The 56993-nt window shown below is 30.5% G+C and carries 60 protein-coding genes and 3 pseudogenes (2 of these 63 cut by a window edge); 43 read left to right on the top strand and 20 right to left on the bottom strand.

All coding sequences use genetic code 11. From position 1 onward, the window contains the following. The 9 genes from FBF10_RS02880 to hypA all read left to right on the top strand — a co-directional run. Positions 1-579: the 3' portion of an MATE family efflux transporter gene (locus FBF10_RS02880; RefSeq protein ID WP_020246908.1), read on the top strand. 738 nt of this gene lie to the left of the window's left edge; only the last 579 of its 1317 coding nucleotides appear in the window; its start codon lies beyond the left edge, outside the window; its stop codon occupies positions 577-579. Next, entirely contained in the window at positions 555-1202 is a 648-nt protein-coding gene (locus FBF10_RS02875; protein ID WP_002888496.1) for a M48 family metallopeptidase, read from the top strand. The genes FBF10_RS02880 and FBF10_RS02875 overlap by 25 nt, the downstream gene beginning before the upstream one ends. 41 nt (positions 1203-1243) lie before the next feature. After that, positions 1244-2764 carry a hypothetical protein gene (locus tag FBF10_RS02870; protein WP_002888495.1) on the top strand — a complete coding sequence of 507 codons (1521 nt, stop codon included), beginning with the start codon at positions 1244-1246 and terminating at the stop codon, positions 2762-2764. Next, positions 2745-4931: a carbamoyltransferase HypF gene (gene hypF / locus FBF10_RS02865; RefSeq protein ID WP_002888494.1), complete on the top strand. Its 2187-nt coding sequence runs from the start codon at positions 2745-2747 to the stop codon at positions 4929-4931. The genes FBF10_RS02870 and hypF overlap by 20 nt, the downstream gene beginning before the upstream one ends. Positions 4932-5004: 73 nt before the next feature. Next, complete coding sequence (hypB, locus tag FBF10_RS02860) at positions 5005-5748, top strand: hydrogenase nickel incorporation protein HypB (RefSeq protein WP_002888492.1); 744 nt, start codon at positions 5005-5007, stop codon at positions 5746-5748. After that, positions 5748-6029, top strand: coding sequence for a HypC/HybG/HupF family hydrogenase formation chaperone (locus FBF10_RS02855; RefSeq protein WP_002776342.1), 282 nt, complete (start codon positions 5748-5750; stop codon positions 6027-6029). Before hypB ends, FBF10_RS02855 begins: the two co-directional genes overlap by 1 nt. Next, positions 6013-7104 carry a hydrogenase formation protein HypD gene (hypD, locus tag FBF10_RS02850; RefSeq protein WP_002888488.1) on the top strand — a complete coding sequence of 364 codons (1092 nt, stop codon included), beginning with the start codon at positions 6013-6015 and terminating at the stop codon, positions 7102-7104. The genes FBF10_RS02855 and hypD overlap by 17 nt, the downstream gene beginning before the upstream one ends. Next, positions 7101-8075, top strand: coding sequence for a hydrogenase expression/formation protein HypE (gene hypE, locus FBF10_RS02845; RefSeq protein ID WP_002787379.1), 975 nt, complete (start codon positions 7101-7103; stop codon positions 8073-8075). Before hypD ends, hypE begins: the two co-directional genes overlap by 4 nt. Next, entirely contained in the window at positions 8075-8419 is a 345-nt protein-coding gene (gene hypA / locus FBF10_RS02840; RefSeq protein WP_002888485.1) for a hydrogenase maturation nickel metallochaperone HypA, read from the top strand. Before hypE ends, hypA begins: the two co-directional genes overlap by 1 nt. 1 nt (position 8420) lies before the next feature. On the opposite strand, the gene FBF10_RS02835 is transcribed toward hypA, so the two are convergent. Both FBF10_RS02835 and FBF10_RS02830 read right to left on the bottom strand, forming a co-directional pair. Beyond that, positions 8421-9386: a DNA polymerase III subunit delta gene (locus tag FBF10_RS02835; protein WP_002888482.1), complete on the bottom strand. Its 966-nt coding sequence runs from the start codon at positions 9384-9386 to the stop codon at positions 8421-8423. Then, the gene (locus FBF10_RS02830; RefSeq protein WP_002870085.1) at positions 9379-11313 is read right to left on the bottom strand and encodes a ribonuclease R family protein; all 1935 of its coding nucleotides are present in this window, start codon (positions 11311-11313) and stop codon (positions 9379-9381) included. The genes FBF10_RS02835 and FBF10_RS02830 overlap by 8 nt, the downstream gene beginning before the upstream one ends. Positions 11314-11431: 118 nt before the next feature. Here FBF10_RS02830 and ilvC point away from each other — a divergent pair, with 118 nt between their 5' ends. Genes ilvC through FBF10_RS02805 form a run of 5 tightly spaced genes read left to right on the top strand, consistent with a single transcriptional unit; the run spans position 11432 to position 15551 of the window. Continuing rightward, positions 11432-12454 carry a ketol-acid reductoisomerase gene (gene ilvC / locus FBF10_RS02825; protein ID WP_002852218.1) on the top strand — a complete coding sequence of 341 codons (1023 nt, stop codon included), beginning with the start codon at positions 11432-11434 and terminating at the stop codon, positions 12452-12454. Positions 12455-12457: 3 nt separating this feature from the next. Further along, the gene (locus tag FBF10_RS02820) at positions 12458-13540 is read left to right on the top strand and encodes a divergent polysaccharide deacetylase family protein (RefSeq protein ID WP_002888479.1); all 1083 of its coding nucleotides are present in this window, start codon (positions 12458-12460) and stop codon (positions 13538-13540) included. Next, the gene (locus tag FBF10_RS02815) at positions 13530-14303 is read left to right on the top strand and encodes a DNA-processing protein DprA (protein WP_002888477.1); all 774 of its coding nucleotides are present in this window, start codon (positions 13530-13532) and stop codon (positions 14301-14303) included. Before FBF10_RS02820 ends, FBF10_RS02815 begins: the two co-directional genes overlap by 11 nt. Then, positions 14300-14683, top strand: coding sequence for a Holliday junction resolvase RuvX (ruvX, locus tag FBF10_RS02810; RefSeq protein WP_002871352.1), 384 nt, complete (start codon positions 14300-14302; stop codon positions 14681-14683). The genes FBF10_RS02815 and ruvX overlap by 4 nt, the downstream gene beginning before the upstream one ends. A gap of 28 nt (positions 14684-14711) precedes the next feature. Next, positions 14712-15551 carry an RsmB/NOP family class I SAM-dependent RNA methyltransferase gene (locus FBF10_RS02805; RefSeq protein ID WP_079263723.1) on the top strand — a complete coding sequence of 280 codons (840 nt, stop codon included), beginning with the start codon at positions 14712-14714 and terminating at the stop codon, positions 15549-15551. Positions 15552-15726: 175 nt separating this feature from the next. Here the strand turns inward: FBF10_RS02805 and msrA are convergent, their stop codons facing one another. Genes msrA through aspS form a run of 4 tightly spaced genes read right to left on the bottom strand, consistent with a single transcriptional unit; the run spans position 15727 to position 19120 of the window. Then, positions 15727-16224: a peptide-methionine (S)-S-oxide reductase MsrA gene (msrA, locus tag FBF10_RS02800; protein WP_002855174.1), complete on the bottom strand. Its 498-nt coding sequence runs from the start codon at positions 16222-16224 to the stop codon at positions 15727-15729. 41 nt (positions 16225-16265) lie between these two features. Next, a complete protein-coding gene (gene ppa, locus FBF10_RS02795) occupies positions 16266-16784 on the bottom strand; it encodes an inorganic diphosphatase (RefSeq protein WP_002855031.1) in 519 nt (172 codons plus the stop codon). 9 nt (positions 16785-16793) lie between these two features. Further along, entirely contained in the window at positions 16794-17372 is a 579-nt protein-coding gene (locus tag FBF10_RS02790; RefSeq protein WP_002855137.1) for an adenylate kinase, read from the bottom strand. Continuing rightward, a complete protein-coding gene (gene aspS, locus FBF10_RS02785; RefSeq protein ID WP_002888472.1) occupies positions 17369-19120 on the bottom strand; it encodes an aspartate--tRNA ligase in 1752 nt (583 codons plus the stop codon). Before aspS ends, FBF10_RS02790 begins: the two co-directional genes overlap by 4 nt. A gap of 90 nt (positions 19121-19210) precedes the next feature. Here aspS and FBF10_RS02780 point away from each other — a divergent pair, with 90 nt between their 5' ends. From FBF10_RS02780 to mrdA, 12 genes are all read left to right on the top strand, one after another. Next, complete coding sequence (locus FBF10_RS02780) at positions 19211-20071, top strand: NAD(+) kinase (protein WP_002858573.1); 861 nt, start codon at positions 19211-19213, stop codon at positions 20069-20071. Next, positions 20071-21594 carry an AAA family ATPase gene (locus tag FBF10_RS02775; RefSeq protein ID WP_002888469.1) on the top strand — a complete coding sequence of 508 codons (1524 nt, stop codon included), beginning with the start codon at positions 20071-20073 and terminating at the stop codon, positions 21592-21594. Before FBF10_RS02780 ends, FBF10_RS02775 begins: the two co-directional genes overlap by 1 nt. Before the next feature lie 105 nt (positions 21595-21699). After that, positions 21700-22944, top strand: a complete 1245-nt coding sequence (gene cbrR, locus FBF10_RS02770; protein WP_002888467.1) for a bile resistance response regulator CbrR — start codon at positions 21700-21702, stop codon at positions 22942-22944. Further along, on the top strand, positions 22935-23750 hold the full coding sequence (locus FBF10_RS02765) for a TatD family hydrolase (protein ID WP_002852210.1): 816 nt from the start codon (positions 22935-22937) through the stop codon (positions 23748-23750). Before cbrR ends, FBF10_RS02765 begins: the two co-directional genes overlap by 10 nt. Then, complete coding sequence (locus FBF10_RS02760) at positions 23750-24868, top strand: lytic transglycosylase domain-containing protein (protein WP_002852087.1); 1119 nt, start codon at positions 23750-23752, stop codon at positions 24866-24868. Before FBF10_RS02765 ends, FBF10_RS02760 begins: the two co-directional genes overlap by 1 nt. Continuing rightward, complete coding sequence (locus FBF10_RS02755) at positions 24828-25655, top strand: septal ring lytic transglycosylase RlpA family protein (protein ID WP_002852227.1); 828 nt, start codon at positions 24828-24830, stop codon at positions 25653-25655. Before FBF10_RS02760 ends, FBF10_RS02755 begins: the two co-directional genes overlap by 41 nt. A 5-nt stretch (positions 25656-25660) precedes the next feature. After that, positions 25661-26149, top strand: coding sequence for an HAD-IIIA family hydrolase (locus FBF10_RS02750; RefSeq protein ID WP_002859584.1), 489 nt, complete (start codon positions 25661-25663; stop codon positions 26147-26149). Then, a complete protein-coding gene (locus FBF10_RS02745) occupies positions 26140-26655 on the top strand; it encodes a hypothetical protein (RefSeq protein ID WP_002859585.1) in 516 nt (171 codons plus the stop codon). Before FBF10_RS02750 ends, FBF10_RS02745 begins: the two co-directional genes overlap by 10 nt. Beyond that, on the top strand, positions 26637-27098 hold the full coding sequence (locus FBF10_RS02740) for an LptA/OstA family protein (protein WP_002859586.1): 462 nt from the start codon (positions 26637-26639) through the stop codon (positions 27096-27098). The genes FBF10_RS02745 and FBF10_RS02740 overlap by 19 nt, the downstream gene beginning before the upstream one ends. Beyond that, positions 27095-27691 carry a ribosome biogenesis GTP-binding protein YihA/YsxC gene (gene yihA, locus FBF10_RS02735; RefSeq protein ID WP_002888465.1) on the top strand — a complete coding sequence of 199 codons (597 nt, stop codon included), beginning with the start codon at positions 27095-27097 and terminating at the stop codon, positions 27689-27691. Before FBF10_RS02740 ends, yihA begins: the two co-directional genes overlap by 4 nt. Further along, positions 27688-28182, top strand: a complete 495-nt coding sequence (locus FBF10_RS02730; RefSeq protein WP_002852364.1) for a membrane protein — start codon at positions 27688-27690, stop codon at positions 28180-28182. Before yihA ends, FBF10_RS02730 begins: the two co-directional genes overlap by 4 nt. Further along, positions 28183-29988, top strand: coding sequence for a penicillin-binding protein 2 (mrdA, locus tag FBF10_RS02725; protein WP_020246915.1), 1806 nt, complete (start codon positions 28183-28185; stop codon positions 29986-29988). A 120-nt stretch (positions 29989-30108) separates the two neighbouring features. On the opposite strand, the gene FBF10_RS02720 is transcribed toward mrdA, so the two are convergent. The 13 genes and pseudogenes from FBF10_RS02720 to FBF10_RS02675 all read right to left on the bottom strand — a co-directional run bounded on the left by FBF10_RS02720 (position 30109) and on the right by FBF10_RS02675 (position 41322). Continuing rightward, positions 30109-31899 (bottom strand): aminopeptidase P family protein, encoded by a 1791-nt coding sequence (locus tag FBF10_RS02720; RefSeq protein ID WP_002868420.1) that lies wholly within the window; start codon positions 31897-31899, stop codon positions 30109-30111. 15 nt (positions 31900-31914) lie between these two features. Then, positions 31915-33468, bottom strand: coding sequence for a peptide MFS transporter (locus FBF10_RS02715; protein WP_002867729.1), 1554 nt, complete (start codon positions 33466-33468; stop codon positions 31915-31917). A 198-nt stretch (positions 33469-33666) separates the two neighbouring features. Next, positions 33667-34346, bottom strand: a pseudogene (locus FBF10_RS08765) (oligopeptide:H+ symporter). 38 nt (positions 34347-34384) lie between these two features. Beyond that, a complete protein-coding gene (locus tag FBF10_RS08760) occupies positions 34385-34585 on the bottom strand; it encodes a hypothetical protein (RefSeq protein WP_019109092.1) in 201 nt (66 codons plus the stop codon). Between the two features lie 11 nt (positions 34586-34596). Then, the gene (locus FBF10_RS08755) at positions 34597-34737 is read right to left on the bottom strand and encodes a Di-/tripeptide transporter (RefSeq protein WP_014517210.1); all 141 of its coding nucleotides are present in this window, start codon (positions 34735-34737) and stop codon (positions 34597-34599) included. An 8-nt stretch (positions 34738-34745) separates the two neighbouring features. After that, positions 34746-35072 carry an amino acid transporter gene (locus FBF10_RS08750; RefSeq protein WP_014517211.1) on the bottom strand — a complete coding sequence of 109 codons (327 nt, stop codon included), beginning with the start codon at positions 35070-35072 and terminating at the stop codon, positions 34746-34748. Between the two features lie 209 nt (positions 35073-35281). After that, positions 35282-35830 carry a hypothetical protein gene (locus FBF10_RS02705; RefSeq protein ID WP_002867650.1) on the bottom strand — a complete coding sequence of 183 codons (549 nt, stop codon included), beginning with the start codon at positions 35828-35830 and terminating at the stop codon, positions 35282-35284. Beyond that, on the bottom strand, positions 35823-36929 hold the full coding sequence (locus FBF10_RS02700; protein WP_074482723.1) for a hypothetical protein: 1107 nt from the start codon (positions 36927-36929) through the stop codon (positions 35823-35825). Before FBF10_RS02700 ends, FBF10_RS02705 begins: the two co-directional genes overlap by 8 nt. After that, complete coding sequence (gene era, locus FBF10_RS02695; protein ID WP_002888740.1) at positions 36916-37791, bottom strand: GTPase Era; 876 nt, start codon at positions 37789-37791, stop codon at positions 36916-36918. Before era ends, FBF10_RS02700 begins: the two co-directional genes overlap by 14 nt. Next, a complete protein-coding gene (gene hslU / locus FBF10_RS02690) occupies positions 37788-39107 on the bottom strand; it encodes an ATP-dependent protease ATPase subunit HslU (RefSeq protein ID WP_002867647.1) in 1320 nt (439 codons plus the stop codon). Before hslU ends, era begins: the two co-directional genes overlap by 4 nt. Continuing rightward, the gene (hslV, locus tag FBF10_RS02685; RefSeq protein WP_002900923.1) at positions 39104-39646 is read right to left on the bottom strand and encodes an ATP-dependent protease subunit HslV; all 543 of its coding nucleotides are present in this window, start codon (positions 39644-39646) and stop codon (positions 39104-39106) included. Before hslV ends, hslU begins: the two co-directional genes overlap by 4 nt. Next, the gene (rplI, locus tag FBF10_RS02680) at positions 39646-40089 is read right to left on the bottom strand and encodes a 50S ribosomal protein L9 (protein WP_002781628.1); all 444 of its coding nucleotides are present in this window, start codon (positions 40087-40089) and stop codon (positions 39646-39648) included. The genes hslV and rplI overlap by 1 nt, the downstream gene beginning before the upstream one ends. Positions 40090-40101: 12 nt before the next feature. After that, positions 40102-41322, bottom strand: coding sequence for an argininosuccinate synthase (locus FBF10_RS02675; protein WP_002888744.1), 1221 nt, complete (start codon positions 41320-41322; stop codon positions 40102-40104). 154 nt (positions 41323-41476) lie between these two features. Here FBF10_RS02675 and FBF10_RS02670 point away from each other — a divergent pair, with 154 nt between their 5' ends. The 13 genes and pseudogenes from FBF10_RS02670 to FBF10_RS08735 all read left to right on the top strand — a co-directional run bounded on the left by FBF10_RS02670 (position 41477) and on the right by FBF10_RS08735 (position 52204). Continuing rightward, on the top strand, positions 41477-41722 hold the full coding sequence (locus tag FBF10_RS02670) for an RNA-binding S4 domain-containing protein (protein WP_002860004.1): 246 nt from the start codon (positions 41477-41479) through the stop codon (positions 41720-41722). Continuing rightward, positions 41719-42126, top strand: a complete 408-nt coding sequence (tsaE, locus tag FBF10_RS02665) for a tRNA (adenosine(37)-N6)-threonylcarbamoyltransferase complex ATPase subunit type 1 TsaE (protein WP_002888746.1) — start codon at positions 41719-41721, stop codon at positions 42124-42126. The genes FBF10_RS02670 and tsaE overlap by 4 nt, the downstream gene beginning before the upstream one ends. After that, a complete protein-coding gene (lptB, locus tag FBF10_RS02660) occupies positions 42119-42847 on the top strand; it encodes an LPS export ABC transporter ATP-binding protein (protein ID WP_002855252.1) in 729 nt (242 codons plus the stop codon). Before tsaE ends, lptB begins: the two co-directional genes overlap by 8 nt. Further along, positions 42847-44097 carry an RNA polymerase factor sigma-54 gene (locus tag FBF10_RS02655; RefSeq protein WP_057033317.1) on the top strand — a complete coding sequence of 417 codons (1251 nt, stop codon included), beginning with the start codon at positions 42847-42849 and terminating at the stop codon, positions 44095-44097. The genes lptB and FBF10_RS02655 overlap by 1 nt, the downstream gene beginning before the upstream one ends. Before the next feature lie 163 nt (positions 44098-44260). Beyond that, positions 44261-45685, top strand: coding sequence for an anaerobic C4-dicarboxylate transporter (locus FBF10_RS02650; protein ID WP_002889240.1), 1425 nt, complete (start codon positions 44261-44263; stop codon positions 45683-45685). Positions 45686-45826: 141 nt separating this feature from the next. After that, positions 45827-46014: pseudogene (gene kdpF / locus FBF10_RS02645) on the top strand (K(+)-transporting ATPase subunit F). A gap of 9 nt (positions 46015-46023) precedes the next feature. Continuing rightward, positions 46024-46227 (top strand): potassium-transporting ATPase subunit KdpA, encoded by a 204-nt coding sequence (locus FBF10_RS08745; RefSeq protein WP_002864731.1) that lies wholly within the window; start codon positions 46024-46026, stop codon positions 46225-46227. Positions 46228-46234: 7 nt separating this feature from the next. Beyond that, a complete protein-coding gene (locus FBF10_RS08880) occupies positions 46235-46597 on the top strand; it encodes a potassium-transporting ATPase subunit KdpA (protein ID WP_252366039.1) in 363 nt (120 codons plus the stop codon). A gap of 103 nt (positions 46598-46700) precedes the next feature. Then, complete coding sequence (locus tag FBF10_RS02640) at positions 46701-47720, top strand: potassium-transporting ATPase subunit KdpA (RefSeq protein ID WP_052814325.1); 1020 nt, start codon at positions 46701-46703, stop codon at positions 47718-47720. 9 nt (positions 47721-47729) lie between these two features. Continuing rightward, a pseudogene (kdpB, locus tag FBF10_RS02635) lies at positions 47730-49775 on the top strand (potassium-transporting ATPase subunit KdpB). Position 49776: 1 nt separating this feature from the next. Next, complete coding sequence (gene kdpC / locus FBF10_RS02630; protein ID WP_002888184.1) at positions 49777-50385, top strand: potassium-transporting ATPase subunit KdpC; 609 nt, start codon at positions 49777-49779, stop codon at positions 50383-50385. A 2-nt stretch (positions 50386-50387) separates the two neighbouring features. Beyond that, the gene (locus FBF10_RS08740; RefSeq protein WP_234744381.1) at positions 50388-51539 is read left to right on the top strand and encodes a sensor histidine kinase KdpD; all 1152 of its coding nucleotides are present in this window, start codon (positions 50388-50390) and stop codon (positions 51537-51539) included. Positions 51540-51562: 23 nt separating this feature from the next. After that, positions 51563-52204 (top strand): DUF4118 domain-containing protein, encoded by a 642-nt coding sequence (locus FBF10_RS08735; RefSeq protein WP_234744382.1) that lies wholly within the window; start codon positions 51563-51565, stop codon positions 52202-52204. Positions 52205-52305: 101 nt separating this feature from the next. Here the strand turns inward: FBF10_RS08735 and uvrB are convergent, their stop codons facing one another. After that, the gene (uvrB, locus tag FBF10_RS02620; RefSeq protein WP_002888183.1) at positions 52306-54279 is read right to left on the bottom strand and encodes an excinuclease ABC subunit UvrB; all 1974 of its coding nucleotides are present in this window, start codon (positions 54277-54279) and stop codon (positions 52306-52308) included. A 153-nt stretch (positions 54280-54432) separates the two neighbouring features. On the opposite strand from uvrB, the gene FBF10_RS02615 reads away from it, so the two are divergent. The 4 genes in view from FBF10_RS02615 to FBF10_RS02600 are tightly spaced (each overlapping or abutting the next) and all read left to right on the top strand, a layout consistent with a single transcriptional unit that may run on beyond the window. Beyond that, the gene (locus FBF10_RS02615) at positions 54433-54663 is read left to right on the top strand and encodes a hypothetical protein (RefSeq protein WP_002852327.1); all 231 of its coding nucleotides are present in this window, start codon (positions 54433-54435) and stop codon (positions 54661-54663) included. Further along, on the top strand, positions 54653-54895 hold the full coding sequence (locus FBF10_RS02610; RefSeq protein ID WP_002854947.1) for a hypothetical protein: 243 nt from the start codon (positions 54653-54655) through the stop codon (positions 54893-54895). The genes FBF10_RS02615 and FBF10_RS02610 overlap by 11 nt, the downstream gene beginning before the upstream one ends. Next, positions 54892-55329: a prepilin-type N-terminal cleavage/methylation domain-containing protein gene (locus FBF10_RS02605; protein ID WP_002852324.1), complete on the top strand. Its 438-nt coding sequence runs from the start codon at positions 54892-54894 to the stop codon at positions 55327-55329. The genes FBF10_RS02610 and FBF10_RS02605 overlap by 4 nt, the downstream gene beginning before the upstream one ends. Next, positions 55311-56993: the 5' portion of a primosomal protein N' gene (locus FBF10_RS02600; RefSeq protein WP_002888182.1), read on the top strand. 171 nt of this gene lie beyond the right edge of the window; the window shows 1683 of its 1854 coding nt (coding positions 1-1683); it begins with the start codon at positions 55311-55313; its stop codon lies off the right edge, out of view. Before FBF10_RS02605 ends, FBF10_RS02600 begins: the two co-directional genes overlap by 19 nt.

Below are 56993 nucleotides of genomic sequence, written 5' to 3'. Positions count from 1 at the left end.
TACACTATAGCTTTTGCTTTTGTAGCAAGTTTAGGTGAGGCGAGTTTGAGTGTGCAAACGATTTATTTTCAAATTTCAATGCTTATCATGCTTATAGGACAAGCTACGAGCATAGCTAATGAAATCATAGTAGGTAAATTAGTCGGTGCTAGATATGAAAATATCGCTTATAAACATGCTTGGCGTGCTTTATATTTTAGTGTAATAGCGAGTGCTTTAGTGGCGTTTTTAAACTATCTTTGTCAAGATTTTACTATGCAAATTTTAGGGCTTAAAGAAGAGCTAAAAAATTTAATGATACCTTTATTTGCTCTTTCAATCTTTCTTGAAATTTCACGAACTTTTAATATAGTTATGGTTAATTCCTTGCGCGCAAGTGGCGATGCTAAGTTTCCATTTTTTAGCGGACTTGTTTTTATGATGGGGGTATCTTTGCCTGTGGGTTATGTGCTTTGTTTTCATTTTAATCTTGGAATTTTAGGGGTTTGGATAGGATTTTGTGCAGATGAGTTTTTGCGTGGAATGGTAAATTCATACAGATGGAAAAGTAAAAAATGGCAAGGCAAAGCTCTAGTTTAAAATCATTTATTTATAAAGATGAGTGCTATTTTTATTCTAAAAAATGCATAAAAACTTTAAGATTAAGGCTAAATGAAAAGGGTGAATTTGTTCTTAGTATTCCTTATTTTTGCACCTTTAAAAGTGTTTATGAGTTTTTAGATAAATCAAGTTCTTGGATGAATGAGGCAAAAGCAAGATTTGAAAAAAAAGTTTTAAAAGATGATGAGTTAATCTTTTTAGCTAAAAAATATCAAATTATTTTTGATGAAAATGCCAAAAAAATTTATTTTGATAAAGATAAAATAATTTGTCAAAATAAAGCAAAATTGGATTTATTTTTAAGACAAAATGCTAAAAAGATTTTTACTTTTTATCTTAAAAAATGGAGTAAAAAAACAGGCTTATTTTACACGCATTTAAGCATTAAAAATATGAAAACACGTTGGGGTTCTTGCAATCACAATAAAGCTTATATTAATTTAAATTTAAAACTCATTCAAAAAAGTTTAAGAGCTATTGAATATGTGATTTTGCATGAAATTAGCCATTTAAAATTTCCCAATCATAGCAAAGAATTTTATACTTTTATAGAGCATTTTATGAGTGATTTTAGGCAAAGAGAGAAAGAATTTTTAAGTTAAAAATGTTATATTTATAGTTTATTTTTCAAAAAAGGCATAATATGACTTTGGATTTTGATTTTATTTATAATGCAGATAATGATATTTTTGAATATTTATTGCGTTTTTATGCGAAAAATTACAATTATATCCTTAGTAAAGAAGAAAATACTTATCATTTTTCTATCGATGCAGATGAAGAAAATTTAAAGACTTTTTGCGATTCTTTGAATTTCATGAGTCATAGCGTTTTTTTGAAAAAATTTGATGTAAAAGCGGGGCAGGGTTTTAACCCTTGTATGCCAGAGGATAAAGAATTTTCAAGATTTTCTTATATTACTCATTTAAATTCTAATGCGTATCAAGAAAAAAAACTTTTAAACAAAAACGAATGGGGCGTGTTTTGTGAGTGTGAATTTTCAAGCAATTTATCAGAATTTGAAAAAATCAATGAAGAAAATTTCAATACTTTTTTAAATCTTGCTTTTGATTTGTTAAGTCAAGAAAAAAAGATTTATTTAAAAGATAAAAATGGTATTTATGAATTTTTTTTGTTTAAGAACGAATTTATAGGAGATTTTTTGCTTCCTTGTGATATTAAGGCTATAAATTCAGTTTTTGTTTGTTCAAATGAAAATTTAAAATTTCTTGCAAGTTTAGAAAAACCTTTGATGAAGCTAAGGCTTAATGCCATGTTTAGAAAAAATCACAATCTTGATTTTAATGATTTTAAAATCAGACTTGCTAGAGATTTGTTTTGTTTTGCTTTAGGTTTAAAACTTTTTGAAAATGAGTATAAATTTTTAAGTGTAAAAAAGATAGAAGAATATCAAAAAGATTTTTATATCAGTGCTTTAGATGAGCAAGTGGTGGTTTTGGAAGGCTTTGAATTTATCAATACTAAGGCAAGAGGGCTTATTTTTTCTAAAGAAGATAAAAATATGGCAAGAATTTCTTATCTTGTAAGCCGTTATAAAGAAAAGGCTTTTATTTTAGAGCTTAGTAAGGATTATGAAGATATTTTGCTTGTCAATAAAGAGCTTAATTTGCTTAAACTTTCCTTGCCAAAACACAGCAAAGAACTTTATGAAGAAATTAAAAAAGATGAAATTGGTGCAAGGCTTTTAGAAAATTTTAGCAAGGAATTTCCTCTTTTAGATGAAAATTTTGAGCTTCAAAATAATTTTTATTCTTTGCTTGGCTTAGTAGGAAGAGTGCTAAATTTGGGTAAAAATTTACAAGAGAGTGCTAGCGAGCTTTTAAAAATCGCTGATGAGTCAAAAATGCCTCGTGGAGTAAAGATTGATTATCGTTTGAAAGAAGATAAAAGTTTTGATTATACAAGAACCTTAAGATCTGCTATGAGTTTTATGTTAGCAGGTGTAGATAGTGCTAATATCGCTTATGGAGCGGTTGAGAGTTTGGCTTATTTCTTGCGTGATACTTATGATGAATTAAGAGAGAAAAAGCAAAGTGATTTAGCACTTATAAGTGGATCTTTGTTTGAACATAAATCTTTACTTAAAAATACTTTAAAACATCTTAAAAATTGTCAGTTAAGCGATGCGCCACTTAGGGTATAAGATCAAAATTTCAGGTCTAGTTCAAGGGGTAGGTTTTCGCCCTTTGGTTTATGAACTAGCTTTGAAATCAAAGCTTTTTGGAGAAGTAAGAAATGATGGTTTTGGGATAGAAATCATCCTTGCTTGCACTCAAAAAGAATGTGAAAATTTCATAGAAAATTTAAAAAATCATCTTCCACCTTTAGCAAGAATAGATAAGCTTATAATCACGCAAATTTCTATTTCAAACTATGAGAATTTTAGCATTACTCCTTCTTTAGAGAATACAAAAAGCACGCCTATGTTAAGCGATTTTGCGCTTTGTAAGGAGTGTAAAAAAGAATTTTTTGATGAAAAAAATCCACGCTTTTTATATCCTTTTATCACTTGTACACATTGTGGGCCACGCTTTAGTATTATAAAAAGTCTTCCTTATGATAGGATTAATACTTCCATGCAAGAATTATTGATGTGTGAGTTTTGTAAAAGTGAATACGAAGATCCTAAAAATAGGCGTTTTCATGCCCAGCCCATTAGTTGTCCTAAATGCAAAATCAATGTTTTTCTTAAAAATCCAAAGGGTGAAATTTTAGCTAAAGATCAAGAAGCTTTTATACAAAGTGCGAAGTTTTTAAAGGAAGGTAAAATTTTAGCCATTAAAGGCATGGGCGGTTTTCATCTCATGTGCGATGCTTTTAATGAAGAAGCTTTAAAAACTCTAAGACTTAGAAAAAATCGCCCCAAAAAACCCTTTGCTTTGATATGTAAAGATTTACAAAGCGCTAAAGAACTTGCCTTTATAGATGAAAAAGAAGAAGCTTTGCTTGGTGGGGTTTTAGCTCCTATTGTGATTTTAAAGGCAAAAAAAGCCTTTTCTTTAATTGCTCCTGATGTTGATAAAATCGGTATTATGTTAGCTTATACACCTTTACATCTTTTGTTTTTTGAGTATTTTAAAGGAAGTCTTGTGGCAACAAGTGCGAATTTAAGCGGAGAAAGTATTATTAAAGATGAGTTTAATTTGTGTAAAAAACTTGATAAAGTTTTTGATTTTTATTTGGATTATGATAGGGAAATTATCAATGCAAGTGATGACAGCATAGCTCAAGTGGTAAATGGTGAAACTATGTTTTTGCGTACTTCAAGGGGTTTAAATCCTTTTTATTTGGAAAGAAATTTTAATAAAAAAGGCACTTTTTTAGCTTTGGGTGCAGAGCTTAAAAATGAATTTGTGATTTTTTATGAAAATAAACTTTTAATTTCTCCTTATATAGGGGATTTGAAAAGCTTAGATGTGCATGAGAGATTTTTTAAACTTTTAGAATTTTTTAAACAAAATTATGATTTGGAATTTGATGCGATTTTGTGCGATAAACACCCGCATTTTAGCTATGCAAAAGAATTTGAAGAAAGGATTAAAATTTCTCATCATTATGCGCATTTTTGTGCGGCTTATTTTGAATACGAAGAAAATTTTGCAAAAGATGAAAAGGCTTTAGCTTTTATTTGTGATGGAACAGGTTATGGTGAAGATGGTAAAATTTGGGGCGGAGAAGTTTTTGTAGGAAATTTAAAAGAATATGAAAGAATTGCACATTTTGAAAATTTCACTCTTATAAATAGTGATATTAAAAATATACAAAATTTAGCTCTAAGTCTTATTTTTCATTATGATTTAGAAGATAAGGCTCAGGAGTTTTTAGCAAAAATTCCAAAAATCAAACTTGAAAACCTTAAAAAAATTTATTCTCATTCTAACTTGCAAACAAGTTCTTTAGGGCGCATTATCGATGCTTTTGGAAGTATTGTTTTTAACTTAGAAAAAAGTTCTTATGAAGCCCAAGTTGGCTTAATGTGTGAAGCTTTTTATGATAAAAATCTTGATTTTTCTTACAAGCTTTTTGTAGAAAAAGGGCAGGTTAATTTTAAAAATTTAATCCTAGGGGCTTTACAAGATGAAAAAACTAAGGCGATTACAGGTATGTTTAATGCCTTGGCAAATTTTATCATAGATTTTAGCAAAGATTATGATTTAAAAGTGCTTTTAAGTGGAGGAGTTTTTCAAAACAAAACCTTACTTGAAATTTTAAAAGCTAAAAATTTTGATTTTTTTATACCTTTAAAATACCCTTGCAATGATAGCTCCATAGCTTTAGGACAAATGGTGCATTTTTTAAAAAAAGAGTGATTTTATCTTTAAACTCATAATTTTTTAATGCTTTTAAGGTTAAAATGAAACAAAAAATATAAAAGGAAAGAAAATGTGTAAAGATTGCGGCTGTTCTATAAATTCAAGCCATACGCATGATCATCATCACGATCACCACCATGAAAATCCAAGTTTAAAAGAAAGTAAAACCATAGAAGTGATTTCTAAAATTTTAAGCAAAAATGATGAAGAAGCTAAACACAATAGAGCGCATTTTAATGAGGCTAACACGCTTTGTATCAATTTAATGAGTTCTCCAGGTAGCGGAAAAACCACGCTTTTAGAAAGCACGATCAAGGCTTTGAAAAATGAACTTAAAATTGCTGTGATTGAAGGGGATTTAGAAACCAATAATGACGCCCTAAGAGTAAAAAATGCCGGAGCTTTGGCGTATCAAATCACTACAGGGCAAAGCTGTCATTTGGATGCTTTTATGGTGCATGAGGCTTTGCATCATTTAGTCATTGATGATGTGGATTTGCTTTTTATAGAAAATGTTGGAAATTTGGTTTGTCCTGCAAGTTATGATTTAGGAGAGCATTTAAATGTGGTTTTGCTTTCAGTAACCGAAGGAAGTGATAAACCGCAAAAATACCCTGTGATGTTTAAAAAGGCTGATATAGTTTTAATCACAAAGGCAGATTTGGCTCATCATTTTGATTTTGATGTTAAAGAGGCGACTAGGTTGATTAAAGAATTAAATCCTAGAGCAGATATTATCACTCTTGATGCAAAAAATGGCACCAATATGGAGCTTTGGTATAAGGTGCTTAAACTTAAAAAGGAGCTTTTTTAATGTGTTTGTCTATACCTTCTGAAATTTTAGAAATCGATGAGTTAAACAATGCTTTAGTGCAAACTTTAGGTGTGAAAAGAAAAGTTAATTTGGATTTGATTGATGAGCCTTTAAAACAAGGCGATTATGTGTTAATCCATGTAGGCGTTGCTATGGAAAAAATCGACAAAGAAGCTGCACTAGAAAGCATTAAAACCTATCAAGAAATAGTAGAAAAAATGAATAGTGGAGAGATAAAAAGTGATGAGGGAGATTTGGGTTTAAATGAATTTCATCGATGAATTTAGAGATAAAGAAAGCATTTTAGCTTTAAAAAAATTCATAGAACAAGAACTTAAAAATCCTATCAATATCATGGAAATTTGCGGTGGGCATACGCATAGTATCATGAAATATGCCCTACCTTCTATTTTGCCAAAGGAAATTAACTTTATCCATGGGCCAGGATGTCCTGTTTGTGTTATGCCAAGAGTTCGCATTGATACAGCTATCAAGTTAGCCTCCATGAAAGATACGATTTTTTGTACTTTAGGAGATCTTTTAAGGGTGCCTGGAAGTGAAATTTCTCTGCTTGATTTAAGAGCTAAAGGGGCTGATGTTAGAGCGCTTTATTCTCCACTTGAGGTTTTGGAAATCGCTAAGCAAAATTTAAACAAAAATATCATCTTTTTTGCTATAGGTTTTGAAACTACTACGCCTATGAGTGCTTTACTTCTTCAAAAGGTTATAGAAGAAAAAATAAATAATGTCTTTTTTCATATCAATCATATCACAGTTCCAGCGCCTGTAGAAGCGATCATGAATGATGAAAATGTAAAAATCAATGCTTTTTTAGGCCCTTCTCATGTGAGTGTGATTACAGGTTATGGTATTTATGAGCCTTTAGCAGCAAAGTTTAAAACCCCTATAGCGGTGAGTGGTTTTGAGCCAGTTGATATTTTAGAAAGTGTGTTAAATATCATAAAACAAAGCAATGAAGGCACTTTTAAAGTGTATAATCAATACAAAAGAGCCGTAAGTAAAGAAGGTAATGTTAAAGCACAAAATTTAGTAAAAAAATACTTTAGGGTGTGTGATTTTGAATTTCGTGGCTTAGGACTTATTAAAGATGGGGGCTTGGAGCTAAAAGAAGAATTTAGCGCCTATGATGCGAGTAAAAAATTTGATTGTACGGTGCAAAGTAAAAATGAAAGCAAAGCCTGTATTTGTGGGCAAATTTTAAGAGGTTTGGCCAAGCCTTATGATTGTAAAGTTTTTGGTAAGGCTTGTACGCCAAGAAGTCCTATAGGAAGTTGTATGGTTTCTGGCGAGGGTGCTTGTGCGGCGTATTATAAATACTCAAAGGTGAATGTATGAAAAATATTTCCTTAGCCCACGGAGGTGGCGGAGAAGAGATGAATGAGCTTTTAACTAAGCTTTTTAAGATCTTTGATAATGAAATTTTAAATGCAAATAATGATGCTGCTATTTTGGGAAATTTGGCTTTAAGCACGGATTCTTTTGTTTTAAGTCCGATTTTTTTAGATGAAGAGGTTAATATAGGAAAACTTTGTGTTTGTGGTTCTATTAACGATGTTTTGATGGTGGGTGCTAAGCCAAAATATCTAAGCTTAGGGCTTATCTTAGAAGAAGGTTTTGAGCTAGAAAAATTAGAACGCATTTTAAAAAGCATTAAAGAAGAATGTGAAAAATGTGGAGTTATGTTAGTTTGTGGCGATACTAAAGTTGTTCCTAAGGGCAAAGCAGATGAAATTTATATCAACACGACAGCCTTAGGTGAAATTATTTCTAAAAAAGAAAGTAAAAATATCAAAGCAGGGCTTAGCATACTTCTTTCAGGCGATATAGGAAGGCATGGAGCTAGTGTTTTAATCAAAAGAAATGAGTTAGAAGCTGATGTTAAAAGTGATTGTAAGGCTTTGGATAAAGAGGTTTTAGAGCTTTTAGAAAAAGATATAAAGGTTGTAGCAATGAGAGATGCTACTCGCGGGGGGCTTAGTGCGGTTTTAAATGAGTGGGCAAAGCAAAGCGGAAATGATCTTTTGATCTTTGAAGAAAAAATCATCGTTCAAGATGAGGTTTTAGGACTTTGCGAGCTTTTTGGTTATGAAGCTTATGAACTTGCAAATGAAGGCACTTTTATACTTTGTGTGGAAAAAGAAGATGAGTTAAAAGCCTTGGAAATTCTAAAAAAATACAATGTAAATGCGAGTATTATAGGAGAAGTTTTAGAAGAGAAAAAAGCACGCGTGATCTTACAAAACGCTTATGGGGCAAAACGCTTTTTAGAAAGCCCTAAAGGCGAACTTTTACCAAGAATTTGCTAATGCACGAATTAAGTATAGTAGAATCTTTAATCGAACTTTGTGAAGAAAATGCCTTAAACAATAAGGCTTGTAATGTACAAGAAATTTATGTAAAAATCGGGCGTTTAAGCGGTATAGAAGCGGATCTTTTTAAGCGTTGTTTTGAAACTTTTAAAGAAAACTCAAATATTTGTAAAAATGCTAAACTTTTTATAGAACTTGCTCCGCTTGAAATTTTATGCTTAAAATGCGATAAAACAAGTATTTTAGAAGAAAATGTTTTTAAGTGTCCTAAATGTCAAAGTATAGAATATAAAATCACACAAGGTGAGGACTTACACCTTATGCGACTTGTGATGGAGTGAGTTAGCTTTTCAAAATCCTTGCAAGTTTAAGCAAATTTGAAATTAAAAATTCTTTTTTTACGAGCTTAGAATTGGTTTTAAGCTCGTATTCGCTTTTAAGTAAAAGAGTGAAAATTTCTTTATATTGTTCGATTTTTAAACTAAAGGCTTGAGAGCTTAAATTTTGTCCCACTTGAGGAGGTGGAGTATAGCCTAAAAGATCTTTAAAGTCAATTTTACCATTGACTTTAGCATAAAGTGCGATTTTAAATAAACGATAAAAAGAATTATATAAAGAGTTGATTAAAGCAATTTCATTAAAATTGTCTAAAATTTTTTCAAGTTCGCTTTTAAAGTCTTGTTTTTTTAAAATTTTCTCAAAAAAGCTTTCAAAACTTCCTGTATTCAAGCTATAGCAGTATTGTTCTATGGTTTTTTCATCTACTCTTAAACCGCTAAATTTATTAAGTTCACTCGCAGCAAGATATAAATTTTCATCAAAACTTGTAAAAAGGGTAAATAAAGCATTTTGAGTGATTTCAACCCCTAGTTGTTTTGCTTTTATGCTTAAAAGCTCCACGCCTTCTTTAGCTCCGTTAGCTTTAAAAAATCTTGCAAAATGAGGAGAGAAAATTTTTTCTATGTCACTTTGCTTTGAGTTTTCATCATAAAGCTCTAAAAGAAAGAAATTGTCCGTATTGTTTTTACAAAGTTCGACTAAAATTTTAAGATCTTTTATTGGAATTTTTTTAGAAGTTTTAATTTCTAGTAATTTTTTTTCGCTAAAAAGCGATCCTGTGCTTAAAAAATCACTTGCATGAGTGAAGTTGTATTCTTCAAAAAAAAGTTTTAAAGTTTCATCGGGCTTATATTTTTCTTTTATAAATTCAGCATAAAGTTCGCTTTGAAAATTATCTGCTCCATAAAGAAAGAAAAAATTAGGTATTGAATCTTTAGAAAGCAGGGTTTGGAGCTCTTTTCTATACATTTTCTTCCTTTATAAGTCTTTGGGTGATTTTAGCATAAATTTTTGCCATAACTATATCCGCTTCCATGATTTGCACTTCAACATTTTCTAGTAAATTCGCATGCGTATCATAAAGGATTATATCCGCTCCTTTGATTTCATCATCTAGTTTAGCTATGCAAACTCCGTCATTTTGCACAACTAAAGCTTTAAATTTTTTGCCTATATTTTTAGCTGCCCATCTAGCAAATTTTCTATCCATAAAATCAAAAGCAACCTTATCCGCCTCTCTTTCAAGTGTGCTAAGATTCTCGCAAGTGCTTTCTATGTTTAAAAGTAGATAATTAAAAAGTTTTTCATCGTTTTTTTGTTTCGCTTTTAAAAGTCTGTGTAAAATAAGATCAGAATACCTTCTTATAGGGCTTGTAAAATGTGAGTATTTATCAAAACCTAAGCCAAAATGCCCCGCATTTACGCTAGAGTATTCCGCTTTTTTTTGTGCTTTGATGATGAGTTTATCTACTTCTGCTCTTAAATTTAATTCATCAGCTAAAGCTTGTATGTCGCGTATGAGCTCAGGAAGATTGGGTTTAAAATTTACATCGATTCCGAGTTCGCGTAATTCATTTAAAAGCTTATCGATTTTTCTTGTATCAGCACTTAAGTGATTTCTAAAAACGCCTATATCTATGAGTTTTGCTGCGGCTTTATTGGCTAAAAGCATACAATCTTCGATCAAATTATGCGAAGGCGTGTCTTTTTCAAAAACTGTGCTTTTTAGACTTAAATTTTCATCTAAATTCATTCTTAATTCTTCGGTGCGAAATTCAAAGGCATTTTTAAGACGCATTTTGCGTAAATTTTTTGTGATTTCAAAAAGCTCATAAAGCCATGAAAGTTCTTTTAAATCAGGTTTTTGTACCAAAATTTCATCAACTTCATCGTAATTAAAACGGCGTTTTGAGTTGATAATACCTTCAAAAAGTTCTTCTTTGATGACTTTATTTTCATGATCGAGTGTGATTTTAAAACAATACGCTAAGCGATCTAAATGAGGTTTTAAAGAACAGATATTTTCACTTAAAGGATGCGGTAACATAGGTATAGCAATGTGCGGAAAATAAATAGAAAATCCACGATTTCTTGCTTCTTTATCTATAGCACTATAAGCATAAACATATTCGCTAACATCAGCAATAGCTACATAAATTTCTCGTTTTTGAGTGTCAAAATAAATCGCATCATCAAAATCTTTTGCATGTATAGGATCTATAGTGCAAAAAGGCAAGGCTCTTAAATCCATGCGATTTTCATACATACTCGCATCAACACTATCGCCGTTTGCTAGGGCTTCTTTGATACAAGCGTCGCTAAATTCGTTGTTTTTATTGAAAAGGGCTAAAGAGATTTTTTCATCTATACTTTCATCGTGGATATGCCCTAAAACTTCTATGATATTGTTATTTTCATTTTCTATTTTTAAAACTGTTCCTAAAGGTAGTGCTTTTAAGGATTTTTGAGAAGCTTTTAAGGCGGTGCTTAATCCTGTTTTGATATTCATTCCAAGTACGGCTTCGCCATACCTTTTGGTGATCACTAAAGAGGTTTCATTGGCTCTTTTTAGAACCAAAATCACCTTTGCACTGGGGCGTTTTTTCTTTAAAGGTAGAAGTTTTACTGCAACTATATCTTTATAGTTTGCACCTTTTAGGTTTTTGTTTTCTATCAAAAGATCTTTTTTAAAACTTTCATCAAAGCATTGTAAAAAACCTGTACCTTTGCTCGAAATATCAAGCACCCCAAAGGCAAAACCATTGTTAAGATAGTATTTGTTTTTGTGTTCTTTAATGATATGATTGGCTAAAAGCTCTCTTAAAATTTGTTTAAATTCATTGCTTACTTCGTGAGAGCTAATGCCATAACTAAGACTGTTTAAAAATTCTTTCACTTTTAATACTTTATGATTTTTTGTAAAATTCTTACATAAAGTTTATAAAAAAAATATGAAATTTATACTTTAATTGCTATAATAATACCTTTAATTTTTGAATTTTTAAGGAGTGAATATGGCTATTACAGTATATTATGATAAAGATTGTGATTTAAATTTAATCAAATCAAAAAAAGTAGCAATTATAGGTTTTGGCTCTCAAGGACACGCTCATGCGATGAATTTAAGGGATAATGGCGTAAATGTAACTATCGGACTTCGCGAAGGTAGTGTAAGTGCTGTTAAAGCAAAAAATGCTGGTTTTGAAGTAATGAGTGTAAGTGAAGCTTCTAAGATAGCGGATGTGATTATGATTTTAGCTCCTGATGAAATTCAAGCAGATATTTTTAATGTCGAAATAAAACCAAATTTAAGTGAAGGTAAGGCTATAGCTTTTGCACACGGTTTTAATATCCACTATGGTCAAATTGTTGTTCCAAAAGGTGTAGATGTTATCATGATAGCACCTAAAGCACCAGGACATACAGTAAGAAATGAATTTACTTTAGGTGGTGGAACTCCTTGCTTGATAGCTATTCATCAAGATGAAAGTAAAAATGCTAAAAATTTAGCTTTAAGTTATGCAAGCGCGATTGGGGGTGGACGCACAGGCATTATAGAAACAACCTTTAAAGCTGAAACAGAAACAGATCTTTTTGGTGAACAAGCTGTGCTTTGTGGTGGACTTAGTGCTTTGATTCAAGCAGGTTTTGAAACTTTGGTTGAAGCAGGTTATGAACCTGAAATGGCTTATTTTGAGTGTTTGCATGAAATGAAACTCATTGTGGATTTGATTTATCAAGGTGGTATTGCAGATATGCGTTATTCTATTTCAAATACTGCAGAATACGGCGATTACATCACAGGGCCAAAGATTATCACTGAAGAGACTAAAAAAGCGATGAAAGGTGTTTTAAAAGATATACAAAATGGTGTTTTTGCAAAAGATTTTATCTTAGAACGCCGTGCAGGTTTTGCTAGAATGCATGCAGAACGCAAAAATATGAATGATTCTTTGATAGAAAAAACAGGACGCAATTTGCGTGCTATGATGCCTTGGATCAGTGCTAAAAAATTAGTAGATAAAGATAAGAACTAAACATTGTCAAAGAAAAAATTAGTTCAAATTCAGCGTTATTTAATCATAGCTATACTTTTTTTACTTTGCATAGCTTTAGCTTTGGGAATTTTAGTAAAATATCAAAATTCCCAAGATGTTTCTTCTGTTAAGCCGGATTATTTTATTGATAAGCAAGAAGATTTAATTTCATTAAATAAAGATCATTATGAAATTGGTATTTTTCAAGAGAATGAGTTTGATAATAATAAATCTGTAAGTATTTTAGAGCAAAAAATTCAAGAAATTGATGATTTAAACACAAGTTTAAATGAGCAAAATTTAAGCAGTGTGGAGCAGAATTTAAGTTTAGAGCAAAATCAGAGTTTAGAACAAAATTTTATTCTAAAAGATACAAATTTAACCCAAGATCAAAATTTAACTTTTAATGAAGATATTCATTTAAATAAAATTTCTAAAAAACCAAAACTTGCTATTATTATCGATGATATGGCAAATGCAAGTCAGGTTAGAGGTTTAAAAGCTTTAAATTTAAAGTTAAATCCTTCTTTTTTTCCGCCAGATAAAAACCATATCGAAACGCCAAAACTTGCTTTAAAATTTGATTTTTATATGGTGCATTTACCTTTAGCAGCAATTAATTACAATAAACCCGAGCTTGATACTTTAAATCCAAATGATAGCAAAGAAAGAATTTTTAAAAAAATCAAGCAAATTAAAAAAGATTTTAAGGATTTAAGATATATTAATAATCACACGGGAAGTTTATTTACAAGCAATGAAGAAGCTATGAGAAAGCTTTATGAGGCTTTAAAAAATCAAAATATATTTTTTGTAGATTCTAAAACTATAGGAAATTCTAAGGCAAATAAAATCGCTAAAGAACTCAGTATGCCTTATATACAAAGAGATGTGTTTTTGGATAATGAAGATGATGTTAATTATGTTAAAAAACAACTCGAAAGCGCAGTAAAACTCGCACAAAAAAAAGGTTTTGTTATAGCCATAGGACATCCTAGAAAAAATACTTTTAAAGCTTTAGAGCAAAGTAAGGATTTGTTAAAAGGCGTTGATCTTGTGTATTTGAGTGAAATTTATGGCAAGTGAAATTTTGCCCGATGAATTTTTAGAACTTTTTAAAGATTTAAAAAAGCCTCCTAAAAAATTACACTATAAAGGAAATTTATCTTTATTAAAACAAGATAAAATCGCTATTATAGGTTCAAGGCGTATGAGTGTTTATACGAAAAATTGTGTTTTTTCTTTAGCGAGTATGCTTAAAAATGCTCATCTTTGTGTGGTAAGTGGCGGTGCTTTGGGTGTGGATATCACCGCAAGTGTGGCGGCTATGCCAAATACTATAGGTATTTTTGCTAATGGTTTAGATCAAATTTATCCAAGAACTAATGAAAAAATCATTAAACAAATTTATGAAAATGCTTTGGCTTTAAGTGAATATGAAGATGATTATTTGCCAAAAAATTATGACTTTTTACTAAGAAATCGTTTGGTTATTGCTTTAAGTAAGGCTGTTGTAGTTGCGCAAGCAGATATAAAAAGTGGTTCTATGCAAAGTGCAAAACTTGCTTTAGAACTCAATAAACCTTTATATGTTTTACCGCAAAGACTAGGAGAAAGCACAGCAACTAATTTGCTTTTAAAGGAAAATAAAGCAAAATTGATTTGTGATTTCAAAGAATTTGTAAGTGAGTTTGCAAGTATAGATACAAATCAAGATGAATTTTTAGAGTTTTGTAAAAAAGGTGTGAGTGTTGATGAGGCTTTAAAAATTTATGGACAAAAAGTTTATGAATATGAACTTGAGGGAAAAATTTCCATCGAAGGGTTTTTTATAAGGGTTTTAGTATGAGAGCTTTGGCTTTAGATGTAGGTTTAAAACGCATAGGTGTAGCGCTTTGCGTAGATAAAAAGATCGCTTTGCCTTTAGATGCAGTTTTAAGAAAAAATCGCAATCAAGCCGCCAATGAAATCAAAAATTTACTTAAAATACATGAAATTTCTTTACTCATTGTAGGCATTCCTAAGGGTGGATCAAGCGAAGAAGAAATGACAAGACGCATTAAGCATTTTGTTTCTTTGCTTGAATTTGATAAAGAAATTTGCTTTGTAGATGAAAGTGGAACAAGTAAAGAAGCTTTAGAATACGGTGTAGCCAATACACGCAAAAAAGATGGTAAATTAGACTCTTTATCCGCTTTTATCATGATAAAGGATTATTTTGCTCTCTAGAATAGAAAAACTTTATACCAAAGATGAAATGCAAAATATTTTATCTTCTTTTACTCAAGAAAAAAATGTTTGTGTATTTGTAAATGCTTTAAAAACCAGCATTGAAGAATTAGAAAAAGAATTTTTAAAACAAAATTTAAAATTTAAAAAGATCAATGCTTATTGTTATTTGTTTGATGCCAAAGATAAAGCTATCTTAAGTTCTATGAAAGCTTTTAATGAGGCGTATTTTTATATACAAAATTATTCTTCTTATTTGTGTGCTTTAAATTTAGAAGTTAAAGCAGGGCAAAGTGTTCTTGATATGTGTGCAGCTCCGGGTGGCAAAAGTATCAATCTTGCAAATTTTATGCAAAATACAGGTTATTTAGCTTGCAATGAGATGAGTAGGGATAGATTTTTTATTTTGCAAAAAAATCTTAAAAATTACGGCGTGAATGCTAAAGTTTTTATGAAAGATGGTAAAAATATAGGCAATTTATGTCCTTTAAAATTTGATAAAATTTTACTCGATGCACCTTGTTCAACTTTTGCTAAAATAGGTTTTGATTTGGAAAAAAGTTATAAAGAAATCAAAAATATTGCAAAAATTCAAAAAAAACTTCTACATTCTGCTTTAAAGGCATTAAAAATAGGAGGAGAGCTTGTATATAGTACTTGCACCTTTACCAAGGAAGAAAATGAAGAAGTGATAGAGAATGCTTTAAAAAGCGAGTTTAAATTAGAGCTTTTAGATATTGATTTGGAAAATATTGAGGCTAAAGCAGGGCAAAGTGAAGAATTTGCTGAAATTTCAAAATGCAGACGGATTTTACCAAGCTTAGACTATGATGGATTTTTTATAGCTAAGCTTAGGAAATTATGTTAATTGATAAAATTATTCACATTTAAATACAAATTCATAAAAAAACTTAAAAAACAATAAATAATTTTTTCTTTATTTTAAAGCTTAAAGTTCTATTTTTAAGTACTTTGAAAAGAAAATCACAGCGTGAAAAGGCTGTGAATAAAGTTGAAATTTTTTTAACCTTAAAAAGATGAAATTAGTCTGATTGTATTTTTTGCAGTTTTGGAGCTATTACAGCTTGACAATATCCTTGATTGGGATTATTTATAAAATAATGTTGATGATAGTTTTCAGCTTTGTAGTAAGTTTGCAATCTTGAAATTTTAGTAACTATTTTTTTGCTAAATATTTTTTGCTGTTCTTCGATGAAATTTTGAGCTAAAATTTTATCTTCTTCATTTTCGTAAAAGATTATTGAGCGATATTGTATACCAATATCTCCACCTTGTTTATCTATACTTGTTGGATCATGAATTTTAAAAAAGAGTGTTAAGATTTCAAGAAGAGAGATTTGTTTTTCATCGTAATTTATTTTGACAACTTCTATGTTACCATCACCATTACACACGCTTTCATAGCTAGGATTTGGATTTCCTCCGCTATATCCAACTTCAGTATCGATTACACCTTTTAGGCGTTCAAATACGGCTTCAACACACCAAAAACAACCACCACCTAAAACGATATTTTTCATTGCGAGTTTTCCTTGAGTTTAGCCCTTTCAAAGGGCTAAGATTATTTGTAGTTTTTGATTGCTTTTTCTAAAATTTCAATTGCAGCTTTTTCATCTTTAAAATCTTGTACTTTAACCCATTTGTTTGGCTCTAAAATTTTATAAGTTTCAAAGAAATTTTTGATTTTATTTAAAGTTGCTTGTGGTAAGTCTGTATAAGTTTTTATATTATCATATCTTGCATCTATTTTTGAATTTGGAACTGCAAGAAGTTTTTCATCCATTCCGCTTTCATCTTCCATGATTAAAACACCAATTAAGCGACAAGGAATCACGGCTCCAGCTTGGATAGGATATTCATTAAGCACTAAAATATCCACAGGATCACCATCATCAGCCAAAGTATTGGCAATAAAACCATAGTTTGCTGGGTAAAACATCGCACTAGCCATAACGCGATCTACCATGATAGCACCACTATCTTTATCGATTTCGTATTTGATGCTTGAGCCGTATGGAATTTCGATTACGGCATTGATTTTATTTGGAATATCTCCGATTTTGATTTTGCTTAAATCCATTTTTTCTCCTTATATACTTTGAATTTTTTTAATCAGTTCTTTCATGTCTGCAACGATAGGTTCGATAGTGCGTTCCCCATCGATAATAAAATGAAGTTTTTTCTTTTGATAAAAATCTAAAATTTCATTTAAAGGTTCTGTATAAACTTTCATTCTATTATAAAACACTTCTTCATTATCATCTGCACCACGATTTCTGCCTAAAACTCTTTCTTTGGCAACTTCTTCGCTTACTCTTACTTCTATGACACCTTTAAGACAAATTTCATTTTGCTCACTTAAAACCTTATCAAATTCCATCATTTGCTCTACACTTCTTGGATAACCATCGATGATGATAGTTTTAGTTGGAGCAGCTTTTAGAGCACAAACTATAGTATTTACAACAACATCTAAAGGAACAAGATTGCCTTTGGATATAAAACTATCTATAGTTTTTCCAAGCTCACTCCCGCTTGCTACTTCAGCTCTTAAAAGATCTCCTGTTGAATAGTGTGTGATATTTGTCGCATCTGCTTGTGCGATTAAACTAGCATCGGTAGTTTTTCCACTACCTGGTGCACCTATGATTAAAAACAATTCTTTCATTTTATATTCTCCCTTAATTTGATTCCTAATTCTCTCATTGCTTCATTGCTAGCAGGCGATGGTGCATCTGTCATTAAGCATTGCGCTCTTTGGGTTTTTGGAAAGGCTATAACCTCTCTTATACTGTTTGCTCCTGTAACTAGCATGATGAGTCTATCAAGTCCTATAGCGATACCTCCATGTGGTGGAGCACCAAAACTTAAAGCATTAAGCAAGAAGCCAAATTTTTCTTTTTGTTGTTCTTCATCGATATTTAAAAGTTTAAATACTTTTTGTTGAATATCGTTTTTATGGATTCTTATACTACCTCCACCTAGCTCAACGCCATTTAACACTACATCATAAGCAATAGATGAAATTTCTTCTAAATCAGTCTCATCGATATTTTTTGGCATGGTAAAAGGATGGTGCATCGCAGAATAACTTCCGTCATCATTTTGCTCAAACATAGGAAAATCAACAACCCATAAGAATTCCAAGGCATTTGGATCTATGAGTTTTAACTCGTTGGCTAAGAAAATTCTAAATCTTCCCATATAATCAAGCACGGTTTTTTTAGCTCCTGCACCGAAAAATACCACATCTCCTACTTCAAGCTCACAGCGTTTGCTTAGCTCATTTAAATCTTCTTCACTAAAGAATTTACAAAGTGGACCTTTAAGCCCATCTTTTTTAACTTGTATGAAAGCTAAGCCCTCTGCACCAAATTTACGCACAAATTCTTCAAATCTTTGCATTTGTCTTTTTGAAAAAATAGTATCGCCTTTTGGAACGCGTATGGCTTTGATGCGATTTTTCTTTGTATCTTTGGCAATATTTGCAAAAATTTCATTATTTGACTTAGTGAAAATATCAATCACATCAATAAATTTAAGATCAAATCTTAAATCCGGCTTATCAGAGCCATAATTTTCCATAGCGTCTTTGTATTGCATTTGTCTAAAAGGGGTTTGAATTTCTTTGCCGCAAGCTTTGAAAATATCTTTTAAAAAAGTTTCAGCTACCTTGATCACATCTTTTTGTTCGCAAAAGCTCATTTCAACATCAATTTGTGTGAATTCAGGTTGGCGATCAGCTCTTAAATCTTCATCTCTAAAACATTTTGCAATTTGAAAATAACGATCAAAACCGCTACACATTAAAAGTTGTTTGAAAAGCTGAGGGCTTTGTGGAAGAGCATAAAATTCACCCTGATGCACACGAGAAGGCACGAGATAATCTCTTGCGCCTTCGGGAGTAGCTTTGGTAAGAATAGGGGTTTCAACTTCTAAAAATCCCATATTTGCCAAAGAATTTCTAGCTGCTATACAAGCTTTAGAACGCAAGGCAAAATTTTCATAAAGTTTAGGATTTCTTAAATCTAAAAAGCGATATTTTAAGCGTAATTCTTCATTTACACTTTCATCAGCGATAGCAAAAGGAGATACGGCACTTTCATTTTCTATGGTAAGTTTAGAAACAACTACTTCGATTTCTCCTGTTTTTAACTTAGGATTTACAAGTCCTTCGCCACGCGGACGAATAGTACCTTCTGTAATAAGTACAAATTCATTTCTTGCATTGGAAGCGATTTCATGAGCTTCTTTACTATCATTTGGATCGCAAACAAGTTGGATAATACCGCTTCTATCTCTTAAATCTATAAAAATAACTCCACCATGATCGCGGTAGCTATTTACCCAACCGCAAAGTTTAACGCTTTGACCAACATGGGAAATTCCCAAGTCTGTATTATAATGACTTCGCAAATTTATTCCTTGAAAAAGATTTTTTAAGATAATGAGCAAAATTATAGTATTTTTATTCTTTTGCTTTGCTAAGATTTGATATAATTTTTTATGCAAAATAAAATAGATTATAAAAATATTAAAAAAATTGGACTTGTTACGCGACCCAATGTGAGTTTAGATAAGGAAATTTTAAAACTTCAATCGATTTTATCTATATATAAAGTTGAACTTGTATTGCTTAAAGAAAGTTCTGAAATTTTAGATTTGCCAAAGTATGGATTGGATGATTTGTTTAAAATATCCGATTTTGTTATTTCTTTAGGTGGAGATGGAACTTTGATTTCTTTATGCCGTAAAGCTTGTGAATATGATAAAGCAGTTTTAGGAATTCATGCTGGACATTTAGGTTTTTTAACAGATTTTAAAGTTGATGAAGCTGAAAATTTTTTTCAAGCTTTTTTTCAAGGAGAATTTAGAATAGAAAAGCCTTATTTGTTAAGTATTTTTTTAGAAGATAGGCAAGGAAAAATTTTAGAAAAATTGGCTTTTAATGATGTGGTTATCAGTAAAAACAATCAAGCTTCTATGGCTCATATAGAAGTTTTTAGAAAAGAAAAGAAATTTAATGAATATTTTGGAGATGGGCTTATTGTTGCAACTCCTGCGGGTTCAACAGCTTATAATTTAAGTGCAAATGGACCCATAGTTTATACTTTAGCTCAAGCTTTTATCTTAACTCCTGTTTGTTCTCATTCTTTAACACAACGCCCTATTGTCTTGCCAAAAGGTTTTGAAATAGAGATTATGGCAAAGGATTGCATGCTTTGCATTGATGGGCAAGAAAATTATAAAATGAATGATTTTAAAAGTATAAAAGTGGGTTTAAGTGATAAAAATGTGGCTTTAATTCACCCAAAAAATAGGGATTATTTTCAAATTTTAAAAGAAAAATTACACTGGGGAAATTGATGATAAATAGAATTTTTATGAAAGAAAATCTTGGTTTTAAAAAGGCTGAGCTTGAAATTTCTAAAGGGCTTACGGTTTTTACAGGCCTAAGCGGAGCTGGAAAATCGGTCTTGTTTAAAGGAATTTTATCCGCATTTTCTTTGAGTGAAAGTGAGGCTAAAATTGTCGAAATAGAAGTAGATGATAAGTTGGATTTAGAAAGTTTTGGTATAGAAAGTGAAGAGGAGAATGTTTTTAAGCTCTTAAAAGAAAAAAACACAAAATATTTTATTAACAATCAAAGCATAGCGAAAAAAAGTTTGCAAAATTTAAGTAAAACTTTTATTAAGTATTTAAGCGCAAAGGAAAATAACGAATTTGGAAATGAAAAATTTTTAAATCTCTTAGATGCCTTGGAGATGCAAGAAAATACAAATTTTGTTTCCTTTTTAGAAGATTTTAAAAAAGATTTTAATACTTATAGTCAAATTTCTAATGAGCTTAATGCAATTTTAGAAGAAGAAAAAAAAGTAGAAGAATTAAAAGAACTAGCTAGAGCACAAATTGAAAAAATTTCAAGCATTAATCCTAAAATAGGTGAGTATGAAGAGCTTTTAATACTTAAAAAAAAGCTTTCTAAAAAAGATAAATTAGAAGAAGCTTGGAGTAAGGCAGAGCGTATTTTTGAGCTTGAAAAAGTTGTTATTGAAGCTTTAAATTTAAGCGAAGTTGATGCGAGTTTTTTTAGTGAATGTTTAAATGAATTGCGTGTGATTTGCGAAAATCAAAAAATGGAAGATTTGGATTTTGATGTGGAGGCGCTTTTAGATCGCATTGAAAATTTATCCTATCTTATCAAGCGTTATGAAAGCATAGAAAATGCTTTAGAAGTTTTAAAACAAAAAAAATATGAGCTAGAGCATTATGAAAATTTAAGTTTTGAAAAAAAAGAACTTGAAAAAAAATTTCAAGAATTAAAACAAAAATTAGAAGAAAAAGCACAAATTTTAACTCAAACAAGAAAGAAAAACCTTAAAAAATTAGAAAAATGTTTAAATAATTATCTTAAAGATCTTTATATGAAAGATGCAAGTTTGACGCTTAAAGAAAATGAAAAAATTTCAATTTTAGGCAAAGATGAGATAATGCTAGATATTAATTTAGCTCATTTAAAAAATTTAAGTTCGGGTGAATTAAATCGCTTAAGACTTGCTTTTATAGCCACAGAATGTAATATTTTAAATGCAGGCAAAGGGATATTATTTTTAGATGAAATTGATGCAAATTTAAGCGGAAAAGAGGCTATGAGTATAGCTAAGGTTTTAGAGGAACTTTCTAAGTTTTATCAAATTTTTGCTATTTCTCATTTGCCTCAACTTTCCTCTAAGGCACATAATCATTTTTTAGTTGAAAAAAATGGTGAAGAAAGTAAGGTAAAAAAGCTTGATCAAGAAGAAAGAATTAAAGAACTTGCTAGGATGGTAAGTGGAGAGCTTGTTAGTGATGAAGCGATCGAATTTGCTAAGACCTTATTTAAGAATTAAGCGGATTTTTTATTTTGCTATGTTAAAATATATAACTATAAAAATTTCCTTTCTTTTGAAACAAATATAATAAAAAATTTTAGATATAAAGGTATTTTACACACTATGAATAAGAAAATTTTAATTATTGATGACAATAAAATGCTCGGCAAACTTTTGGCTAAAAAAATTCAAATGACTTTAGATTATGAGGTAGATATTGCTTTTGGTTTTGCTGAAGCTAAGGAGTTAATGAATAATGATTATTTTTTAGCTTTTGTGGATTTATGCTTGCCAGATGCCCCAAATGGTGAAGTTGTGGATTATGTTATAGAAAAGAAAATTCCTGCTATTGTTCTTACGGCTAGTGGTGATAAGGCTACTAAAGAAAAATTTATGGATAAAGATATATTAGATTATATTTTTAAAGAAAGTGAAACTTGCATTGATGAGATTATTAGTTCTATTGTAAAACTTAATCAATATGCAAAAACTAAAGTGATTGTAGCTATGAGCAAGCTACCTGAACGTAATGAAATTAAAAAAATACTTACTCAAAGACAATTTAATGTTTTAGCTGCGGCTCATGGCGAAGAAGCAATGAGTTATTTAAATGATAATAATGATGTTAAGCTTATTATAGCAGATGTCAATATGCCAGTAATTAGCGGTTTTGAGCTTTTGACTCAAGTAAGAGAACGTTTTAGTGATGATGAATTAGGTGTGATTCTTTTGGGGGATCATAATGATTCATTTGAAGTGAATTCTTTTAAAAATGGAGTTAATGAGTATTTGTTTAAGCCTTTAAGCAAAGAAAGTTTTAATTGTCGCTTAGATCGTTGTTTATCTTACATGGATGATAAAAAATTTTTAAGCACTTATAATGTTTTAGATCTTGTATCTGGGGTTAAAAATTATAATGCTTTAATCGATGGAATAGATGATTATTTTAACGAAATAGCAACAAAAGACGAGGAATTTGCTTTTGCTTTCTTAGATATAGATAATCTTCAAATGATTAACGATGAATACGGCCGTGAAGTTGGTGATGAAGTAATTAAAATCTGCGCCAATGAAATAGTTAATGAAACTAAAGGAAGAGATCTTGTAGGTAGATATAGTGCAGAAAAAATTTGTATTTTGCTTAAAAATATATCTCAAGAAAGAGCGATTAAAATCTTTTCTCGTATACGAGTAAATATAAAAAAAGCTGGTGTTTTAGTTAATTTAGATGAAGTCTTTTTTACAGCTTCTATAGGCGTGGTTTTTGGAAAAAGTGGAGATAAGATTGATTCTTTGGTTGATAAAGCAAGTAAAATATTGTCTCAAGCAAAAGATAACGGCAAGGATAGAGTTGAAGTATGTTCTTAAATCTTGATTTTCAAGATGGTTTAAGGATTGTTGATACGCATTGCCATCTAGACAGTGAAGCATTTAAAGATGATTTAGATGAAACTTTAAATCGTGCTTTTAAAAATGGTATAGAGAAAATTATCATACCTGGTGCTGATATAAAAGACTTGCCTTATGCAGCTACAATTGCTCATAAATATAAAAATATTTTTTTTGCAGCAGGGGTGCATCCTTATGAAATTGATAATTATGATGAGAAAATTTTAAGGCAGTATTTATGCGATGAAAAGTGTGTAGCTGTAGGTGAATGTGGGCTTGATTATTTCCGTTTTAAAAGTGATCTTGCTGAAGAAATTCAAAAAGAAAAAGAAAATCAAAAAAAGATTTTTATCGCACAGCTTGAACTTGCTATTGAATTTAAAAAACCTGTTATCATTCACTCAAGAGAAGCAAATCATGATACTTATGAGATTTTACATGGGTATTCTAAGGATCTTGTAGGAGGAGTTTTACACTGCTTTAATGCAAGCGAACATTTACTAACTCTTTTTGAAGATGGATTTTATTTTGGTATTGGGGGAGTTTTAACTTTTAAAAATGCTAAGAAATTAGTTGAAATTTTACCTAAAATTCCAAAAGATAGACTACTACTTGAAACTGATGCTCCATATCTTACTCCAGAGCCTTATCGCGGTAAAAGAAATGAACCTTTGTTAACTCAATTTGTAGCAAACAAAATGTGTGAAGTATTGAATTTATCAAGAAAAGAACTTCTAGAAATTTGTTTTAACAATTCTGAAAAATTATTTTTTAAAGGTTATTAATGAAAAAAATTTTATTGTGTTTTTTAATATGTTTTAATTTTCTTTTTGCACAAATTAATACTCCTGAATTTTATGAAAGACAAATGAATGTTTTAAGAAATTTAGATATTAATCCAAGTTTTATCAGTGATTTGATTTTTGTGCAAACTCAACAAGATATAAAATCAAAACATGCTCAAACTTTAATAGATAGTATGCAAAATTTTTCAAAAGTTACTCCTATGATAAGAAAAATTTTAGCCCAGCAGGAAGTTCCTGATGAGATTTTGTATCTAGCTATGGTTGAATCAGGCTTGAAAACTCATAGCGTTTCTAATGCCAAGGCTGTAGGGGTTTGGCAATTTATGCAACCAACAGCTAGAAATTTGGGTTTAAGAATCGATGCTTATGTTGATGAAAGGCGTGATCCGGTTAAGTCAACTTATGCCGCTACAAATTATTTAAAAGAGTTAAAAGAAGAATTTGGCAAATGGTATTTGGCACTTTTAGCTTATAATTGCGGAAATGGCAAGCTAAGACAAGCTATCAAGCAAGCAGGAAGTGATGATTTAAGTGTTTTATTGAACCCTGATAAGAAATATCTTTCTTTAGAAACTAGAAATTTTATAAGAAAGATTTTAACGCTTGCTTTTTTAGCTAATGATAGGGATTTTTTACTAGATAAAGATGCGTCTTTAATGAATTATGCTTTAAGCAATGAATTTGCAAAAGTTGATGTGCCTTCTTCTGCATCTTTAAAAGAAATAGCTAAAAATTTAAATATGGATCTTGCAACTTTTAAGAAATATAATCCACAATTTAAACATAATTTTACGCCTCCTGGTAAAGGGTATTATATGTATATACCACTTAATAAAGTAGCATTTTTTGATAAAAATTTTAAAGCAGAAAAACTTGCAAAGGTTGATACAACTATACCTATGACAAGAACTTATACCGTTAAGTCTGGTGACTCTTTATATAAAATAGCAAAAAATTATAATATAAGTGTTGATGAAATTCGAGAATTCAATAAAATAGCAAAAAATCATCTTAGCATTAATCAAAAATTAATTATACCAATCAAGGAGAATAAAAATGCAAATAAAAACAATTACACTAAAGTTGTCAGCCGTTAGTCTAGGGGCTTTATTTTTTAGTGGTTGTTTAGGCACTAGTTTTTTTTCTAGCTTGGATAATGCTCAAGTGTATTATCCTTCAAATGATTTTAAAAGCAGTCCTAGTTCTTCAGGGACTAAAGGAACGATGAAGCCTTATACTATCAACGGTAAAACTTATTATCCTACTGTTGTAGCAGTAGGCGAAACTGCTGATGGTATTGCGAGTTGGTATGGGCCAGGCTTTCACGGCAAGAAAACCTCTAATGGCGAAACCTATAATCAAAATGCTTTAACCGCGGCTCATAAAACTTTACCTATGAATACCATCTTAAAAGTAACCAATCTAAATAACAATCGTCAAGTTACCGTTCGTGTGAATGATAGAGGTCCTTTTGTAAATAATCGTATTATAGATTTATCAAAAGGAGCTGCTAGTCAAATTGATATGATTGCTTCAGGAACAGCTCCAGTAAGGCTTGAGGTTATAGGGTTTGGATCAAGTAATTCGGGTAATAATATTGTACATTCTAATGTAAACTATGGAAATAGTGGAGAGATTGCAAATAATGGACAAATTTATGAAGGTGGAAATTTCATGGTTCAAATTGGAGCCTTTAAAAACCCAGCTGGAGCACAAACGATAGCAGCAAGATATAAAACTTATAGAACTTATAGCTCTACTATACGCACAAGTTCAGTGGATGGGTTAAATCGCGTTTTCTTAACAGGCTTTAGAAGTGAAGATGAAGCAAGGGATTTTGCTGCAAGTGGTGCATTTGCAGGTGCATTTGTTGTAAGAGAGTAAAAATTATGACAGAATTGATTTTTTTGGATGTAGATGGCTGTTTAACTGATGGAAAAATTATTTATACTTCTAATGGAGAATTTATTAAAGAATTTGATGTAAAAGATGGAGCGGCTATCGAGGCTTGGCTAAAGCTTGGTAAAAAAATTGCTATTATTACAGGTAGAAATTGTCCTTGTGTTGAAAAAAGAGCTAAAGATTTAAAAATAGAAATTTTATATCAAGGTATTAAGGATAAGTTAGCTTGCGCAAAAGAAATTTTACAAAAACTTAATTTAGATTTTTCTCAGTGTGCGGCTATTGGGGATTATTTTAACGATAAGGCTTTGCTTGAAAGTGTAGGACTTAGTTTTAAGCCAAAAGATGGTCATAAAGATTTAAATGTAGACATAATGCTTAGCAAAAAAGGTGGTAAGGCTGCTGTAGCACAGATGATAGAAATTTTAGTAGAAAAAAATCATCTAGAAGAAGAATGGAATAAGCTTTGGCTATAAAAATTTTTGGAATTTTAATTGCTCTTTTTACAATTACTTTTACGATTTTAAGTTTGCAAGATCCGTATTCTTTAAATTTGCAAACTAATGCTTTAAATTTTAAAAATATTGAGGCTAAAAATTTGAAAGCTTATGAGAGTAATGCTAGTACAATTAAGGCATATTATAAGGCAAATTCTTGGGTGAGATATGCAGATAGAGATGAATTTAATGATTTTATTACTTTAAATTTAGATTTTAATCTTAGTGCGAATCGTTTAGAGTTTTTCAATAAAGATATGAGCAAGGTTTTGTTTGAAGGAAATGTTACTTATATAGGTTCTAATAATGTCAAAATTATTTCTCAAGAGGTAGAATACCAACCTAAGGATAAAATTTTACACACAAATACTAATTTTAAAGCTCTGATCAATGGAAGTATTATTAACGGAAATACTTTAAACTATGATGTAAAAAACAAAATTTTAAATATCCAAGGAGTAAATGCGTGGTTGCAAGACAAATAATTTTATTGTTAGCTTGTGTAAGTGTAACTTGGGCAACTCAAATTGAAGTAAAAGCTTTAAATTTTTACTCAGATGAAAATAAGGGTGAAAGTATTCTTAGTGGAAATGTAGAAGTAATTAGAGGTGATGATATTTTAAATTCTGAAAAATTGATTATTTATACGGATAAAAATCGCAAACCTATTCGTTATGAAGCAATGCAAAATGCTAGGTTTAAGATTGTTTTAAAAGGTAAAACTTATAAAGGTAGTGGAGATAAATTTATTTATAATGTTATTAAAGATACTTACGAGATTAATGGTCATGCTTATATAAATGAGCTTGGAAGCAATCAAAAACTTTTTGGTGATAAAATAATAGTCGATAGAAAAGCTAATATTTATCGAGTGGAGAGTAAGGATCAAAAACCTGCTCGTTTTGTGTTTGATCTTAAAGACAAATGATAATTAGTGCTAAATTTATCACTTCTTTAGTGAAATTTGATGAGAATTTGAGCTCAAATTTTAGTGAAGTAGCATTTTTGGGGCGTTCTAATGTCGGAAAAAGTTCTTTAATCAATTCTTTGTGTAAACAAAAAAATTTAGCCAAAAGTTCGGCAACTCCTGGAAAAACTCAGCTTATAAATTTTTTCGAAGTAGCTTGCAAAAGAAATGAAGAAAAATTTAATATCAATTTTATCGATTTACCAGGGTTTGGTTATGCAAAGGTTTCTAAAAATTTAAAAGAAATATGGAATCAAAACTTAGATGAATTTTTAAAATTAAGAACCTCGATAAAGTTATTTATACATTTAATCGACTCAAGACATACTCATTTAGAGATCGATGTAAATTTAAATGACTATTTGAAAAGATTTTTACAACCTGATCAAAAAATTTTAAAAGTTTTTACCAAATGCGATAAATTAAATCAAAGTGAAAAAGCTAAGTTAAAAAATGAATTTAAAGACTCTATTTTAGTTTCAAATTTGAATAAATTTGGCCTTGATTCTTTAGAAGATATTATTATCAATCAAACTTTAGGTCTTGATAAATGAGAAGAAATTTAAGTGCTTATAAAGCAAAATTTAATGGAGCTTATGTCTTTTTAGGATTTTTTTTTCTAATTTATCAGATTCTTGGTTCGACTTTTGTATATACCCCGTTACTTTATGGGATTTTTTTCTGTTATATGTTTTGCTTATTAGAAGAGAGAGAGAGAACTTTTTCAAAGCTTGATTTTAGATGGTATTTTTCTTTATTTTTTTTATTTTTTACTGATATAACTTATAATTTTTTTATTTTTTCATCTTGGTTGGCATTTTTTATTTTTTATTATCTTTGTGCAGATTGGATTAAGACAAATTTAAAAATTGGTAAATTTATCCCTGTTGTTTTTGTGCTTTGTGCTTACGGCATTATTTTGTTTTTGGATATGATATTGTCTTATATTGGAGATGAAAAAATTAAAATTTTAGGATGGGCGTATATTGTTTCAGTTTTTATAGAATGTTGTTTAGCTTATGTGTTTTTTAAAGGTAAAATTTAAATGAGAATGCGTTTAGTTGTTGGATTTATACTATTGTTTTTTATATTTTTATTAAGTCGTGTGTATTATTTGAGTATAAAATCAAATGTATATTATGAAGAGCTTGCTAAACAAAATGCCATAAAAACTGAATTTTTACCACCTGTTAGGGGTCAAATTACAGATAGAAATGGAACTTTATTGGCTATTAATGATTTGGGTTTTAGTATTTCTATTAAACCTTATTTAAGTATTAAAAAGTCAAATAAAGGAATTTTAGATAAAGAATTATCTGAACTTACAAATTTATTTCCCGATTTAAATGCTAGTAAATTAGCAGAAATTTATAAGAGAAATGATTCTTACTATAATCAAGATTTTATTAAAGTTGTAGATTTTATACCCTACGATGAGATTATTCCGCATTATTCAGAGTTAAATCTTAATAAAACAATAAAAATAGATCCTGTTGTAAAAAGAAAATATCCTTTTGGAAAATTGGCTTCGCATATTATTGGGTATGTAGGTAAGGCAAATTTGCAAGATGTTCAAGAAAATGAAATAGCAAAACTTTCTAACTATACGGGAAAAAGCGGTATAGAACGCTATTATAATGATATTTTACAAGGAGAAAAAGGAACTAGGGTTTATAAGGTTAATGCCTTAAATCAAGAAGTAGAACAGCTTTCTTACACTCCTGCTATGTCTAATGATATAGAACTTACGATAGATATAGAGCTTCAGTCTTATTTAACTTCATTGTTTGAAGGGAATGCTGGAGCTGCTATAATTATGAATGTAAATGATGGATCTATTTTAGCTGCAGGGAGTTTCCCTGAATATGATCTTAATCCTTTTGTAACAGGGATTTCTTTTAAGGATTGGGATGAGCTTTCAAATAGTCTTGATCATCCTTTTACAAATAAACTTATAAATGGATATTATCCTCCAGGTTCTGTTGTAAAAATGGGAGTAGGGCTTTCTTTTTTAAATTCTAAAAATATTAGCCCGTCGACTCATTATGTTTGCAATGGAAGCATTGAGCTTGGAGGCAGGTTTTTTAGATGTTGGAATCGATCAGGCCATGGACCTGTGGATTTAAAACATGCGATAAAATATAGTTGTGATGTTTATTTTTATAATGGCAGTTTGCAAGTTGGAATCGATCAAATAAGTGAAACTTTATCTCGCATTGGCTTTGGAGTGAAAACAGGGGTAGATTTACCTAGTGAATTTGTAGGAACTTTACCAAGCAAAGAATGGAAGATGCAAAGATATAGACAATCTTGGTTTCAAGGTGATACTTTAAATACAGCTATAGGTCAAGGTAATTTTCTTGCAACACCTATGCAAATTGCTAGATATACGGCTCAAATCGCAAAAGGTGGAGAGGTTATACCTCATTTTTTAAAAAGCATAGAAAATAATAATACAACCATAGAAAATCAAATGGATGAAAATAAAAAAGAAATTTTTACTTTGTTTGAAAAGAGTCAATTGCCTTATATAAGAGATGCAATGTATGCCGTTGCCAATGAGCAAGGAGGAACCTCTTATCGTTATTTGCATAATCTTGATGTGAAAGTTGCAGCAAAAACAGGAACCGCTCAGGTTGTGGGATTTTCACAAACAGATAAAAATAGGGTCGATGAAAAACAATTTGAGTATTATACTAGATCTCATGCGTGGCTTACTTCTTATGCTCCTTATTCTAAGCCAAAATATGTAGTTACCGTTCTTTTGGAGCATGGTGGGAGAAATATTACTTCAGGGGCAACTGTAGCTAAAATTTATCAAAAAATGATTGATCTTGGATATTTTAAATAATTTTTAGTTGTAAATTGAGTTTTTCAAAAAAAACTTTTTTAGCAATTGGTTTAAAAACCTTGTATTAAATAAATTATAAGTTTAATACAAGGAAAATTTATCTATATTAACAAAAGTATCTTAAAAGATGGCTTTTGTTCTTTTTTCAAGCCAAACTAGAGCTTTTGGATAATCACCTAGCTTAGGAGAAAGTTTTTCAAATACTTCTTTGTGGTAATTGTTTAACCACTCTTTTTCTTTTTCATCTAACATTTTTGTATCAATACAAGATATTTCAAAAGGACAAAGAGTAACAGGTTTAAAGTATAAAAACTCTCCAAAATCTTTATTTTTAGGATTTTCTACTTTGGTATGAATAACTAAATTTTCAAGTCTTATACCCCATTTACCTACTTTATAAATACCTGGTTCTATGGAGGTTAGCATACCTTCTTTGGCTTTTGTTTTTTCAAGCACAGGGGATAGATAAGATAAAACTTGTGGACCTTCATGGACATTTAAAAAATATCCCACGCCATGTCCTGTGCCGTGTATATAGTCAATTTGTTCTTTCCATAAAGGTGCGCGTGTGATTGCATCAAGTAAGGGCATAGCTATATCTTTTGGAAAAATTGCACTGGAAATGGCAATATGTGCTTTTAAAACCAAGGTATAGTCATGAATTTGTTCTGCATTAGCCTTTCCTATTGGTACAACGCGTGTAATATCTGTTGTGCCGTTTTTATATTGTCCACCAGAATCAATAAGTAAAAGCCCATCTTTTTTAAGATAAGCAAAACTCTCTTTTGTGGCTTTATAATGTGGATATGCTGCATTTTCGTTAAAGCCTGCTATAGTGGCAAAACTATCACTTATGTAGTACTTGCTTTGTGCTCTAAATTCGCTTGCTTTAACATCTATGTCTAATTCGCTTATTAGTTCTTTATTTTCTATCGCTTCTTCAAGCCAGGCAAAAAATTTACATAAAGCCACTCCATCTTCTATCATAGCATCTTGTATATGCGCTATTTCTTTTGTATTTTTAGCTGCTTTTAAGTGAGTGCTTGGATTAATTTCTTGAATGATTTTTACGCTTTTATCTAAAGAATTTATGAGTAAAGCGGTCATTTTTGAAGGTTCAATAAGCAAATTTGTATTTGCAAGTTTTTCAAGCTCCATGATGATTTCATCATAATTTTTAAGCCAAAACCCATCTAAATTTAATTTTTTTTCAAGTTCTGAATTTACTTTTTTCTGATCAACAAAAAGCAAGGCTTTGTCCTCCAAGATTAGCAAATGACTTAAAAATACAGGATTATAATTTACATCATTCCCTCTTAAATTTGTAAGCCAAGCTATATCATCAAGGCTGGAGATTAAATGAGAGGTAACATTTAAATTTTTCATTTTTTGACGCACTAATGCTAATTTTTCTTTTCTTGAGTAAGAGCAGTATTCTAGTTCGTGTTCATAAATTTTTTCTTGTGGTAAAGTGGGACGATCTTTCCAAAGCGGACTTATCAAATCTATATGTTTTAAATTTGCCTTGCAATTAATCTTTAAATCTTTTTGCAAAGATAAAGGTAAAAGTGCAAAATCGATGCCTAAAATTTGATCTTCGCTTAAATTTTTTTCCAACCATTTGGTAAAAGTATTTTTAGCATCTTGCTTTTGTAAAAGTATGCCACTACCTTCTAATTCCTTTTGTGCTTGAAGCCAATATCTTCCATCTACCCACAAAAAGCCCTCTTCTTGTGTGATAAGAACTGTTCCAACAGAACCCTTAAAGCCACTGATAAAGACTCTGTTTTTGTAATATTCTGGTAAATATTCGCTCAAATGCGGATCCGCGCTTAAGATGAGATAGGCGTCAATATTATTTTCTTTCATTAATCTTCTAAGTTCTAATACTCTTTGTTTGTAAATACTCATATTTTCTCCTTAATATTAATTTTTTAGTATTTTATTGATAGGTTTTTTGAGTATAAGTAAAATTATAACAGCACCAAGTAATATCCACATACATTGGTAAAATAAATTTGGCAAATAAGCTATATTTTCTTCACTTGCTTTACCACCTATGAATCCAGCTAAAGCATTGCCTAATGCACTTGCTACAAACCAAAGTCCCATGACTTGAGATTTAATTAAATTAGGTGCAATTTTTGTCATTATAGAAAGTCCCACAGGGGAAAGGCAAAGCTCTCCTAAAACCATAAGCAAAAAGCTACTGACAAGCCACCAAGGTGAAACTAAAATAATTTGTGATGAATTTTCTAAATTTTCTCTTAATGTATTAGCATCGCCATTTAAACTAATTGCATGATTTGAAGCTAAAGCCATTATTAAAAATGCCAAAGCTGCACCCAAAAGTCCTAATGCAAATTTAATAATAGATGAAATTTCTTTATTATTTTTGGCACATATAGTCCATATAAAAGCACTAAAAGGTGCAAAAAGTATAACAAATAAACCTCCAAGAGATTGAAACCATATTGTAGGAATTTCATAATTTAATATGGTTTTATCTGTTAATTTTTCTGCAAAAAAATTAAAAGAAGTGTATTGTTGCTCATATACTGACCAAAATAACGCAGCCGCTAAAAATAAAACAATAAAAATAATTAAATTTCTTTTTTCTTCTATTTTTAAAGAAGTAAAAGCGAAAAGATATAAAAAATAAATTCCAGCACAAGCTAAGATAGTTAGAATAATATTTTTATTAATAACTTGTGCATCTAATTTTATAAAACCACCAAGGATTAAAAATATTGCTCCAAGCAAAACAATACCTGATACAATGATGATGTAAAATGCGTTTTTGCTTTTTTTGCTTGGTCTATCCCAAGTAGAGTCTATGCCAACTTTTTCATCAAATTCTTTTAAATCAGGCATAGTTTTTAGGTAGAAAATAATTACCGCTAAAAGCATACCAATCCCACCTGCACCAAAACCAAAATGCCATCCGTATTCTTTTTGTAAAAAGCCGCAAATTAAAGGAGCTACAAAAGCACCAAAATTAAAGCACATATAAAAAAGAGTAAAACCAGAGTCACGCCTTGCATCATTTTTTTTATAAAGCATTCCAACCATTACAGAAGCACAAGTTTTAAAAAGTCCTGTACCTATAACCAAAAAAACCATACCAACAAAAATCATTTTATTGTTAAAATAAGAAAAGGCTATGCACAAATGTCCAAATGCTATAGTTAAAGCACCTAGTAAAATTGCTCTTTTTTGTCCTAAGTAATTGTCCGCAAGCCATCCACCTGGCAAAGCAGCAAGATATAAACAACTTGCAAAAATTCCCATAATTGCACTTGCTTCTTCAGGTTTTAAGTTCATTCCACTTTTTTCAAAACTTGCTATCATAAAAAGGTAAAGCAAGGGACGAATTCCGTAAAAAGAAAATCTTTCCCAAAGCTCAGTAAGTGAAAGAGATAAAAGTGGTTTTGGATGTCCAAAAAATGAAGTATCTAAATTTTTTACATTTTTACTCAATTTATATCCTTTGTGTATTTTTATTTATAAATTATAGACAAGAAATTAAAAAATATGTATAACTTTGTAATATTTTTAAATGATTTATATCATAATGTTACTTTTTTGCAAATATAAAAAAAGAAATATTAAGATCAATTTTCAACTTTGGTGTATTTTGTATTTTAAGTTTAGTTAGATAATTGCTTATTTTTTTTGTTAAGATGGTTTTTTAGCAATAAAAAGCAAAAGTGCTACAACAAAAAGCATCCACATGCATTGTCTAAAAATATTAGGAAGTTGATCGATGTTTTTAATATTGACATTTCCTCCTATAAGTCCTGCAACAAAATTTCCAAGCGCACTTGCTACAAACCAAAGTCCCATGATTTGATTTTTGATTAAATCAGGGGCAACCTTAGCCATTATAGAGAGTCCAATAGGAGACACGCATAGTTCCCCAAGTGTTAAAAAGAATATACTTATGATAATCCAAGCCATGGATATTGGTAAACCATTGTTGTTTATTAGATTTTGTGAAGCAAAGGTCATCATCATAAAGCCAATACCGGCAAATAATATTCCTAAAGTAAATTTTCCAATGGAAGAAAAATATATATTTTTTTCTCTAAAAATATCCAAATATAACTTGCTATAGGAGCAAGTATGATGATAAAAATTGGATTAAAAGATTGAAGCCAGTTTGTTGGAATTTTCCAATCAAAAATATTTCTATTTGTAAAATCTTGCGCAAAAAGATTATAAGCGGTAGGGTTTTTGTTTAAAAGTACTCCAAAAAAAGTGGCTGCAAAGAATAAAACAATTAAAATTATTAATTGTTGTTTCTCTCTTTTATTTAAGGCTTTAAAAACAAAAAGATATATGAAATAAATTACCAAGCATAGTAAAATTACAATTAGAAGTTTTTTTGATAGTATTATATGGGATTAATATTTACAAGATTAATAAACATTAGAAAAAATCCAATAATACTTAACAAGCTTATACTTAGTATAAGAGTTAAATTTTTTACTTTTTTAAATGGTTGTTCCCAGTTTTGCTTTAAGGTACAATTTTTATGAAATTCTTCAAGCTCAAGGGCAGCTTTAAAATATAAAATAAGCAAAGAGATTAGCATACCTAAACCTCCTAGCCAAATCCTAAATGATAATTCCATTTTGCTTGAACAAAACCACATATAAGAGGAGCAATGAATGCTCCAATGTTAATTCCTATATAAAAAATCGTATAGCCAGTATCGCATCTTGTATCATTTTGTTTATACAACATTCCAACTGTTACAGAAGCGCTAGTTTTAAAAAATCCAGTACCAATAACGATAAAAGAAGTCCTAGGAAAAATATAGGTGTGCTTAAAATAGATAAGGCTATGCTAATATGTCCTAAAGCTATAATAAAAGAACCTAAAAATAAAGCCTTTTTTTGCCCTAAATAATTATCAGTAATCCAGCCTCCAGGAAGTGCTGCTAAATACAAGCATCCTGCAAAAATGCCATAAATTGCCGAGGCGTATTCAGTACTTATTCCAAGTCCACCTTTGCTTATGGTTGTTGCCATGAAAAGCACAAGTAAGATCGTATGCCATAAAAAGCAAATCTTTCCCAAAGTTCTACCATTGATAAAGAGAATAAAGGCTTGGGATGACCTAGGAAATTTGTATCGAGTTTTTGTATTTCTTGTTTAGTCACTTCCCAATACCTTTCTTTTTTATGCTTAAAATATTTTAACTAATAGTAATAGAAAAATAATTAAATTACAATATTTTTAAATATTTTTTTTATAATAATATTTAAAAATATAATATTTTAATATTATTATAAATTAACAAATTTAAACATTAAATCAAGCTTTAATTTTAAACCCTGTGTATTGTATAGTTTTATTTTATCAATTTTTAAAGCTATAGGAAGATTTTCTAAATTTTGTATAAAATTGAGTAAGTCTTTAAAGTTGCCATTTAAACTTAGAGAAACATAATTATAGTGAATAAAATTTTTGTTTTCTTGGGAAAATTTTATTTCATTAATGATTAAATTTTTGGATAAATTATTGATTTTTTTATTGAAAAAATCTTTATCATAAGAAAATAAATGCAATTTTTCTTTATAGTATTTTAATTTTTCTTCCTCTGTTTTTATCTGTTTTGTTAGCTTTGTCTCTATTTCTTTAAGATGTGAATTTTCTATTTTTGCTTCATTTAATGCAAGGCAATTATGTTCTACTAATGTTTTTTGAAAAATATCTTCCAAAAAGTGATCGTGAATTTTAAAAGCTAAAAACAAAGCACAAAGGCAGATAAAAGAAATAAAAAGAAATTTTTCCCTAGGATTTAAATTTTGCAAAAATACTTCTATTTTATTCATGTATGACTTCTAATATGATATTAAATGTTTCTTCATTTTTATCAAGAATTTTAAAAGCAGAATTTAGATTTTCTAATGCTCTTTTAAAGTGGTTTTCATCGATAAAAGAAAGAATGATTTTTGTTTGTTCAAATTCAAGATTTGTGATTTTAAGTTCATTGGAGTTAAGCCATGATATGATTTGATTTAGAATGATTGCTTTATTTTTATCTAAATTGATTTCTTTTGTTATGGTGGATAAAATATGAAATTGTTGTTGTGTAGATGATATTTTATTGGAAAGAGTAAAGTTTAAATCTTGTATGTTTGTTAATAATTTTTGCTTATCTTGTTTTAGTTTAGAAATTTCTTTTTGTATGATAAAATTTTTATTTTGAATTTCCTTATTTTGTTTGTACTCTATAAAATCTTTAAATAATAAAATCATCATGCTAAGACTAAAGCTAAAAATAAATATTAATATAATTTTAAAAGAAATAGATATTTTTATTTTATTATGCTTGATAAAATTACAATTTTGATCTAGATTTTTTATACTATATGAACTTAATTTCAATAAACTATTTTTATCAAGAATATCATTTAGATTTAAACATTTTATTTGAGATGAGAAGTAATGTTTGATTGTATCCAAATCTTGATAAAGTAGCAATTTGCTTTCATAGTGTTTTAAAAGTTCTGTAAATCGATTTTGTTTAAAAAATAAATCCATATTACCTGGGTTGAAATTTTCGATTTTTTTAAGATTGATAAATTTTCCTTCTTGGTAAAAATATAAATATAAAGTTTGATCATATAAATTTAAAACACAATAATCACTTTCTTCAATCAATCTTTCATCAAATAAAGCTTGAAAAATTAAAGGTTCAGGAAAGCAAAAACGACTTTTTCTCAATTTGCAAACAGGTGCTAAAAAACAATGATAAATTTCACTATGTTTAAAAAAAGCTATTTGATAGTCAAAGGGTTTGCTTAGCTTAAAATCTGCGGTTAAATTGTTAAAAAGTTCGTCTTCTTTGGATATTCCCGTTCTTTGAGCATAAAGTAAATCTGTAGATTTTATAAAATTTATTTTATTTAATGAATTAATTTTCATCATTTAGAAGTTTTTTTAAAAATTCTTCATCTTTTTGCCAGTTTTTTTTCACTGTTACAAAAAGCTTTAAAAGTACCTTTTTTTGGGCAAGTTTTGAAATTTTAAAGCGTGCATCTTTGCCTATTCTTTTTAAAGTTGCCCCTTCTTTTCCTATAAGCATACCCTTGTGAGAGTTTGTATCTGTGATGATATTGGCTTCTAGGATTAAAAGATTAGGTGTGTCTTTGGTGCGATTGATAAGCACTTCGCTACTATAAGGAAGCTCATCGCTTAAATTTTCATAAATACTTTCAAGTATGAAATCTCTATAAAGTTCTTTTTCGCTACTCGCACTTAAAAATTCAGGATTATAAAAATATTCATGTTCATCAAGGTATTTTACTATCTCATCTAACAAGCCTTTTTTATAGCTTTTTTTCTTAGAAGAATAAGGAATGATAGCCTTAAAATGTTGGCTAAATTTTGCATATTCGCTAAGTTTTTTTAAAAGCGTAGCATTGTCGGTTAAATCTACTTTATTTAAAGCGATGATATGTGGTACTTGTGGGTTTAGACTAAGGAAATTTTCATAGTCTTTTGTACTATCAAAAACACTTGCCACAAATAAAATCACATCACAATCTCCCATGGATTTAATAGCACTTTGGACAAGCAGTTGATTAAGCGTAGCACCGCTTTCGTGAAGTCCTGGGGTATCGATGAAAATGATTTGATTTTTTTCATGCATCACTATGGCTTTGATTTTACGCCTTGTGGCGTTTTGTTTGTGAGAAACTAGGGCGATTTTTTCTTCTAATAAGGAATTGATTAAAGTACTTTTTCCTGCATTAGTACGCCCTATGATACTAACAAAGCCACTTTTCACAAAATATACCTTGCAAGATCTTTATTTTCTATGATATCTCCGAGTTTTTCTTCTACCATTTTTTTATCCACTACGAATTTTTTACCCGCATACTCATCAGCTTCAAAGCTTAGATCTTCAAGTAATTTTTCTATTACAGTATGTAAGCGTCTAGCACCTATATCTTGCATTTCTTCATTGGCTCTTGAAGCTATTTTTGCTATTTCTTTAATAGCTTCATCATTAAATTCAAGTTCTAAATTTTCAGTTTTTAAAAGCTGAGAGTATTGTTTTAAAAGTGAATTTTTAGGGCGTGTTAAAATTTCATAAAGAGCTTTATCATCAAGACTATCTAATTCCACTCTTAAAGGAAAGCGTCCCTGAAGTTCAGGGATAAGATCACTTGGTTTGCTAAGATGAAAAGCCCCTGCAGCGATAAAAAGAATATGATCGGTTTTTAAAGTACCTATTTTTGTTTGTACATTTGATCCCTCGACTATAGGAAGTAAGTCTCTTTGCACCCCTTCTTTACTTGGATCTTGGCGGTTTGAATTTCCGCTTGAAACAGCGATTTTATCGATTTCATCAATAAAAATAATGCCTTCATTTTCCGCTCTTTTTAAGGCTTCGCTTTTGATGCTTTCTTGGTCTAGGATTTTTTCTCCTGCTTCGTTTTTTAAAGCATTTTTAGCGTCTTTGATTTTCATTTCTTTTTTGACTTTTTTACTGCCAACGCCTATAACCTTAACTATATCTTGCATTGCACCCATTTCAGGAGGTAGGTTAGGATTGGTATCGAACATATTTTGTGAAATTTCTATTTCTATGGTGCTTTCATCAAGATTGCCATTTCTTAGTTTAGTTCTCATTTTTTCAAGACTGTTTTTATATTCTTCTTGTTTTTCATCGCTGATACCCTTTGGTAAAGGTGGTAAAAGTTTTTCTAAAATTTTATTTTCTATAAATTCATCGATTTTATCTTTGTTTTTTTCTCTTTGTTCGTTTTTTACTAAATTTAAAGCCGCATTAGCAAGATCTCTTACCATGCTTTCTACATCACGACCTACAAAACCTACTTCAGTATATTTACTCGCCTCGATTTTGATGAAAGGAAAGCCCATCATTTTAGCTAAACGCCTAGCGATTTCTGTTTTTCCTACACCTGTAGAACCTATCATTAAGATATTTTTTGGCACGATATCATCTTGTAGCTCAGGGCTAAGTTGCATTCTGCGGTAGCGATTTCTTAAAGCTATAGCTATGATTTTTTTAGCTTTTTTTTGTCCTATAACATAATCATCTAAAAATTTAACAATTTCTTTTGGAGTTAGATTCATTTCCCATCCTCGATTACATAAGTTTTGATATTGGTATTGGTATAAATGCAAATTTCACCTGCGATTTGAAGGCTTGATTTTACAAGTTCTTCTTCATCTAAATCGGTATGTTTTGCTAAGGCTCTAGCAGCTGAAAGTGCATAGTTTCCACCACTTCCTATAGCTGCGATTTGCCCATCTTCAGGTTCGACCACATCGCCTGTACCAGAAAGTAGAAAAATGTGATTTCTATCAAGTACGAGCATCATGGCTTCAAGTTTTCTTAGGTATTTGTCTTTTCTCCATTCTTTAGAAAAGTCAATCGCTGCTTTTAAAAGATCGCCTTTAGAACTTTGAAGGAGATTTTCAAACATATCAAAAAGATTAAAAGCATCAGCTGTTGATCCTGCAAAACCTGCTAAAACTTTGCCATTGTTGAGTTTTCTAATCTTTACAGCATTGCCTTTTAACACCGTATTTCCAAAGCTTACTTGTCCATCTCCGCCAATTACGGATTTATTTTTACCTTTGTAAGCTAAAATCGTTGTTGCGTGAAACATTATTCTGCCTTTATATTTATGTTAAATTTAGCATGGATTGCGTGTCCAAGTTTTACGCTTACTTCGTGGATTCCTAAGCTTTTTAAGGTATCACATTCTAAACTTTTTTTATCGATTTCTATATGGCTTTGTTCTTTTAGGGCGTGAGCGATTTCATCTTTGGTTACGCCACCAAACAAACTTCCATTTGCACCTACGGGTTTTGAAATTTCAAGAGTGATTTTGCTAAGTTCTTCTTTGAGTTTTTCTAAATTTGCGATTTCAAAGCGTAAATTTTCAGCCTCTTTTTTCTTGTCGCTTTCATATTTTCTTAAAACTTCATTAGTAGCTGCTTTAGCAAAGCCTTTAGCGATTAAGAAATTTTGTCCGTAACCGTCTTTTACTTCTTTTATTTCTCCTGCTTTTCCAAGTGCTTTTACATCTTTGATTAATAATACTTTCATTTTATTCCTTTATTAAAATTTTCTTCCATTTTTTCCTGCGATGATAAAACGCAAAGCATTAAGCTTGATAAAGCCTGCTGCATCTTTTTGATTATACACTTCATCTTCTTCAAAAGTACAATAAGCTGCGTTAAACAAGCTATCGTTCGAACTTTCTCGTCCTATAACCATCACATTGCCTTTATAAAGCTCGAGTTTTACTCTGCCATTGGCGTGAATTTGAGACTCATCGATTAAGGCTTGAAGCATCATTCTTTCAGGCGAGAACCAATAGCCATTGTAAATTAAACTTGCGTATTTTGGCATGAGTTCATCTTTTAAGTGTGCTGCTTCTCTATCAAGCGTGATGCTTTCAAGCGCCCTGTGTGCTTTTAAAAGTATGGTACCGCCTGGAGTTTCGTAACAACCACGGCTTTTCATACCTACATAGCGATTTTCTACTATATCAAGGCGTCCTATACCGTGTTTGCAGCCTAGTTCGTTAAGTTTGGTTAAAAGTCCTGCAGGACTTAGTTTTTCTCCATTTATCGCTGCTAAATCTCCTTTTTGGAAATCAAGTTCTATAATTTCACTTTCATTTGGAGCATCTTTTGGGCTTTTACTCCATCTCCACATATCTTCTTCAGGTGCGTGTGCAGGATCTTCTAAGACAAGTCCTTCGTAAGAAATATGAAGTAAATTTGCGTCCATAGAATAAGGAGATTTTCCTTTTTTCTTAGAAATATCAATACCGTGTTTTTGTGCATAAGCAAGGAGTTTTTCACGACTGTTTAAATCCCACTCACGCCATGGAGCGATGATTTTTAAATCGGGATTAAAAGCAAGATAACCAAGTTCAAAACGCACTTGATCATTTCCTTTACCTGTGGCACCATGACTTACTGCATCAGCACCTGTTTGCAGGGCGATTTGTGCTTGAGTTTTTGCTATAAGTGGTCTTGCTATACTTGTCCCTAAAAGATATTCTCCTTCATAAATCGCATTGGCTCTAAACATAGGAAATACATAATCTTTAACAAATTCATCTCTTAAATCTTTAATGAAAATATTTTCTTCTTTTATGCCTAAAGAAAGGGCTTTTTTTCTTGCAGGTTCGAGTTCTTCACCTTGACCAATATCTGCTGTAAAAGTTACAACTTCACAATTATACTCATCTTGAAGCCATTTTAAAATAATGCTCGTATCAAGCCCCCCAGAATACGCTAAAACTACTTTTTTTACTTCATTTTTCATAAGATATCCTTTGTTAAAATAGATTTGAAAATTGTAAAATTGTATCCAAATTTCATTAAAGAAAAGTTTTTACTTGCTATTTTCTTAAAAAATAAAGCAAAGGCGTAAGCAAATTTTGTTCCAAAAATTGATTTTTTTTGCTAAAATTGCTTTTATGAGAGTAGATAAATTTTTAAATGTAGTTAATATCACGAAAAGAAGAGCTATTTCTGAAGATATGTGTAAAAGTGGTGTAGTGGGGATTAATGGCGTTATTGTTAAAGCGAGTAAAGAGGTTAAGGTGGGTGATATTATCACTTTACATTTTACTGAATACACTCAAAAATATAAAGTCCTAGCTATACCTAGTACGAAAAGTATTCCTAAAAACGCACAAAATGAATATGTGGTAAAATTATGAAAGAATTTATTTTAGCAAAAGATGAGATCAAAACGATGCTTCAAATAATGCCTAAAGAAGGTGTTGTTTTACTTCAAGGAGATTTAGCTAGTGGAAAAACAAGCTTAGTGCAAGCTTGGGTTAAATTTCTTGGTCTTGATGCAAGGGTGGATTCTCCAACTTTTTCCATTATGCAAAAATATGAAAATCATGATATTTGCATTTATCATTATGATATTTATCAAGAAGGTTTAGAAGGACTTTTAACAAATGGTTTATTTGAAAATTTTTTTGAAAAAGGTTTACATTTGGTTGAATGGGGCGGTGAAAATTTGAAAAAAACTTTAATGAAATTTGGAATTTCTACTATCCAGATTAAAATTAGCATTAAAGATGACAAAAGAAAGTATGAAATTTATGAGTAAATTAGAAATTGTAAATTTAGAAAAAATTATTAAAAAAACTAAGATTATACATGGAATTTCTTTAGAGGTTAATAGCGGAGAAGTTGTAGGACTTTTAGGGCCAAATGGTGCAGGAAAAACGACAACTTTTTATATGATATGTGGACTTATTTCCCCAAGTAGTGGAAAAGTTCTTTTAGACGGTTTAGATGTGACAAAAGATCCTTTAAACAAAAGAGCTAGATCAGGGATAGGTTATTTACCTCAAGAAAGTAGTATTTTTAAGGATTTAAGTGTAGAAGATAACCTGCTTTTAGCGGCTCAGATTTTTTATAAAGATAAAAAAATTTTACATGATAAAGTTGAGCAAATGCTTGAACTCTTAAGTATAGAGCCTATTCGTTTAAGGAAAGGTTTAAGTTTAAGTGGAGGTGAAAGAAGGCGTTGTGAGATCGCTAGAAGCTTGATGTGTGAACCTAAGTTTTTGCTTCTTGATGAGCCTTTTGCAGGTGTTGATCCTATAGCAGTGGCTGAAATTCAAACTTTAATTAAAGAGCTTAAAAGATTGGGGATTGGGGTTTTAATTACCGATCATAATGTGCGTGAGACTTTGGCTATTTGTGATAGAGCTTATGTTATAAGATCAGGTTCTTTACTTGCTAGTGGGAATGCTGATGAAATTGCAACCAATAAAGATGTGAAAAAGTATTATTTAGGAGCGGAGTTTAAACTCCTTGATTGATGTTAAAGCAAAAAATCACCCAAGTACCCAAGACTAAAATTTCTCAAACTTTACGCTCTTGGTTGCCGATTTTACAAGCAAACATAGAAGATTTAAAAGAAAATTTAGATAAATTTGCTGAGGATAATCCTTTCTTAAATGTTCAAGATTCGATACAAGCTCATGATAAGGGTAAGAATTATTTTGATTCATTTTATAAACATAATGTAAATTCGGCTTTTGTGGATAATAAAGGACTTGCCAAAAAAAGTGTTTATGAGCTTTTAAATGAACAGATTCTTCCTCCTTTGTTTCCTACAAACAAATCTCAAGAACTTGCAAAAAAAATTATAGAATGCTTAAATGAGGAAGGATATTTTGAATACGATGAAGAATTTTTAAAAGAGTATTCCTTAGAAGAAATTGAGCGAGTAAGAGCAAGATTTAAATTTTTAGATCCTGTAGGAGTGGGAGCTAAAGATTATAAAGAAGCATTTTTATTTGCTCTTGAAAATATGGAATTAGATGAAGATATTGATGAGTTTTGTAGAATGTTGATTATGGATTTTGAAAATATACAAAACTATACCAAAGAGCCTTTATATAAAGAAGCATTAGCTGTACTTAAGCGCTTTAGCACTCCCCCTTTTTTGGAATATTTTGAAGATTCTCGTATAATTGTTCCTGATATTTTTGTTTATAAAGAAAATGGTGAAATTAAAGTAAAAATCAATGATGATTATTATCCTGAAATTTCAATCCAAACTGATGGTTTAGAGCATGATTTTTTAAGTCATTACATCAAAGAAGCAAAAAATTTAGTTGATGCTTTAGCGATGAGAAAAGCTACTCTTTATAAAATAGGGCTTATGATAGTAGAATATCAATATGATTTTTTCATGGGAAAAGAGATAAAACCTATGACTTTTAAGGATTTAGCACTTGATTTAGAACGCAATGCTTCGACTATATCAAGAGCTGTGGCAAATAAATATTTAAGTTGTGAAAGAGGACTTATCCCTTTGCGTGATTTTTTTGCTTTTGCTCTTGATGAAGAGGGAGAGACTTCAAATGTAGGTGTTAAAGAATTTGTGGCAAATTTAGTAAAGAATGAAGATCGCAATAAACCTTTAAGCGATAGTAAAATTTTAGAATTAATCAAAGAAGAATTTAAAGTCGATATAGGGCGAAGAACTATTACAAAATATCGCAAACATCTTAATATAGCAAGCTCTACAGATAGAAAAAAATTATATGAACTTGAAGGATAAAATTCTATCAATCTATCAAACCCATTACACTTTTGTTTTATATTTAAATTTAATTTAAATAATATAAAAAATTATTGTTTTATTTTTAGAAATATTATTCTTTAATTTAAAAATGTGATACAATAATAACTGTTTTTAAATATTAATTTTCAAAGGAGTTAAAATGGACTTTTTAACAAGCCTTAGTGAGGGAGGGCAATTTGCAATCCAAATCATCATTGTTTTAATTTGTCTTTTTTACGGTGCAAAAAAAGGTGGTATAGCTCTTGGCTTACTCGGTGGTATAGGTATTTTAATGCTTGTTTTTGCTTTTCATATAAAACCTGGAAAGCCCGCTATAGATGTAATGCTTACTATCTTAGCTGTGGTTGTTGCAAGTGCGACTTTACAAGCAAGTGGCGGTCTTGATGTAATGCTTCAAATAGCTGAAAGAATTTTAAGACGCAATCCTAAATTCTTAACCATTTTAGCTCCCTTTGTAACTTGCTTTTTAACCATACTTTGTGGGACAGGACATGTGGTTTATACTATTATGCCTATTATTTATGACATAGCGATTAAAAACGGTATTCGTCCTGAGCGTCCAATGGCAGCAGCTTCTATATCTTCACAAATGGGTATTATTGCAAGTCCTGTTTCTGTTGCAGTTGTGAGTTTAACAGCTTTGCTTTTAAATGCAGAACATAAATTAGCAGGTTTTGATGGCTATATCAATCTTCTTCAAATTACTATACCTAGTACGCTTTTTGGTGTTTTATGTGTGGGAATTTTTTCTTGGTTTAGAGGAAAAGATTTGGATAAAGATGAGGTTTTTCAAGAAAAACTTAAAGATCCTGAATTTAAAAAATATGTTTATGGTGATTCTAAAACACTTTTAGGTGTTCAACTTCCAAAAAGCAATTGGATTGCAATGTGGATTTTCTTAGGAGCTATTGCTTTAGTGGCTTTATTAGGTATATTTGATTCTTTACGCCCAAATTGGGGACAAGTTGTAAAAAATGGTATTCCTCAAGTAGATGCTTTAGGCAATCCTAAAATGGATATTTTATCTATGGTTTCAGTGATTCAAATGTTCATGCTTTTAGCAGGTTCTTTGATTATTATCTTTACTAAAACAGATGTAAAAAAAATCGGCTCAAATGAGATTTTTAAATCCGGTATGATAGCTCTTGTTGCAGTTTTTGGAATTTCTTGGATGGCTGATACTATGTTTGCTGTTCATACTCCTATGATGAAAAAAGCTCTTGGAGATGTAGTTGTAGATTATCCTTGGACTTATGCTGTAATGCTTCTTTTAATTTCAAAATTTGTAAACTCTCAAGCAGCGGCTATTTCGGCTTTTGTTCCTTTGGCTTTAGGAATTGGTGTTGAACCTGGTGTAATTGTTGCCTTTGCGGCTGCTTGTTATGGATATTATATTTTACCAACTTATCCAAGCGATTTGGCTACTATACAATTTGACAGATCAGGTACTACTCACATTGGTAAATTTGTTATCAATCATAGTTTTATTTTACCAGGTCTTATAGGTGTAATCACTTCTTGTATAGCAGGATATTTTATCGCTATGGCAGCGGGTTATCTTTAAAAATTTTTAGTAGGATTTTTCCTGCTAAATTCTTCATTTGTCTTTTTATTTAATATAGATAAAAATTATAAATAAATCATAAAATTAGTATTAATCAAAATATAAGCTTAACAAGGATAGGATAAATCCTATTTTGAATCAATGAGAAAGGGCTATCCTATGGATGTTATCTTTGCTTTGCTTCTGCTTTTAGCTTTTGGTGGTTTATGGTTGTTTATCCGTTTTTGTGAAATTCAAACTAGGACAAGCGGATGATATTTTTACTAGTTTTAAGCTTAATACTTGCTCTTTATTTATTTTATGCTCTATTATATCCTGAAAAATTTTAAAGGAAAAATATGCTAGAAATTTTAATAACACTGATTATAGCTTTTATATTGGCTTTAATTTTTGGAAATTATCTTTATAAAATTGCAAGCTGTAAAAAAACTATTTTTGATTTTATTTTTAATCCAATTGATAACTTAATTTATAAAATTTGTGCAATTGATAGAAAAAATATGACTTGGCAAAAATTATTCTTTGCATTTAATTGCTTTTAATGCCTTAGTGGCTATTTTTTCTTTCGTGATTTTTTATTTACAAGATAAACTTTTTTTAAATCCTAATTCGATAAATTCTATGAAAGGGGATTTGAATTTAAATACTGTAATTAGTTTTATTACAAATACAAACCTTCAGCATTGTAGTGGAGAGAGTGCTTTAAGTTTGCTTTCGCAAAATACAGGCATTTTACTTGCTATGTTTGTTTCAAGTGCGAGTGGATATTCTGCTTGTATGGCTTTTTGTCGTGCTTTATGTAGTATGCAAATGGGAAATTTTTATGAAGATTTTACGCGTATTATTACGCGTTTGATGTTGCCTTTAAGTTTTATTTTGGCTGTAATTTTTATCTCTGAAGGCGTGGTGTAAAATTATCACGCAAATTTTAGCGTGCTTACTTTAGAAAATAAATTTCAAAGCATTGCCACAGGTCCTGTTGCAGCTCTTGAGTCTATAAAACATTTAGGGACAAATGGGGGGGGGTGGTTTTTTTGGTGCTAATTCAAGCATGCCTTTTGAAAATCCTGCTTTACTTACAAATTTTTTGCAAATTTTATCCATGATGCTTATTCCTAGTGCCTGTGTTGTAGCTTTTGGATTGATGGTTTATCATAGAAAAGAAAGACAAGGTTTTGCTCTTATGGGAAAAGAAGGGGGAGTTATTTTTGGTGCAATGGGGATTATTTTTATCATTTCTTTGCTTTTAATTTATTTTAGCGAAAAAATGTCAAATCCAAATTTGGATTTTTTGGGTTTAAATGCAAATTTGGGAAATTTGGAAGGTAAAGAAATAAGATTTGGCACAGATGGTTCGAGTTTATTTAGTGCTGTAACTACTGCTTTTACTACAGGAAGCGTCAATAATATGCACGATAGTTTAAATCCATTAAGTATCAGTGCTACTTTGCTAAATATGATGCTAAATATAGCTTTCGGTGGCGAAGGAGTAGGGCTTATGAATATGATTATTTATGTGCTTTTAACCGTGTTTATTTGTGCATTAATGATAGGTAGAACTCCAGAATTCTTGGGTAAAAAAATAGAAAGCGCACAAATGAAGCTTATAGCTTTGGTAATTCTTATCCATCCTTTATTAATCCTTGTTTTAAGTGCATTAGCTGTTGTTTTTGCAAAAGATAGTATAAGCAATCCTAGCTTTCATGGCTTGGCTCAAATTTTGTATGAATTTAGTTCTTCGGCAGCAAATAATGGTTCAGGACTTGAAGGTTTAAAAGATGATAATTTATTTTGGAATTTAAGCACAGCTTTTGCTATGTTTTGTGGGCGTTATTTGGTTTTAATAGCTCAGCTTGCTATAGCTGGATCGCTTTTGGCTAAAAATACACAAGAAAATACTGCAAATTCTTTAAAAACGGATAATTTAACTTTTATGTTTGTGCTTGTTTGTATTATATATATTTTTGCTGCACTTACTTTTTTTCCAGTGCTTACTTTATCAAGCGTTGCAGAATATTTATCTTTATGGCATTAAGGAGAGTCAATGTCTAAAAAACAAAATAAACTCATTACAAAAGAAATTTTAAATAATGCCATAAAAGGAGCATTTTTAAAATTTGATCAACGCTTTATGGTAAAAAATCCTGTTATGTTTATGGTGGAAGTTGGATCGATTCTTACTTTGATTTTAAGTATTTTTCCTACTTTGTTTAATGGAAATTCTGATGAAAGAATTTATAACATCTTAATCACTTTTATTTTATTTGTAACCTTGCTTTTTGCAAATTTTGCAGAAAGTATTGCAGAAGGAAGGGGTAAAGCCCAAGCAGCTACCTTAAGACAAAGCAAAAAGGATTCTAAAGCTAGACGCATAAAAAGTGATGGCAGTGAAGAAATGCTTAATTCTAGCGAGTTAAAAATAGGTGATATAGTTTTAGTTAAAGCAGGTGAACTTATACCTAATGATGGAGAAATTGTAGAAGGTGCTGCAAGTGTTGATGAATCAGCTATTACAGGTGAAAGTGCACCTGTTATGCGTGAAGCGGGCGGTGATTTTTCTTCTGTTACAGGTGGGACTACGGTTTTAACTGATTTTTTAAAGATTAAAATTTTAGTTGGAGCTGGGGAAAGTTTTTTAGATAAAATGATCAATCTTGTAGAAGGTGCTGCGCGTCAAAAAACTCCAAATGAAATTGCTCTTAATACTCTTTTAATTGCACTTAGTTTGAGTTTTTTGGTGGTGGTTGTAAGTTTATATCCTTTTATACAATTTTTAGGCGTGAGTTTGCCTATTTCATGGTTAGTAGCATTGCTTGTATGTCTTATTCCTACAACTATAGGGGGGGCTTTTATCAGCTATAGGAATAGCAGGTATGGACAGGGTAACGCGTTTTAATGTGATCGCACTTTCAGGCAAGGCTGTTGAAAGTTGTGGTGATGTTGATACTATGATTTTAGATAAAACAGGAACGATTACTTTTGGAAACCGTTTGGCAAATGAATTTTATGAAGTCCAAGGTATAAGTAAAGAAGAAATGATTAAAGCTTGTGTTTTATCCTCTTTAAAAGATGAAACTCCAGAAGGTAAAAGCATAATTGCATTGGCTTAAAAAATGGGTTATGAATTAGAAGGTAATGATATTAAAGAATTTATCGAATTTAGCGCTCAAAATAGAATGAGTGGTGTGGATTTGCAAGATAATATAAAAATTCGCAAAGGTGCTTTTGATGCTATAAGAGCTTATATAAGCGAAATGAATGGAAAAATTCCTAGCGATTTAGAAACTAAGGTAATGGAAATTTCAAATCTTGGTGGTACTCCTTTGGTAGTGTGTAAAAATGAAAAAATTTTAGGAGTGATTTATCTAAAGGATACAGTAAAACCAGGACTTAAAGAGCGCTTTGATGAGCTTAGAAAAATGGGCATAAAAACTTTAATGTGTACCGGAGATAATCCTTTAACAGCAGCTACTATAGCCAAAGAAGCAGGGCTTGATCGATTTATAGCAGAATGCAAGCCTGAAGATAAAATAGAAGCTATTAAAAAAGAACAAGCCCAAGGTAAGATAGTAGCCATGACAGGAGATGGAACCAATGATGCTCCAGCTCTTGCACAAGCTGATGTAGGTATAGCTATGAACTCAGGAACTCAAGCAGCTAAAGAAGCAGCCAATATGATAGATCTTGATTCTAATCCTACTAAAATTTTAGAAGTAGTTGAAATAGGAAAAGGTTTGCTTATTACTAGAGGCAGTCTTACAACTTTTAGTATGGCAAATGATATTGCTAAGTATTTTGCTATTTTACCTGCTATGTTTAGTGTGGTTTTACCTCAAATGCAAATTTTAAATATTATGCATTTAGCTACCCCGCAAAGCGCTATTTTATCAGCACTTATTTTTAATGCTATTATTATACCTTTGCTCATCCTATTGCTATGCGTGGAGTTAAATTTAAGCCTATGAAAAGCGAGCATTTGCTTTTAAGAAATTTAAGTATTTATGGTTTAGGTGGTATGATCGCACCTTTTATAGGGATAAAAATAATTGATATTCCTACAGCTTGGATACTTAGAATTTTAGGAGTGTGATATGCTTAGAACTTTGCTTAGTTTTTTTGTGGTAATGCTAATATTGTGTACTCTTATTTATCCTTTTGCTTTAAATACAGTTGCAAAATTTATTTTTCCTTATCAATCAAGTGGAAGTTTAGTAGATAAAGAAGGTCGTCCGACTTTGGATGTAAGCAAAGCGGTAGGTTCAAAGCTTTTGGGTCAAGATTTTAATAAACCTTATTTTCTACATTCAAGAACATCTGTGTCAAATTACAATACAAGCGATACAAATGAAAGCAGTGTAAGTTCAGGTGGATTTAATTATGCTATGTCAAATCCTGCTTTAAAAGAGCGTGTGCAAAAAGATTTGCAAAAATTTTTAGATGAAAATCCGCAAATTACAAAAGAACAAATTCCTTTGGATTTATTAAGTGCTTCAGGATCAGGTCTTGATCCTCATATCAGTCTTCAAGCAGCCCTAGTACAAATTCCTAGGATAAGTCAATCTTCAAAAATCACCAAAGAAGAACTAGAAAAAATCATTCAAGAAAATACCGAGTCTAAATTTTTAGGGATTTTTGGGGAAGAAAAGGTTAATGTTTTAGCTGTTAATATAGCTATTGCTAAAGCCATGAAAAAAGAATAAACATGCAAAGACAAAGTCCTGAACAAATTCTTAAAAAACTTGAGGTTAAAGCTAAGGAAGAAGAAAAAAACAAACTTGCAAAATTAAAAATTTTCTTAGGTTATGCTGCAGGTTCTGGAAAAACTTATGCTATGTTAAGTGAAGCCAGAACTTTAAGGGATAATGGAGTTGATGTTGTTTTAGGCTATATAGAGCCTCACGATAGACCTGAAACAATGGCTTTAACACAAGGTTTTGAAAGTATAGCTAATCTTGAAATTCCTTATAAAAATATAGTATTAAAAGAATTTGATTTAGACGCTACCCTTAAGAGAAAGCCTGCTTTGGTTTTAGTAGATGAGCTTGCACACACTAATGCTAAAGGCTTGCGTAATGAAAAGCGTTTTCAAGATATAGAAGAACTTCTAAAAGCAGGGATTGATGTTTATACTACTTTAAATATACAACATTTAGAAAGCTTAAATGATTTAGTCGCTAATATCAGTAAGATAGAAGTTAAAGAGCGTATTCCTGATCGTATTTTTGATGAGGCTGATCAGGTTGAACTTGTTGATATTGAACCTAATAAGCTTTTAAAAAGAATGCAAGATGGTAAAATTTATAAGGAAAAACAAGCTAAACTAGCACTTGAAAATTTCTTTCGCCAAGAAAGACTTATAGCTTTGCGTGAGATTGCCTTAAGAAGACTTGCTTCAAGAGTGAATTTAAGAGCAAGTGAACAAAGGCTTATTAATGATGATTTAGCTTATCATACTGGAGAGCATATTTTAGTTTGTATTAATGCTTCAAATGCAAAGGTTATTCGTGCAGCTGCAAGACTTGCTTTAGCTTTTCATGCTAAATTGAGTGCGCTTTATATGAAAAATCCCAATATTAAAGAAGAAAAAGCCTTAGAAGAAAATATAGAACTAGCTAAAAGTTTTGATGCTGAAATCATTAGCGTATATGATGATATAGCAAGACAAATTGCAGAGTATTCAAGTCTTAGCAATGTTTCTAAAATTGTTTTAGGTAAAAATAAAGATAAAAAAAGTTTAAAGAAGAGATTTTTGAAGCTGTTGCTAAAAAAGCACCCAATATTGATTTATATATTGTTAATGAAAATCAAATTTCTACTCCTAAAATACGAAGTAAAAAAAGTTTTGATTTTTTAGGTTTTTTAAAAATCACAGGAGTTTTGCTTTTAGCAACTTTTATAGCTTTTGTATTTCATAAATTTAATACTCAGCCAAGTAATATGGTTATGATTTTTATTTTAGCAGTTTTTGCTTCTTCTTTTATTTCTGATAATAAAATTTTCGCCTTTTATTCTTCTTTGGTAAGTGTTTTGATTTATAATTTTTTCTTTTTAGAACCTATTTTTAGTCTTAAAGTTCATGATAGTGGAAATATTATTACTTTTACAACTATGTTTATAGTTGGATTTTTAACAGCTGTTTTTACTAGAAGATTAAAATTGCAATCTAAAGAACTCACTAAAAGAGCTTATAGAACAGCTATTTTGCTTGAAAATAGTGAAAAGTTAGCAAGAGTGAAAAGCAAACAAGAGCTTTGGGAACAACTTGGAAATCAAGCTTTAAAATTATTAAATTTGCCTATTATTTATCCTATAAATAAAAACAATATTTTATCGAAACCTTTGTTGTTTTTTAACGATGATAAGCAAATGTTAAAAAATTGTTTTAGTGCTGATGAGATTGCTATTGCTCAATGGGTTGCAACAAATAAAGAAAGAGCAGGTGTTTGTACAAATACCCTGCCTAATGCTAATGCTATGTATTTACCTATAGAAGATGGGAAAAAACTAAAGGGGTTATAGGTATAGTTTTAAAAGAAAAACGTCCGTTGCAAGACTTTCAGTATGAAATTTTAAGTGCTTTGCTTAATGAGGCAGGAGTTAGAACAAGGGATATATTTTTATTATAAATCCCTTAATTTATTAATCTCATCTCTAATAGCAGCAGCTTTTTCAAACTCAAGTGCTTTAGCTGCTTCAAGCATTTGTTTTCTTAACTCTTTGACAAGTTTAGCTCTTTCACTAGCAGGCATTTTTTCGAGTTTTTTACCTTTGCGATAAATTTCGCCTAAATCCTCTTCATTTTTCAAACTCTCTTCAATATGGCGTTTGACTGAAGTTGGCGTGATATTGTATTTTTTATTATAAGCCATTTGAAGTTTGCGGCGTTCATTGGTGGTATCCATAGCTTCTTGCATGGATTTTGTGATTTTTTTGCAAAAAAGCAAAACCTTACCATTGACATTTCTAGCTGCTCTTCCCATGGTTTGGATTAAACTTGTAGTGCTTCTTAAAAAGCCTTCCTTATCTGCATCCATAATGGCAATGAGTGAAACTTCAGGTAGATCTAGTCCTTCTCTAAGTAAGTTAATGCCAATTAGCATATCAAAAGCACCGCTTCTTAAACCTCTTATGATTTCATTGCGTTCTATAGCATCGATGTCTGAGTGCATGTATTTGACTTTTATACCAAGCTCTAAATAATACCTTGTAAGTTCTTCAGCGAGTTTTTTAGTTAGCACAGTCACTAAAACACGTTCATTCCTTTGTATGACTTTTTTAGCCTCATCAAATAAAATTTCAACCTGATTATCACTATCTTTTAACTCTATTAAAGGATCAAGCAGTCCCGTAGGACGCATGATTTGATGAAAGATGTTTTCTTTACTCAGTTCAAGTTCTAAAGGTGCAGGTGTGGCTGAAACAAAAAGAAATTGACAATTTTTATGGATAAATTCATCAAACATTAAAGGACGGTTATCCAAGGCTGAGGGCAAACGAAAACCATAATCCACCAAGGTTTGTTTTCTGCTTCTATCTCCTGCAAACATACCTCTAAATTGTGGTAAAGATACATGGCTTTCATCGACTATAACAAGAAATTTTCTATCTTTAATCGCAAAATAATCAAAAAGCGTATAAGGAATATCACCTTCTTTAAGCCCTGTTAAATGTCTTGCATAATTTTCAACGCCTTTACACATTCCTGTGCTTGTAAGCATTTCAAGATCAAATTCAACCCTTTGTTTAAGGCGTTGATATTCTACGAGTTTATTTTCATGTTCAAAATAAGCAAGGCGTTCGTTAAGTTCTGCTTTTATGTCTTTTATCGCTTGTTTTAGCCTTGTTTCACCTACACTAAACTGGCTTGTAGGATAGAGTATGAAGCGTTTTAAATCTTTGCCTTTTTTATTTTCTAAAACATTGTAATGATACATAGCATCAAGCTCATCGCCAAAAAATTCAAGTCTTACTACTTCATCTTCATAATAAGCTGGATAAATGTCTATAATATCTCCTTGAACTCTAAAATCTGCACGATCAAAAAAATTATCATTTCTTTTATAACCCATATCTACAAGTTTTTTTAAAAGTTCTTTTTGTGAAATTTGCATACCTAGTTCAAAGATTAAAACCATGCCTATGTATTCATTTGGATTACCAAGTCCATAATTTGCCGAAACACTAGCTATGCAAACTACATCTTCATAACTTAAAAGAGAAGCAGTAGCACTCAGTCTTAAACGCTCTAAGTCTTCATTAGTGGAGCTGTCTTTTTCTATGAAAACATCAGTGCGTGGAATATAGGCTTCAGGTTGATAATAATCATAATAAGATATAAAATATTCCACATGATTTTTAGAAAAAAAGCCTTTAAATTCGCTATAAAGTTGTGCACAAAGGCTTTTGTTGTGACTCATGATAAGAGTGGGCATATTAAGTTCTTTAATGACATTTGCCATGGTAAAGGTTTTTCCACTTCCTGTAACGCCTAGTAAGGTTTGATATTTGTTGCCTTTTTTTATACTTTTTACTATACCTTTTATGGCTTCTTGTTGATCAGGACTAGGTTTAAATTCGCTGGTAAGTTCTAACATTTTTCTACTTTATTTTTATTTTTGAAAAAATTTTAAAAGAAAATGCTTTAATTAAAAATTAATTGACAATAAAAACCTAAATTTAAATTTTTTTCTGCTACAATATCAAATAATATTTTCCATAAATTACAAATTTCTTAAGAAGGCAAAAATATGTTTGATGAAAAAATAATCAATACTATGACAGATAAAGTAAATGAACTCATTGAAAAATATAACGAAGTTTGCGAAGCCAATGAGGCTTTAAGAAATGAGCTTGTAAGCGTTAAAGCACAAAATGAAGCAAAAAGCAATCAAATCATGCGTTTAGAAGAAGAACTTAAATCTCGCAATATAGAAAGCGAAGATATTTATAAGAAAATAGAGGCTGTTCTTGGCAGATAATCTAAAACAAGTCATTGTTAATGTTAATGCAAAAGATTTCATTGTTAAGTGCAGTGAAGAATTTGCAAATTTTTTAGAAGATGATATCGCTTTGATTTCAGGGGGTACTAAAAAAATAGAACTTAAACGCTTTGTAGATGCGTTTGTTAAAAAAAGTTATGAAAATTATATTCTAGAAAGAGAACTTAAGAAACTAATAAAAGCAATCAATGAAGAACTCCCGACAAAATGAATAAAGCTTTTACTCTGCTTGAGCTTGTTTTTGTGATTTTGATTTTGGGAATTTTGTCAAGCTTATCTTTATCTTTTATCAATACTACAAAAGATGAGGTTAAAATTTTAAAATTAAAAATGGACTATGAAATGCTAAGCTCAGCTCTTGCTTTAATGCGTAGTCAAATGAGACTTAAAAATTTAAATTTTCCAGAAATTTTAGATAATGCGCAAAACAATCAAGCCAAAGAAAAACTCTTTTATTGTTTAAATGATTGTGATTATTCTTTGCTTGATACACCTATTTATTCTGATTTTAAATCTTGGATAAAAATAGGTAAAAATCACTATAGATTTGCATTAAACGCCAAAGAGATGGTTGAATTTATTTATGATTCTAAAGAAGGTTTGTTAAAGTGTATAGGAAGTTCTAGATGCAAAGATCTGATATAAGATATTATGAACTTGCAATTTGTGGTTTGTATTTGGATAATTTAACTTTTCATAGTTTTGATGAAATCAAACCTTTAACACAAGTATTAGTGGATTTAAAAACTAAAAAAAACCTTAAAGCTATCGTACTTAAAGAATGTCAAAAACCCGATTTTAAAACCGTAGAAATTAAAGAAATTACAGAGTATTTTCTAACTCCTTTGCAGTTTGAATTGGTAAATTTTATTGTTTATTATTATGCTTCAAAACTTGGTTTTGTTTTGGGTTTTTTTGAAGCTAGTCCTAAGTATAAATGTCAAAAAATGTTTTTTAAAGATACCCCTAAGCTAAGCAATCAACAACAAAATGCCTTAAGTTTTCTTCAAAAAGAAAACAATTCCTTGCTTTTTGCTGATACGGGTAGTGGCAAGACTGAAATTTATATTTCTTTGATAAAAGAGTGTTTAGAACAGGGTAAGCAAGCTTTGCTTTTAATGCCAGAAATCGCACTTACTCCACAAATGCAAAAGCGTTTAGAAGTGTATTTTAAGGATAATTTTTTCCTGTGGCATTCTAAAATTTCAAAGAAAAAAAAGCAAGAATATTTAGAGCGTTTTTGCAAGGGAGAAGTGCTTTTAGTAGCGGGTGCAAGATCGGCTTTGTTTTTACCCTTTAGAAATTTAGGACTTATTGTAGTAGATGAAGAACATGATAATTCTTATAAGGCTTCTAATCAGCCTTTTATTAATGCGAGAGATTTAGCACTTTTTTTGGGTCAAAAAAATAATATTAAAGTGGTTTTAGGTTCTGCAACCCCATCTTTAACGAGTTTTTACAAACAAAAAAGTTTTAGACTAAAAGGAACTTTTTTTGAGAGTAAAAAGCATTTTTTATATGATGAAAATGAGCTTGGTATAACGCCTATGCTTTTAAGTGAATTAGAAAAAAGTTTAAAACATCAAAAACAAGCTATAGTGTTTTTACCTACAAGGGCTAATTTTAGGCAAATCATTTGCAAGGATTGTGGGGAAACGATAAAATGTCCTTTTTGTTCTATTGCTATGAGTATGCATAAAAAGAAAAATGTTTTAAAATGTCATTATTGTAATTATACTTCTTTAATAGAGCAAAATTGTCCAAGTTGCAAAGGAGAAATGTTAGAAGCTAGAAAAATGGGGACTGCTGAACTTTTAGAGCTTTTGCAAAATGCTTTGCCTTTAGCAAAAATAGCAAAATTTGATAGCGATGAAATCACAAGCGTTAAAAAGCTTAATATTATTTTAAAAGACTTTAATGAAAATAAGATCGATATACTTATTGGCACTTCTATGCTTGCTAAAGGACATGATTATCATAGTGTGGATTTGAGTGTGATTTTAGGGCTTGATGAATATTTGTTGCGTCCTAGTTTTAGAGCGAGTGAAGAAACTTTAGCTTTAGCTATGCAAGTTGCAGGCAGGGCAGGGCGTAAAGGCGAAGCAAGAGTACTTTTGCAAACAAAAAATAGAGCTTTTTTTGAAAGGTATATAGAGAATTATGATGCTTTTTTAAAAGATGAGTTAGAAAATAGAAAAGATCTTTACCCCCCATTTAAACGCCTTTTAAGAGTTCTTATAGAAGATAAAGATCAAAAAAGTGCACAAAAACTTTGTGAAAAATTTGCTTCTCAATTTAGAAATATCAAA

The sequence above is a fragment of the Campylobacter sp. CFSAN093249 genome, assembly GCF_011067895.1.
Classification (GTDB): Bacteria; Campylobacterota; Campylobacteria; order Campylobacterales; family Campylobacteraceae; genus Campylobacter_D; species Campylobacter_D jejuni.
This window is presented reverse-complemented; position numbering and strand designations above follow the sequence as displayed.

Excerpts from the sequence above, each read along its gene's own strand:
- FBF10_RS02875 (WP_002888496.1), top strand. The coding sequence starts at position 555 with ATGGCAAGGCAAAGCTCTAGTTTAAAATCATTTATTTATAAAGATGAG.
- FBF10_RS02870 (WP_002888495.1), top strand. The coding sequence starts at position 1,244 with ATGACTTTGGATTTTGATTTTATTTATAATGCAGATAATGATATTTTT.
- hypF (WP_002888494.1), top strand. The coding sequence starts at position 2,745 with ATGCGCCACTTAGGGTATAAGATCAAAATTTCAGGTCTAGTTCAAGGG.
- hypB (WP_002888492.1), top strand. The coding sequence starts at position 5,005 with ATGTGTAAAGATTGCGGCTGTTCTATAAATTCAAGCCATACGCATGAT.
- FBF10_RS02855 (WP_002776342.1), top strand. The coding sequence starts at position 5,748 with ATGTGTTTGTCTATACCTTCTGAAATTTTAGAAATCGATGAGTTAAAC.
- hypD (WP_002888488.1), top strand. The coding sequence starts at position 6,013 with ATGAATTTCATCGATGAATTTAGAGATAAAGAAAGCATTTTAGCTTTA.
- hypE (WP_002787379.1), top strand. The coding sequence starts at position 7,101 with ATGAAAAATATTTCCTTAGCCCACGGAGGTGGCGGAGAAGAGATGAAT.
- hypA (WP_002888485.1), top strand. The coding sequence starts at position 8,075 with ATGCACGAATTAAGTATAGTAGAATCTTTAATCGAACTTTGTGAAGAA.
- FBF10_RS02835 (WP_002888482.1), bottom strand. The coding sequence starts at position 9,386 with ATGTATAGAAAAGAGCTCCAAACCCTGCTTTCTAAAGATTCAATACCT.
- ilvC (WP_002852218.1), top strand. The coding sequence starts at position 11,432 with ATGGCTATTACAGTATATTATGATAAAGATTGTGATTTAAATTTAATC.
- FBF10_RS02815 (WP_002888477.1), top strand. The coding sequence starts at position 13,530 with ATGGCAAGTGAAATTTTGCCCGATGAATTTTTAGAACTTTTTAAAGAT.
- ruvX (WP_002871352.1), top strand. The coding sequence starts at position 14,300 with ATGAGAGCTTTGGCTTTAGATGTAGGTTTAAAACGCATAGGTGTAGCG.
- FBF10_RS02805 (WP_079263723.1), top strand. The coding sequence starts at position 14,712 with ATGCAAAATATTTTATCTTCTTTTACTCAAGAAAAAAATGTTTGTGTA.
- msrA (WP_002855174.1), bottom strand. The coding sequence starts at position 16,224 with ATGAAAAATATCGTTTTAGGTGGTGGTTGTTTTTGGTGTGTTGAAGCC.
- ppa (WP_002855031.1), bottom strand. The coding sequence starts at position 16,784 with ATGGATTTAAGCAAAATCAAAATCGGAGATATTCCAAATAAAATCAAT.
- FBF10_RS02790 (WP_002855137.1), bottom strand. The coding sequence starts at position 17,372 with ATGAAAGAATTGTTTTTAATCATAGGTGCACCAGGTAGTGGAAAAACT.
- FBF10_RS02780 (WP_002858573.1), top strand. The coding sequence starts at position 19,211 with ATGCAAAATAAAATAGATTATAAAAATATTAAAAAAATTGGACTTGTT.
- FBF10_RS02775 (WP_002888469.1), top strand. The coding sequence starts at position 20,071 with ATGATAAATAGAATTTTTATGAAAGAAAATCTTGGTTTTAAAAAGGCT.
- cbrR (WP_002888467.1), top strand. The coding sequence starts at position 21,700 with ATGAATAAGAAAATTTTAATTATTGATGACAATAAAATGCTCGGCAAA.
- FBF10_RS02765 (WP_002852210.1), top strand. The coding sequence starts at position 22,935 with ATGTTCTTAAATCTTGATTTTCAAGATGGTTTAAGGATTGTTGATACG.
- FBF10_RS02760 (WP_002852087.1), top strand. The coding sequence starts at position 23,750 with ATGAAAAAAATTTTATTGTGTTTTTTAATATGTTTTAATTTTCTTTTT.
- FBF10_RS02755 (WP_002852227.1), top strand. The coding sequence starts at position 24,828 with ATGCAAATAAAAACAATTACACTAAAGTTGTCAGCCGTTAGTCTAGGG.
- FBF10_RS02750 (WP_002859584.1), top strand. The coding sequence starts at position 25,661 with ATGACAGAATTGATTTTTTTGGATGTAGATGGCTGTTTAACTGATGGA.
- yihA (WP_002888465.1), top strand. The coding sequence starts at position 27,095 with ATGATAATTAGTGCTAAATTTATCACTTCTTTAGTGAAATTTGATGAG.
- FBF10_RS02730 (WP_002852364.1), top strand. The coding sequence starts at position 27,688 with ATGAGAAGAAATTTAAGTGCTTATAAAGCAAAATTTAATGGAGCTTAT.
- mrdA (WP_020246915.1), top strand. The coding sequence starts at position 28,183 with ATGAGAATGCGTTTAGTTGTTGGATTTATACTATTGTTTTTTATATTT.
- FBF10_RS02720 (WP_002868420.1), bottom strand. The coding sequence starts at position 31,899 with ATGAGTATTTACAAACAAAGAGTATTAGAACTTAGAAGATTAATGAAA.
- FBF10_RS08760 (WP_019109092.1), bottom strand. The coding sequence starts at position 34,585 with ATGCTAATCTCTTTGCTTATTTTATATTTTAAAGCTGCCCTTGAGCTT.
- FBF10_RS08755 (WP_014517210.1), bottom strand. The coding sequence starts at position 34,737 with ATGTTGTATAAACAAAATGATACAAGATGCGATACTGGCTATACGATT.
- FBF10_RS02705 (WP_002867650.1), bottom strand. The coding sequence starts at position 35,830 with ATGAATAAAATAGAAGTATTTTTGCAAAATTTAAATCCTAGGGAAAAA.
- FBF10_RS02700 (WP_074482723.1), bottom strand. The coding sequence starts at position 36,929 with ATGATGAAAATTAATTCATTAAATAAAATAAATTTTATAAAATCTACA.
- hslU (WP_002867647.1), bottom strand. The coding sequence starts at position 39,107 with ATGAATCTAACTCCAAAAGAAATTGTTAAATTTTTAGATGATTATGTT.
- hslV (WP_002900923.1), bottom strand. The coding sequence starts at position 39,646 with ATGTTTCACGCAACAACGATTTTAGCTTACAAAGGTAAAAATAAATCC.
- rplI (WP_002781628.1), bottom strand. The coding sequence starts at position 40,089 with ATGAAAGTATTATTAATCAAAGATGTAAAAGCACTTGGAAAAGCAGGA.
- FBF10_RS02675 (WP_002888744.1), bottom strand. The coding sequence starts at position 41,322 with ATGAAAAATGAAGTAAAAAAAGTAGTTTTAGCGTATTCTGGGGGGCTT.
- FBF10_RS02670 (WP_002860004.1), top strand. The coding sequence starts at position 41,477 with ATGAGAGTAGATAAATTTTTAAATGTAGTTAATATCACGAAAAGAAGA.
- tsaE (WP_002888746.1), top strand. The coding sequence starts at position 41,719 with ATGAAAGAATTTATTTTAGCAAAAGATGAGATCAAAACGATGCTTCAA.
- lptB (WP_002855252.1), top strand. The coding sequence starts at position 42,119 with ATGAGTAAATTAGAAATTGTAAATTTAGAAAAAATTATTAAAAAAACT.
- FBF10_RS02655 (WP_057033317.1), top strand. The coding sequence starts at position 42,847 with ATGTTAAAGCAAAAAATCACCCAAGTACCCAAGACTAAAATTTCTCAA.
- FBF10_RS02650 (WP_002889240.1), top strand. The coding sequence starts at position 44,261 with ATGGACTTTTTAACAAGCCTTAGTGAGGGAGGGCAATTTGCAATCCAA.
- FBF10_RS08745 (WP_002864731.1), top strand. The coding sequence starts at position 46,024 with ATGCTAGAAATTTTAATAACACTGATTATAGCTTTTATATTGGCTTTA.
- FBF10_RS02640 (WP_052814325.1), top strand. The coding sequence starts at position 46,701 with ATGGGGGGGGGTGGTTTTTTTGGTGCTAATTCAAGCATGCCTTTTGAA.
- kdpC (WP_002888184.1), top strand. The coding sequence starts at position 49,777 with ATGCTTAGAACTTTGCTTAGTTTTTTTGTGGTAATGCTAATATTGTGT.
- FBF10_RS08740 (WP_234744381.1), top strand. The coding sequence starts at position 50,388 with ATGCAAAGACAAAGTCCTGAACAAATTCTTAAAAAACTTGAGGTTAAA.
- uvrB (WP_002888183.1), bottom strand. The coding sequence starts at position 54,279 with ATGTTAGAACTTACCAGCGAATTTAAACCTAGTCCTGATCAACAAGAA.
- FBF10_RS02615 (WP_002852327.1), top strand. The coding sequence starts at position 54,433 with ATGTTTGATGAAAAAATAATCAATACTATGACAGATAAAGTAAATGAA.
- FBF10_RS02605 (WP_002852324.1), top strand. The coding sequence starts at position 54,892 with ATGAATAAAGCTTTTACTCTGCTTGAGCTTGTTTTTGTGATTTTGATT.